Annotated in this window: 49 protein-coding genes, 1 tRNA gene and 1 pseudogene (1 of these 51 running past the window's edge); 27 read left to right on the top strand and 24 right to left on the bottom strand. The window is 55.6% G+C overall.

Going from position 1 to position 57671, the window contains the following annotated elements; all coding sequences use genetic code 11:
- From FFB58_RS06810 to FFB58_RS06800, 3 genes are all read right to left on the bottom strand, one after another.
- Nucleotides 1–376: the start of a porin gene (locus FFB58_RS06810; protein ID WP_039029467.1), read on the bottom strand. Its footprint begins 704 nt before the window's first position; 376 of the gene's 1080 nt are visible here — the first part of the coding sequence; it begins with the start codon at nucleotides 374–376; the stop codon falls past the left edge of the window.
- A 606-nt stretch (nucleotides 377–982) separates the two neighbouring features.
- Nucleotides 983–2383: an asparagine--tRNA ligase gene (gene asnS / locus FFB58_RS06805; RefSeq protein ID WP_039029466.1), complete on the bottom strand. Its 1401-nt coding sequence runs from the start codon at nucleotides 2381–2383 to the stop codon at nucleotides 983–985.
- A gap of 175 nt (nucleotides 2384–2558) precedes the next feature.
- On the bottom strand, nucleotides 2559–3020 hold the full coding sequence (locus tag FFB58_RS06800; protein ID WP_138369435.1) for an Lrp/AsnC family transcriptional regulator: 462 nt from the start codon (nucleotides 3018–3020) through the stop codon (nucleotides 2559–2561).
- A 207-nt stretch (nucleotides 3021–3227) separates the two neighbouring features.
- Here FFB58_RS06800 and dpaL point away from each other — a divergent pair, with 207 nt between their 5' ends.
- The 4 genes from dpaL (at nucleotide 3228) to FFB58_RS06780 (ending at nucleotide 8292) form a co-directional block, all read left to right on the top strand.
- Entirely contained in the window at nucleotides 3228–4442 is a 1215-nt protein-coding gene (gene dpaL, locus FFB58_RS06795) for a diaminopropionate ammonia-lyase (RefSeq protein WP_138369434.1), read from the top strand.
- A gap of 117 nt (nucleotides 4443–4559) precedes the next feature.
- The gene (locus FFB58_RS06790; protein WP_138369433.1) at nucleotides 4560–5849 is read left to right on the top strand and encodes an aromatic amino acid transport family protein; all 1290 of its coding nucleotides are present in this window, start codon (nucleotides 4560–4562) and stop codon (nucleotides 5847–5849) included.
- A 23-nt stretch (nucleotides 5850–5872) separates the two neighbouring features.
- Complete coding sequence (locus tag FFB58_RS06785) at nucleotides 5873–7111, top strand: Zn-dependent hydrolase (RefSeq protein WP_138369432.1); 1239 nt, start codon at nucleotides 5873–5875, stop codon at nucleotides 7109–7111.
- 17 nt (nucleotides 7112–7128) lie between these two features.
- Nucleotides 7129–8292, top strand: coding sequence for a M20 aminoacylase family protein (locus FFB58_RS06780; protein WP_138369431.1), 1164 nt, complete (start codon nucleotides 7129–7131; stop codon nucleotides 8290–8292).
- A gap of 54 nt (nucleotides 8293–8346) precedes the next feature.
- Here the strand turns inward: FFB58_RS06780 and pncB are convergent, their stop codons facing one another.
- A complete protein-coding gene (gene pncB, locus FFB58_RS06775) occupies nucleotides 8347–9549 on the bottom strand; it encodes a nicotinate phosphoribosyltransferase (protein ID WP_138369430.1) in 1203 nt (400 codons plus the stop codon).
- 264 nt (nucleotides 9550–9813) lie between these two features.
- On the opposite strand from pncB, the gene pepN reads away from it, so the two are divergent.
- Nucleotides 9814–12426, top strand: coding sequence for an aminopeptidase N (gene pepN / locus FFB58_RS06770; RefSeq protein ID WP_138369429.1), 2613 nt, complete (start codon nucleotides 9814–9816; stop codon nucleotides 12424–12426).
- A 155-nt stretch (nucleotides 12427–12581) separates the two neighbouring features.
- On the opposite strand, the gene ssuB is transcribed toward pepN, so the two are convergent.
- Genes ssuB through ssuE form a run of 5 tightly spaced genes read right to left on the bottom strand, consistent with a single transcriptional unit; the run spans nucleotide 12582 to nucleotide 16819 of the window.
- Nucleotides 12582–13349: an aliphatic sulfonates ABC transporter ATP-binding protein gene (gene ssuB / locus FFB58_RS06765; protein ID WP_138369428.1), complete on the bottom strand. Its 768-nt coding sequence runs from the start codon at nucleotides 13347–13349 to the stop codon at nucleotides 12582–12584.
- Nucleotides 13346–14137 carry an aliphatic sulfonate ABC transporter permease SsuC gene (ssuC, locus tag FFB58_RS06760; protein ID WP_039029457.1) on the bottom strand — a complete coding sequence of 264 codons (792 nt, stop codon included), beginning with the start codon at nucleotides 14135–14137 and terminating at the stop codon, nucleotides 13346–13348. The genes ssuB and ssuC overlap by 4 nt, the downstream gene beginning before the upstream one ends.
- 9 nt (nucleotides 14138–14146) lie before the next feature.
- Nucleotides 14147–15292, bottom strand: a complete 1146-nt coding sequence (ssuD, locus tag FFB58_RS06755; protein ID WP_138369427.1) for an FMNH2-dependent alkanesulfonate monooxygenase — start codon at nucleotides 15290–15292, stop codon at nucleotides 14147–14149.
- On the bottom strand, nucleotides 15289–16251 hold the full coding sequence (locus tag FFB58_RS06750; protein ID WP_138369426.1) for a sulfonate ABC transporter substrate-binding protein: 963 nt from the start codon (nucleotides 16249–16251) through the stop codon (nucleotides 15289–15291). Before FFB58_RS06750 ends, ssuD begins: the two co-directional genes overlap by 4 nt.
- Nucleotides 16244–16819 (bottom strand): NADPH-dependent FMN reductase, encoded by a 576-nt coding sequence (gene ssuE, locus FFB58_RS06745; protein WP_138369425.1) that lies wholly within the window; start codon nucleotides 16817–16819, stop codon nucleotides 16244–16246. The genes FFB58_RS06750 and ssuE overlap by 8 nt, the downstream gene beginning before the upstream one ends.
- 248 nt (nucleotides 16820–17067) lie before the next feature.
- On the opposite strand from ssuE, the gene pyrD reads away from it, so the two are divergent.
- Nucleotides 17068–18078: a quinone-dependent dihydroorotate dehydrogenase gene (gene pyrD, locus FFB58_RS06740; protein ID WP_138369424.1), complete on the top strand. Its 1011-nt coding sequence runs from the start codon at nucleotides 17068–17070 to the stop codon at nucleotides 18076–18078.
- A 167-nt stretch (nucleotides 18079–18245) separates the two neighbouring features.
- Nucleotides 18246–18782: a cell division protein ZapC gene (gene zapC / locus FFB58_RS06735; protein ID WP_039029452.1), complete on the top strand. Its 537-nt coding sequence runs from the start codon at nucleotides 18246–18248 to the stop codon at nucleotides 18780–18782.
- On the opposite strand, the gene FFB58_RS06730 is transcribed toward zapC, so the two are convergent.
- Entirely contained in the window at nucleotides 18779–19888 is a 1110-nt protein-coding gene (locus FFB58_RS06730) for a YcbX family protein (protein ID WP_138369423.1), read from the bottom strand. The two genes, zapC and FFB58_RS06730, sit on opposite strands and share 4 nt — an antisense overlap.
- A gap of 99 nt (nucleotides 19889–19987) precedes the next feature.
- Between FFB58_RS06730 and rlmKL the strand changes: the two genes are divergently transcribed.
- The 6 genes from rlmKL to rmf all read left to right on the top strand — a co-directional run bounded on the left by rlmKL (nucleotide 19988) and on the right by rmf (nucleotide 27916).
- Nucleotides 19988–22096: a bifunctional 23S rRNA (guanine(2069)-N(7))-methyltransferase RlmK/23S rRNA (guanine(2445)-N(2))-methyltransferase RlmL gene (gene rlmKL, locus FFB58_RS06725; protein ID WP_039029450.1), complete on the top strand. Its 2109-nt coding sequence runs from the start codon at nucleotides 19988–19990 to the stop codon at nucleotides 22094–22096.
- 12 nt (nucleotides 22097–22108) lie between these two features.
- On the top strand, nucleotides 22109–24016 hold the full coding sequence (locus FFB58_RS06720) for an ABC transporter ATP-binding protein (protein WP_039029449.1): 1908 nt from the start codon (nucleotides 22109–22111) through the stop codon (nucleotides 24014–24016).
- A gap of 18 nt (nucleotides 24017–24034) precedes the next feature.
- Nucleotides 24035–25288, top strand: coding sequence for a membrane integrity-associated transporter subunit PqiA (pqiA, locus tag FFB58_RS06715; protein WP_039029448.1), 1254 nt, complete (start codon nucleotides 24035–24037; stop codon nucleotides 25286–25288).
- Between the two features lie 4 nt (nucleotides 25289–25292).
- Nucleotides 25293–26930: an intermembrane transport protein PqiB gene (gene pqiB, locus FFB58_RS06710; RefSeq protein ID WP_138369422.1), complete on the top strand. Its 1638-nt coding sequence runs from the start codon at nucleotides 25293–25295 to the stop codon at nucleotides 26928–26930.
- Entirely contained in the window at nucleotides 26930–27493 is a 564-nt protein-coding gene (gene pqiC, locus FFB58_RS06705) for a membrane integrity-associated transporter subunit PqiC (RefSeq protein WP_039029446.1), read from the top strand. Before pqiB ends, pqiC begins: the two co-directional genes overlap by 1 nt.
- Nucleotides 27494–27748: 255 nt before the next feature.
- Nucleotides 27749–27916 carry a ribosome modulation factor gene (rmf, locus tag FFB58_RS06700; RefSeq protein ID WP_032617397.1) on the top strand — a complete coding sequence of 56 codons (168 nt, stop codon included), beginning with the start codon at nucleotides 27749–27751 and terminating at the stop codon, nucleotides 27914–27916.
- 73 nt (nucleotides 27917–27989) lie between these two features.
- On the opposite strand, the gene fabA is transcribed toward rmf, so the two are convergent.
- On the bottom strand, nucleotides 27990–28508 hold the full coding sequence (fabA, locus tag FFB58_RS06695; protein ID WP_039029445.1) for a bifunctional 3-hydroxydecanoyl-ACP dehydratase/trans-2-decenoyl-ACP isomerase: 519 nt from the start codon (nucleotides 28506–28508) through the stop codon (nucleotides 27990–27992).
- 68 nt (nucleotides 28509–28576) lie between these two features.
- Nucleotides 28577–30337, bottom strand: a complete 1761-nt coding sequence (locus FFB58_RS06690) for a Lon protease family protein (protein ID WP_138369421.1) — start codon at nucleotides 30335–30337, stop codon at nucleotides 28577–28579.
- Nucleotides 30338–30523: 186 nt separating this feature from the next.
- Here FFB58_RS06690 and matP point away from each other — a divergent pair, with 186 nt between their 5' ends.
- Nucleotides 30524–30979, top strand: coding sequence for a macrodomain Ter protein MatP (gene matP, locus FFB58_RS06685; protein WP_039029443.1), 456 nt, complete (start codon nucleotides 30524–30526; stop codon nucleotides 30977–30979).
- Between the two features lie 66 nt (nucleotides 30980–31045).
- Here matP and ompA read toward each other — a convergent pair whose 3' ends face one another.
- Together ompA and sulA are read right to left on the bottom strand one after the other, a co-directional pair.
- Nucleotides 31046–32098: a porin OmpA gene (ompA, locus tag FFB58_RS06680; protein WP_138369420.1), complete on the bottom strand. Its 1053-nt coding sequence runs from the start codon at nucleotides 32096–32098 to the stop codon at nucleotides 31046–31048.
- A 355-nt stretch (nucleotides 32099–32453) separates the two neighbouring features.
- The gene (sulA, locus tag FFB58_RS06675) at nucleotides 32454–32963 is read right to left on the bottom strand and encodes an SOS-induced cell division inhibitor SulA (protein WP_039029441.1); all 510 of its coding nucleotides are present in this window, start codon (nucleotides 32961–32963) and stop codon (nucleotides 32454–32456) included.
- Between the two features lie 217 nt (nucleotides 32964–33180).
- On the opposite strand from sulA, the gene FFB58_RS06670 reads away from it, so the two are divergent.
- Entirely contained in the window at nucleotides 33181–33807 is a 627-nt protein-coding gene (locus FFB58_RS06670) for a TfoX/Sxy family DNA transformation protein (protein WP_138369419.1), read from the top strand.
- On the opposite strand, the gene yccS is transcribed toward FFB58_RS06670, so the two are convergent.
- Together yccS and FFB58_RS06660 are read right to left on the bottom strand one after the other, a co-directional pair.
- Complete coding sequence (gene yccS, locus FFB58_RS06665) at nucleotides 33792–35927, bottom strand: YccS family putative transporter (RefSeq protein ID WP_138369418.1); 2136 nt, start codon at nucleotides 35925–35927, stop codon at nucleotides 33792–33794. The two genes, FFB58_RS06670 and yccS, sit on opposite strands and share 16 nt — an antisense overlap.
- Before the next feature lie 18 nt (nucleotides 35928–35945).
- Nucleotides 35946–36392: a YccF domain-containing protein gene (locus FFB58_RS06660; protein ID WP_039029438.1), complete on the bottom strand. Its 447-nt coding sequence runs from the start codon at nucleotides 36390–36392 to the stop codon at nucleotides 35946–35948.
- Between the two features lie 123 nt (nucleotides 36393–36515).
- Here FFB58_RS06660 and helD point away from each other — a divergent pair, with 123 nt between their 5' ends.
- Nucleotides 36516–38570, top strand: coding sequence for a DNA helicase IV (gene helD, locus FFB58_RS06655; RefSeq protein ID WP_138369417.1), 2055 nt, complete (start codon nucleotides 36516–36518; stop codon nucleotides 38568–38570).
- A 198-nt stretch (nucleotides 38571–38768) separates the two neighbouring features.
- Here helD and mgsA read toward each other — a convergent pair whose 3' ends face one another.
- Complete coding sequence (mgsA, locus tag FFB58_RS06650) at nucleotides 38769–39227, bottom strand: methylglyoxal synthase (RefSeq protein ID WP_138369416.1); 459 nt, start codon at nucleotides 39225–39227, stop codon at nucleotides 38769–38771.
- 79 nt (nucleotides 39228–39306) lie between these two features.
- Nucleotides 39307–39969: a DUF2057 family protein gene (locus FFB58_RS06645; RefSeq protein ID WP_039029435.1), complete on the bottom strand. Its 663-nt coding sequence runs from the start codon at nucleotides 39967–39969 to the stop codon at nucleotides 39307–39309.
- Between the two features lie 170 nt (nucleotides 39970–40139).
- On the opposite strand from FFB58_RS06645, the gene FFB58_RS06640 reads away from it, so the two are divergent.
- Entirely contained in the window at nucleotides 40140–40553 is a 414-nt protein-coding gene (locus FFB58_RS06640) for a CoA-binding protein (RefSeq protein WP_039029434.1), read from the top strand.
- Nucleotides 40554–40590: 37 nt separating this feature from the next.
- Here the strand turns inward: FFB58_RS06640 and hspQ are convergent, their stop codons facing one another.
- Complete coding sequence (hspQ, locus tag FFB58_RS06635; protein WP_039029433.1) at nucleotides 40591–40908, bottom strand: heat shock protein HspQ; 318 nt, start codon at nucleotides 40906–40908, stop codon at nucleotides 40591–40593.
- 60 nt (nucleotides 40909–40968) lie between these two features.
- The gene (gene rlmI / locus FFB58_RS06630; protein WP_138369415.1) at nucleotides 40969–42159 is read right to left on the bottom strand and encodes a 23S rRNA (cytosine(1962)-C(5))-methyltransferase RlmI; all 1191 of its coding nucleotides are present in this window, start codon (nucleotides 42157–42159) and stop codon (nucleotides 40969–40971) included.
- Between the two features lie 175 nt (nucleotides 42160–42334).
- Here rlmI and FFB58_RS06625 point away from each other — a divergent pair, with 175 nt between their 5' ends.
- From FFB58_RS06625 to yccX, 3 genes are all read left to right on the top strand, one after another.
- Entirely contained in the window at nucleotides 42335–42892 is a 558-nt protein-coding gene (locus tag FFB58_RS06625) for a kinase inhibitor (protein WP_138369414.1), read from the top strand.
- 10 nt (nucleotides 42893–42902) lie between these two features.
- On the top strand, nucleotides 42903–43691 hold the full coding sequence (locus FFB58_RS06620) for a helix-turn-helix transcriptional regulator (protein ID WP_039029430.1): 789 nt from the start codon (nucleotides 42903–42905) through the stop codon (nucleotides 43689–43691).
- A gap of 62 nt (nucleotides 43692–43753) precedes the next feature.
- The gene (yccX, locus tag FFB58_RS06615) at nucleotides 43754–44035 is read left to right on the top strand and encodes an acylphosphatase (RefSeq protein WP_039029429.1); all 282 of its coding nucleotides are present in this window, start codon (nucleotides 43754–43756) and stop codon (nucleotides 44033–44035) included.
- Here yccX and tusE read toward each other — a convergent pair.
- Together tusE and yccA are read right to left on the bottom strand one after the other, a co-directional pair.
- Nucleotides 44032–44361: a sulfurtransferase TusE gene (tusE, locus tag FFB58_RS06610; protein WP_032617485.1), complete on the bottom strand. Its 330-nt coding sequence runs from the start codon at nucleotides 44359–44361 to the stop codon at nucleotides 44032–44034. The genes yccX and tusE overlap by 4 nt on opposite strands.
- Nucleotides 44362–44447: 86 nt before the next feature.
- Complete coding sequence (gene yccA, locus FFB58_RS06605) at nucleotides 44448–45107, bottom strand: FtsH protease modulator YccA (RefSeq protein WP_039029428.1); 660 nt, start codon at nucleotides 45105–45107, stop codon at nucleotides 44448–44450.
- Between the two features lie 267 nt (nucleotides 45108–45374).
- On the opposite strand from yccA, the gene FFB58_RS06595 reads away from it, so the two are divergent.
- The 6 genes from FFB58_RS06595 (at nucleotide 45375) to FFB58_RS06570 (ending at nucleotide 53539) form a co-directional block, all read left to right on the top strand.
- Nucleotides 45375–47003, top strand: coding sequence for an ABC transporter substrate-binding protein (locus FFB58_RS06595; RefSeq protein ID WP_138369413.1), 1629 nt, complete (start codon nucleotides 45375–45377; stop codon nucleotides 47001–47003).
- A 145-nt stretch (nucleotides 47004–47148) separates the two neighbouring features.
- Nucleotides 47149–47236: transfer RNA gene (locus FFB58_RS06590), tRNA-Ser, on the top strand.
- 240 nt (nucleotides 47237–47476) lie between these two features.
- Entirely contained in the window at nucleotides 47477–49474 is a 1998-nt protein-coding gene (betT, locus tag FFB58_RS06585) for a choline BCCT transporter BetT (protein WP_039029426.1), read from the top strand.
- Between the two features lie 64 nt (nucleotides 49475–49538).
- Complete coding sequence (locus FFB58_RS06580) at nucleotides 49539–50822, top strand: DUF2254 domain-containing protein (RefSeq protein WP_039029425.1); 1284 nt, start codon at nucleotides 49539–49541, stop codon at nucleotides 50820–50822.
- 244 nt (nucleotides 50823–51066) lie between these two features.
- Nucleotides 51067–51432, top strand: coding sequence for a hypothetical protein (locus FFB58_RS06575; RefSeq protein WP_039029424.1), 366 nt, complete (start codon nucleotides 51067–51069; stop codon nucleotides 51430–51432).
- Nucleotides 51433–51442: 10 nt separating this feature from the next.
- The gene (locus FFB58_RS06570; RefSeq protein ID WP_138369412.1) at nucleotides 51443–53539 is read left to right on the top strand and encodes a pyrroloquinoline quinone-dependent dehydrogenase; all 2097 of its coding nucleotides are present in this window, start codon (nucleotides 51443–51445) and stop codon (nucleotides 53537–53539) included.
- A gap of 56 nt (nucleotides 53540–53595) precedes the next feature.
- Here FFB58_RS06570 and FFB58_RS06565 read toward each other — a convergent pair whose 3' ends face one another.
- Nucleotides 53596–55275, bottom strand: a complete 1680-nt coding sequence (locus tag FFB58_RS06565; RefSeq protein ID WP_138369411.1) for a glycoside hydrolase family 43 protein — start codon at nucleotides 55273–55275, stop codon at nucleotides 53596–53598.
- A gap of 64 nt (nucleotides 55276–55339) precedes the next feature.
- Nucleotides 55340–56779 (bottom strand): MFS transporter, encoded by a 1440-nt coding sequence (locus tag FFB58_RS06560; RefSeq protein ID WP_171029947.1) that lies wholly within the window; start codon nucleotides 56777–56779, stop codon nucleotides 55340–55342.
- A gap of 512 nt (nucleotides 56780–57291) precedes the next feature.
- On the opposite strand from FFB58_RS06560, the pseudogene FFB58_RS06555 reads away from it, so the two are divergent.
- Nucleotides 57292–57671: pseudogene (locus tag FFB58_RS06555) on the top strand (carbohydrate porin); the annotation flags it as partial.

Below are 57671 nucleotides of genomic sequence, written 5' to 3'. Positions count from 1 at the left end.
AAGCCAGCGCATCATAGAACACGCCGTAGTTACGACCATAATCGAATGAACCAATCTCACCGGCTTTCAGGCCTGCGAATGCCAGACGGGTTTTAGTACCCTGAGCGCCTTCCTGAGCGGAAGCGTCCATGTTGTATTCCCACTGACCATAACCGGCCAGTTGGTCATTAATCTGAGTTTCACCTTTGAAGCCGATACGCGCATAGGTGGTGTCACCGTTATCGGAATCACCGTTGGTGGTCCACTGGTGTTCGCCTACTGCTTTACCATAGAAGTCCAGCTTGTTACCGTTTTTGTTATAGATTTCTGCTGCGTTAGCTGCACCGGCTACCAGCAGGGCAGGGATAACCACTGCCAGGATATTGCGCTTCATCATTATTTATTACCCTCATTGGTTTTTTTATGACACTCGCCACTGCCGTCAATAAATTCTGTCAATAAATATTTCCGGAACTATTGATGAGAGTTTGGTGTCTTTATGTATCTGACAGGCATCTTTCCATTCAAATAAACGTTTCGCTACTCTGAAAGTGCTACAAACATCAAGAATCGGTTACAATAAGAAAATATGTGTAACTAAATGTGAATTTTAAGGAACTTTGTGAGGGACCTCAAAGTTCAGAGTTGAATGGCTAAAATTAAAGCTTCACTAATTCTATCTATATGAATTGCTTATCTTAATTTTAGATAATAACTTTTTTTATGATCCGAAGCATTAGCGCACTATTTTTCTTATCTTTGGAAATAGACATCTGGATAGCCGGGATTTTGCACAAAAAGTGTGCTAATGCTTGAGATAAGTATTAGGCGCAATAAGAATAGGGTTTATTTTGTGTTCAAAGATGTTTCATGGAAATAAAGCGTAACACTGGAGAGGATCTGGCGGGGTTGCACTTTAAAGACGCTGACTTTCGACTGACATAAGTTGACAGTGCAGAATAAAATAATGGCCAGCATTAGCTGGCCATTGTGTAGTGAGGGATTAGAACGTTGCGTTGCGCGGGGTGCGCGGGAATGGAATCACATCACGCACGTTCTGAACACCGGTAACATAGGCAATCAGACGCTCAAAGCCGAGCCCGAAACCGGAGTGTGGCACGGTGCCGTAGCGACGCAAGTCGCGATACCACCAGTAGTCCTCTTTGTTGAGGCCCATTTCAGCCATACGTGCATCCAGTACGTCCAGACGCTCTTCACGCTGAGAACCACCGATGATTTCACCGATGCCCGGGGCGAGCACGTCCATCGCGGCAACGGTTTTGCCGTCTTCGTTAAGGCGCATGTAGAACGCCTTAATGTCTTTCGGATAGTTTTTCACGACAACCGGCGCCTTGAAGTGCTTCTCGGCCAGGTAGCGTTCGTGCTCGGAGGAGAGATCAACGCCCCAGTAAACCGGGTTCTCGAACTGCTGACCGCAGTTTTCGAGGATGGTCACCGCATCGGTGTAATCCACCTGAGCAAAATCAGCAGAGACGAAACGTTCCAGACGGGCGATAGCATCGCTGTCGACGCGCTCGGCGAAGAATTTCATGTCATCGGCGCGTTCAGTCAGTACGGCGTTAAAGACGTACTTCAGCATCGCTTCTGCCAGACCAGCAACGTCATCGAGGTCAGCGAAAGCCACTTCCGGCTCCAGCATCCAGAATTCCGCCAGGTGGCGGCTGGTGTTGGAGTTCTCGGCGCGGAAGGTCGGACCGAAGGTGTAGATTTTAGACAGCGCGCAGGCGTAGGTTTCGCCGTTCAGCTGGCCAGATACGGTAAGGAAGGACTCTTTACCAAAGAAATCTTTGTCGTAGTCCACTTTGCCTTCCGGCGTGCGCGGCAGGTTTTCCATGTCCAGCGTCGAAACGCGGAACATCTCGCCTGCGCCTTCGGTATCGGAGGCGGTGATCAGCGGCGTGGAAACCCAGAAGTAACCCTGCTCGTCAAAGAAACGGTGCAGCGCCTGCGCCAGGGTGTGACGTACACGGGCGACGGCCCCAATCATGTTGGTACGCGGACGCAGGTGAGCCACTTCACGCAGATACTCGATGCTGTGGCGTTTTGCCGCCATCGGGTAGGTGTCCGGATCTTCAACCCAGCCGGTCACTTCAATTGAGGTGGCCTGCAGTTCATAGCTCTGACCCTGGCCCTGAGAGGCCACGATTTTACCGGTGACGACAACGGAGCAGCCCGTGGTCAGACGCAGCACTTCCTGATTGTAATTGGGCAGAGAATTATTAATAACGGCCTGTACAGGATCAAAGCAGGAACCGTCATAGACGGCGAGGAATGAAAAGCCAGCTTTTGAATCTCGGCGGGTACGCACCCATCCGCGCACGGTGACTTCGCTGTCAACGGCTACGCGGCCCTGGAGTACGTCGGCTACAGGCACAACGCTCATAATAGTCTCTCTATGTTGTCCAAAAATAAAATCTGTATCCCCTTCAATGGGGGGATATCTATGTTACCTGTCATCTTCCATCAGACAAGCAGAATTCGCATATGAAAGGGGGGATTTCGGAAATAATAATGGCCCAGACAGATTCCTTACCTTTCGCTATTGGCTTTCGGGTGAACTACTCAATCACCACCGTCATCTCTTGCTTGGCATTTTGCATCGAAACAATAGTACGGAAGGACTTAATATTCCCCGAAGCGAAGAACAGCTCGCGCGTCAGCAGCTCATATTCCGCCATATCACGCACGTTAACTACCAGCAGAAAATCGAAATCTCCCGTGACGTAATAGACCTGCTGCACCTGCGGACAATTCACGAACCGCTGCTTATCTTCCTCCAGCAGGTCCAGGCGTTCGTTCTCAATCGTGACCTGAACCATGATGGTTATCGGGCGACCCACCTTACTGGCGTCAACCAGGCTGACGTTGCCCTTGATAATGCCAGCCTCCTCCAGCGCGGCGATCCGGCGATTGACCGCCGAGGCTGACAGGCTGACGCGATCGGCGATTTCCCGCTGCGAAAGGCGACTTGTCTGCTGCAAAAGCGTGAGGATTTTTTTATCCCAGGTATCCATTTTCATCGTGTCGACGGCCTTTAAACAGTGTGATCGGCCTCACTTATGCAACTTTGTTGCGTTACAGAGGCAAATAAGGGTGGAAGTTGCGTATTCATGGTCAATTTTGCGCCATTTTCGCATCGGGCCAAGTGTACCATCACAGTCATCAGGAAAGCGTTAACTCGCTTTCAAGAGTCAGCCCTCGCGAATTCACAGGATAAAGGTGCACGTATGACGGACAGGATTAATTATCAATTTAACGCCCGACGCAAAGGGTATGAGCAGGGGGGGAACCTCAGCCTACTCAATAAGCAGGTCAGCGATGAAGTGCTGGCTTTCCATCAAAAATTCCCGGCATACCAGGTGACGCCGCTGCGCAGGTTAAACCATTTAAGCCAGCGTCTGGGGCTGGGGTCGTTACATATTAAGGATGAAGCCCGGCGATTCGGCCTCAATGCCTTTAAAGGTCTTGGTGGCTCGTATGCGATGGGGAAATATCTCGCCAGCCTACTTGGTCGCGACATTAATACCCTGAGTTTCACCGACCTTAATTCTGCAGAAATTAAAGCGCGTATCAAAGATATTGTCTTTGTCACCGCTACCGATGGCAATCACGGACGCGGCGTCGCATGGGCTGCAGAGCAGCTCGGATTGCGGGCGGTGGTCTACATGCCGAAAGGCTCATCGCCGGTGCGGGCGCAGAATATTCGCCAGCACGGCGCCGAGTGCTCCATCACCGATCTCAACTACGACGATACCGTGCGGCTGGCCGACAAAATGGCCCGCGAGCAGGGCTGGGTGCTGCTGCAGGATACGGCCTGGCAGGGCTATGAGCAGATCCCCACCTGGATTATGCAGGGCTATATGACCCTTGCCGTTGAAATCTGGGAACAGCTGCGGCAAAGCGGGGCGCCGTTGCCGACACATCTCTTTTTACAGGCCGGGGTCGGGTCATTCGCGGGCAGCGTCATGGGCTATTTTGTCGGGAAGATGCAGCACCAGGCGCCGACGATTGTCATTGTGGAACCGCATAAAGCGAACTGCCTGTACCGCTCGGCGGTCGTCAATGACGGCCAGCCGCACAGCGTAGGTGGCGACATGTCCACCCTGATGGCCGGGCTGGCCTGTGGCGAACCCAATATTACCAGCTGGCCGATGCTGCGCGACTACGCCACCTGTTTTATCTCCGCCGATGACCAGCTTGCCGCCAACGGCATGCGCCTGCTTGCCGCGCCGCGCCCCGGTACCGATGAGCCCTTTATCTCCGGTGAATCTGGCGCAATCGGCGCCGGGGTGCTTCATGCGCTGATGACGCAACCAGAGTACCGCGAAGTCGCCGAATCACTACGCCTTAATGCCGAAGCTCACGTCCTGTTAATCAGCACCGAAGGGGACACCTCCCCGGATATCTATGAGGAGATCGTCTGGTTTGGCCGTAACGGTTAATTTCCCACGGTAATCACAAGAGGGCCATCTTACCTACCCTCCAGGCTCTCGGTATGGCACGCGTTCTGACAATAAAACATACGCGGTATCGCGTAATGCACAGAGAGAACATGACCAATGAATAGTGAAAATGCTGTTACAGAAAGAGGATGCTGCAATCCTGCAAAATGGCATAGCGAAGATACCGTCTGGGTACTTGGCCTGTTCGGGACGGCGATTGGCGCCGGGGTGCTGTTTTTGCCGATAAACGCCGGGATCGGCGGCTTCTGGCCGCTGCTAATCGTTTTTGTCCTGGCCTTTCCCATTACCTATCTGGCGCACCGCGGGCTGGCGCGCTTTATTTATTCGTCCAATACGCCAGAAAGCACCATTACCGATGCGATCGGTGAACATTTCGGCGCACTGGCGGGAAAAGTGTTCACCCTTATCTATTTTTTCGCCGTCTATACCATTCTGATTATGTACGCGGTGGCGATCACCAATACCGCCCAGAGCTTTATCACTCACCAACTCGGGATGGTGGAGCCGCCGCGGGCGCTGGTGGCTATCGTGCTGATCCTCGGGCTGATGTTTATCGTCCGCTTCGGGCAGCGGCTGATCATGAGGGTGATGAGCGCCCTGGTCTATCCCATTATTCTCTCACTTGTTTTTATGGCGCTGTTTCTGATCCCACACTGGAACGTGGCGATTCTGCACACCCTGAATCCCGACGCGGCGGATAACGGACATGGCATGTTATTGACGCTGTGGATGACGTTTCCGGTGCTGGTGATGTCCTTTAACCACTATCCGATTATCTCCCCGATGGTGGTGCGTCAGAAGCAGCGCTATGGCCTGGCGCTCGCCGAGCGTAAATGCGAACAGATTCAGCGGTATGGCATCCTGCTGATGACCCTGGTGGTGCTCTTTTTCGTGCTCAGCTGCGTGTTAAGCCTGTCACCGCAGCAGTTGGCAGAGGCGAAGGCGCAGAATCTTTCTATTCTGTCGTATCTTGCCAACCAGTTCGATACGCCAGTTATCGCCTGGTTGTCGCCGATTATCGCCTTTGTTGCCATTACCAAGTCCTTCCTGGGCCACTATATCGGCGCCTATGAATCGTTGCGCGATCTGATACTTGAAGCCGCCGCCGCGCGGGGGAAGACATTCGCCATCCGCTCGGTTGACGTGGCGATCCTGATTTTTATGGTCCTGACCTGCTGGTTCGCCGCCTACAAAAACCCCAGTATCCTCGGCATTATCGAATACATCAGCGGCCCCACCGGGGCGGTGATCCTGCTGCTGTTACCCATGTACGCCATCCATAAATTACCCGCGCTGGCACCATATCGCGGCAAAGCCAGCAACGTTTTTGTCACCCTGATTGGGCTGATTACCGTATCTGCCATTTTTTACGGCATGTTCCAGTAACCACGATCAATAGCGAGATCTTTATGCATCACTATCTACAGATTAACGGCCAGCGGCTTATCGGTTCTTTGTTCGCTCTCGGCGAGCTCGGCGCGCTGGAGGGCGGGGGAGTCTGTCGCCTCGCGGCCACCGCAGAGGACAAAGCGGGCAGGGATTTTGTTCTCGCCAGAATGAAGGCCCTGGGGCTGGATATCACTATTGATGCGATCGGCAACGTCACCGGCGTGTATGCCGGAGAAGAGGCTCTCCCCATGGTGATGATGGGTTCACATATCGATACCGTCGGCACCGGCGGCCTGTACGACGGCAACTACGGCGTCATGGCCGGGCTTGAGGTGATTGCCACGCTACAGGAGGCGGGGATCCGTCCCCGCCGTCCGCTGGCGGTTACCTTCTTTACCAATGAAGAGGGGGTGCGCTTCCAGCCCGACATGATGGGCAGCGTGGTGTTTGCCGGGGAGTATCCCCTGGAGACAGCGCTGGCAGCGAAAGACAGCAATGGCATTACCCTTGACGAGGCGCTGCGGGCGATTGGCTACAAAGGTGAACGCAGGCCTGGCGATATGCCGGTGGACAGCTACGTCGAACTGCATATTGAACAGGGACCGATCCTCGATAAAGAGGGAACCAATATCGGAGTCGTCACTGGTGTTCAGGGGATCTCCTGGCAGGAGCTGACCCTGACCGGTGTCTCCAATCATGCCGGTACCACGCCGATGTCGATGCGTCACGACGCCGGTCTGGCGGCGGCCAGAATCGCCGTCTTCGCCCGTGAACTGGCGCTGAGCCTCGGCGGCGATCAGGTCTCAACGGTGGGGCACATCAGCGTCAAACCCAATCTGATTAACGTCATCCCCAACCAGGTGGTGATGTCGGTGGATCTACGCAATACCGATAACGCAGTCTTAAAACTGGCAGAACAACGGCTGGCGGATTTTGTCGCCACAACTGCGCAGGAAGAAGGGGTAGCGATCACCAGCCGTTCGCTGGTGCGTTTTAATCCGGTCATTTTTGCCGATGAGATCGTCAACGCCGTAGAGGAAGAAGCGAAGCGTCAGAGCCTGAGCTTCCGGCGGCTGCCGAGTGGCGCAGGCCACGATGCGCAATTTATGGCCTCGGTGTGCCCGGCCGGGATGATCTTCGTCCCCTGCGTCGACGGCGTCAGCCATAACGTCAACGAACACAGCGATCCCAAAGACCTGGTTGCCGGAGCCAACGTGCTGCTGCAGGTGGTCTTACAGCGCGCTCAGCGTCCGGCTTAACTTTACGGGAGATTATGATGGATCAGGAACAGCTCAAACAGCAGCTTATCGCATGGCGTCACCACCTGCATGCCAACCCGGAAAGCGCCTTTGAAGAGGTGAAAACCGCGCAGTTTATTGCCGAAAAACTCGAGAGTATGGGGGTTGAGGTGCATCGTGACATCGGCAAAACCGGGCTGGTAGGGGTGCTGAAATGCGGGGAAGGTAAAGGTGTTATCGCGATCCGCGCCGATATCGACGCCATACAACTGACGGAACAGGGCGAGATGTCTTATCGCTCAGACACGCCAGAACGCATGCACGGCTGCGGGCATGACGGTCACACCTGCATTGCGCTGGGAGCGGCGCAGCTACTGTTACAGCGCCAGAACTTCAACGGCACCGTCTGCTTTGTCTTCCAGCCAGCCGAGGAGCCGGGTTACGGAGCGAAGGCGATGATGGCGGACGGGGTTATCGAACGCTTTGGTATTGAAGAGATGTATGGCTTGCACAATATGCCGGGCATGAAGGCCGGGACGATAGCCACCCGGGTTGGCGGCATTATGGCCAGCGAAGATAACTTTATCATTCGTATCACAGGCCAGGGGGCGCATGCCGCAAGACCGCATATGGCCAAAGATCCGCTGGTGATTGCGGCGGAGATTATTCTGGCGCTGCAAACCATCGTCTCACGCAACGTCGATCCAAACGTACCGGCGGTGATCTCCTGTACGGAGCTGCACACCGATGGCATCCGCAATGCCATTCCGACCCATGTCATCATCAAAGGCGATACCCGCAGCGACGCCCCGGCGGTGCAGGCCCTGCTTGAGGAGCGGATGCGCACCCTCAGCGAAGCGATTTGCGCCATGCACGGGGCACAGTGCGAGTTCACTTACACCCATGAGTTCGCGCCGACCGTCAACTGGCCACAGTGCGTGGAGGTGGCGGTGAATGCGGCGATAAACGTTGTAGGGGCGGAGAGGGTGGATGGCAATATCGCGCCGATGATGATCTCAGAAGATTTCGGCGCTTTTCTGCAGCAGGTTCCCGGCTGCTTTGTCTTTTTAGGCAATGGCGATGCGTCGGACCCTCAGGGCAATACGCCGCTGCACAATGCCCGCTATGACTTTAACGATGAGATTTTACTGACCGGAGCGGAGTATTTTGCGGAGGTCGTCAGAACCCGTCTGCCGCTGTAATCTGAGAGAAAAAATGGGCCCCTGCAGCGCTGCAGGGGCCCTTTTTACTGTGCGTTAGCTGGCGATTTTTACCTGCGGCAGGTCGAACGCTTTGCGCAGCGCCCGGACGAAGGCTTTGTCATGGCAGATGGTTTTACCCGGACTATCAGAGAGCTTCGCCACCGGCTTGCCGTTACATTCCACCAGTTTAATAACGATATTCAGCGGTTTTACCTGGGGAATATCGCAGGTTAACCGGGTGCCGATACCAAAACTCAGGTTCACCCGCGAGGAGAAATGACGGTACAGATCTACCGCTTTTGGCAGGTCGAGGTTATCGGAGAAGACCAGCACTTTGCTCATCGGATCGATACCCAGCTTTTGGTAGTGGGCGATCGCTTTCTCACCCCACTCCAGCGGATCCCCGGAGTCATGGCGCAGCCCCTGATAGACGGACGCGAACTCCGGCCCGAAATCGCGCAGGAAAGCGTCCATGGTAATGCAGTCGGTTAAGGCAATGCCGAGCTGGTCCGGGTACTCGGTGAGCCAGGCCGCCAACGCCGCACGTTGGCTGGTCGCCAGCTCAGGGCTGATCTGCTGATGCGCCTGGAACCACTCGTGTGCCTGGGTGCCCATCGGCGTCAGATTGAGACGGCGGGCGAGATCGTAATTGCTGGTGCCGACAAACCACGGCTCCTGCTGCAGACGCTCAACAATGGCCTGCTGCACCTCGCGGGAGAAACGGCGACGGGTACCAAAATCCATCAGGCGGAAACGCGACATATCCAGCGAGTCGGTGAGTTCAGCGAACCCAACCAGCTTCTGCTCCAGCGTCGCCAGAGCCTGATCAACGCTGGCCTCCGGCGAGCGATAGCGGTGCACCAGCTCGCTGATCACGGCCAGCAGCGGCACTTCCCACATGATCACTTCCCGCCAGGGGCCTTCAAGGCGAATATGCAGTTTGCCATTGTCGTTGCTGATGTTGACCTGTTTCGGGTCGTAGCGGAAATCGCGCAGCCACTGAAGGTAATCTTGTTTAAAGAAGGGCAGGCCGGAAAGCCACTGGAATTCATCATCCTGCAGACGAAGATGCTGCATTGCGTCGACTTGCTCACGAATGGCGTCAGCATAGATGCCCAGCAAATCGTCACCGCGGCAGCGGAATTCAGCCGCGACCTGTACGTCGTAGTATTGGTGGAAAACGGCTTGCTGCATATGCAGTTTGTACGCGTCGGTATCCAGCAGCGTATGCAGAACAGGTGAAGCGAATTGAGTCATAGGTGCGCAGTAGCATCCTCTCACGGGAGCGTTTAGTACAATAAACGACTAATGAAACCGCTGGAGTATACCTTGTTTAGCGATTTATTGAACCCCGATCACACCATAAGCCTGGTTCAGGGTCGAGTGCATTTCGTGCCGCATGTTATATAAATGTAGCAAATAGAGTGTTTGTGACTGAAAAGATGAACATTCTGCATAGCGCGATTTCCACAACAGGAATAGACTGACTCGTTATTCGACAAACGATGCAAAAGGTTTTCTATGACACAACAGCCTCAAGCCAAATACCGCCACGACTACCGTGCGCCGGATTACCTGATTAGCGATATCGATCTGACTTTTGACCTGGATGCCACAAAAACCGTTGTCACGGCGGTCAGCCAGGTAACGCGCCACAACGCCACGGCGGTGCCGCTGCGTCTTGATGGTGAAGACCTGACCTTAGTGTCGGTGCATGTGAACGACGCTCCATGGACCGACTATAAAGAAGAAGATAACCAGCTGGTGCTGGATAATCTGCCGGAACGGTTTACCTTACGCATCGTTAACGAGATCAGCCCGGCGTCCAACACCGCGCTGGAAGGTCTGTACCAGTCGGGCGTAGCGCTCTGTACCCAGTGCGAAGCCGAAGGTTTCCGTCACATCACCTGGTATCTCGACCGCCCTGACGTGCTGGCCCGCTTCACCACTAAAATCATCGCCGATAAAGCTACCTATCCGTTCCTGCTTTCCAACGGCAACCGGGTGGGTGAGGGCGAGCTGGAGAATGGCCGTCACTGGGTGCAGTGGCAGGATCCGTTCCCGAAACCCTGCTACCTGTTTGCGCTGGTGGCGGGTGATTTTGACGTTCTGCGCGACACCTTCACCACCCGTTCAGGCCGCGAAGTGGCGCTGGAACTGTTTGTCGACCGCGGCAACCTCGACCGTGCCCCATGGGCGATGACCTCGCTTATCAACTCCATGAAATGGGATGAAGAGCGTTTCGGTCTCGAGTACGACCTCGACATCTATATGATCGTCGCCGTCGACTTCTTCAATATGGGCGCGATGGAAAACAAAGGCCTCAACGTCTTTAACTCCAAATACGTGCTGGCGCGTACCGACACCGCCACCGATAAAGACTACCTCGATATCGAGCGTGTCATCGGCCACGAATATTTCCATAACTGGACCGGCAACCGCGTGACCTGCCGCGACTGGTTCCAGTTAAGCCTGAAAGAGGGCCTGACCGTCTTCCGCGATCAGGAGTTCAGCTCCGACCTCGGCTCGCGGGCGGTTAACCGCATCAACAACGTACGCACCATGCGTGGCCTGCAGTTTGCTGAGGACGCCAGCCCGATGGCGCACCCGATCCGTCCGGACAAAGTGATCGAGATGAACAACTTCTACACCCTGACGGTGTATGAAAAAGGTTCCGAAATCATCCGCATGATCCACACCCTGCTGGGCGAAGTGAATTTCCAGAAAGGGATGCAGCTCTATTTCGAACGTCATGACGGCAGCGCCGCCACCTGCGACGATTTTGTCCAGGCGATGGAAGATGCGTCTAACGTCGATCTGTCCCATTTCCGTCGCTGGTACAGCCAGGCCGGTACGCCGGTTGTCACCGTCAAAGACGACTACAATCCGGAAACCGAGCAGTACACGCTGACCATCAGCCAGCGCACGCCGCCAACGGCCGAGCAGGAAGAGAAGCACCCGCTGCACATTCCGTTCGCCATTGAGCTGTATGACAGCGAAGGCAAGGTGATCCCGCTGAAGAAAGGCGGGCACGCGGTGCACAACGTGCTCAACGTGACGCAGGCCGAGCAGACGTTTGTCTTCGATAACGTCTACTTCCAGCCGGTACCTGCGCTGCTGTGCGAGTTCTCCGCGCCGGTCAAGCTCGAGTACAAGTGGAGCGATCAGCAGCTCACCTTCCTGATGCGTCACGCGCGCAATGACTTCTCCCGCTGGGATGCGGCCCAGAGCCTGCTGGCAACCTACATCAAGCTGAACGTGAACCGTCATCAGCAGGGGCAGCCGCTGTCATTGCCGGCCCATGTTGCTGATGCCTTCCGCGCGATCCTGCTGGATGAGAAGATTGACCCGGCGCTGGCGGCTGAAATCCTGACCCTGCCGTCGGCGACTGAAATCGCCGAGCTGTTCGACATTATCGACCCGATTGCGATTGTGGCCGTGCGTGAAGCCCTGACCCGTACTCTGGCCGCTGAGCTGGCGGATGAGTTCCTGGCGGTCTACAACTACCACAAACTGGATGCGTATCGCGTTGAGCATGCCGACATCGGCAAGCGTGCGCTGCGTAACACCTGCCTGCGCTATCTGGCGTTTGGGGAAACGGCGCTCGCCGACGAGCTGGTGAGCAAGCAGTATCACACGGCCGACAACATGACCGACGCCCTGGCTGCGTTGGCCGCGAGCGTCGCCGCTGAACTGCCTTGCCGCGATGCCCTGATGCAGGAGTACGACGACAAGTGGCATCAGGACGGTCTGGTGATGGACAAGTGGTTTATTCTGCAGTCCACCAGCCCGGCGGCCGATGTGGTGAACAAGGTGCGCAGCCTGCTCAACCACCGTTCATTCACGATGAGCAACCCGAACCGCGTCCGTTCCCTGATTGGCGCGTTTGCCAGCAGCAACCCGGCCGCCTTCCATGCGGAAGATGGCAGCGGCTACCAGTTTATGGTGGAGATGCTGACCGAGCTTAACAGCCGTAACCCGCAGGTGGCGTCACGTCTGATTGAGCCGCTGATCCGTCTGAAACGCTATGACGCCAGACGTCAGGCGAAGATGCGTGCCGCGCTGGAGCAGCTGAAAGGGCTGGAGAACCTGTCCGGAGATCTGTACGAGAAGATCAGTAAGGCGTTAGCTTAAAAGAAATGCCCGGTGGCGCTACGCTTACCGGGCAGTGATCCTGTAGGACCGGTAAGCGTAGCGCCACCGGGCATCAGGCCGCACAGCAGTGCCGGGTGGCGGCTTTGCCTTACCCGGCCTACAAAAAATAACCGTAGGCAGTTACCCGGCTTTTTTTATCCGTGCTTTCTGGCGGGTACCTCGCTGGCACCACGCTTCATCACCCGATCCAGCACCTCTGCTTCCAGCTCCGCCAGTCGCGCGGATCCCACCCGGCGAGGGCGAGGCAGATCCACCGTCAGATCCAGGCCAATCTTGCCCTCTTCAATCAGCAACACCCGGTCAGCCATGGCGACGGCTTCGCTCACGTCATGGGTCACCAGCAGTACCGTAAAGCCATGCTCCTGCCATAACGAGACGATCAGATCCTGCATCTCAATGCGCGTCAGCGCATCCAGCGCCCCTAGCGGTTCATCCAGCAGCAACAGTCCCGGGCGGTGGATCAACGCTCTGGCCAGCGCCACGCGCTGTTTCTGTCCGCCGGACAGGGCGGCAGGCCACTCTTCGGCGCGATTGTCCAGCCCGACGGCGGCCAGTGCCTGCTGTGCTGACGCTTTCCAGTTGCCTTTCAGCCCCAGCCCGACGTTATCTATCACCGTTTTCCACGGCAGCAGTCGTGCGTCCTGGAACATCATCCGGGTATCATCCTGGATGTCAGCCAGCGGCGTATTCCCCGCCAGCAGTTCGCCGCCGTTCGGCGCCTCCAGCCCGGCCAGCAGGCGCAGCAGGGTGCTTTTCCCACCGCCGCTGCGGCCCACCACCGCCACAAACTGTCCGGCGGGAATATGCAGTTCCAGTTCGTTCAGAATGGTGTTATTGCCGTAGCGTTTGGTCACGCCATTTAACAGCAGCGGCGTACCCTGATTTAAGCGAGCCGTGTTCATGCGTGTGCCTCCTTTTTAACGTAGGCGGGATTCCAGCGCAGCCAGCTTCGTTCAAGCCACTGGGCGCTGACATCTGCAAGTTTACCGAGCAGGGCATAGAGAATAATGGCCACCACAACGACGTCGGTTTGCAGGAATTCGCGTGCGTTCATCGCCAGATAGCCGATGCCGGAGTTGGCGGAGATAGTTTCCGCCACGATCAGCGTCAGCCACATCAGACCCAGGGCAAAGCGCACGCCCACCATAATCGAGGGCAGGGCACCCGGCAGGATGACGTGGATGAACAGGGCGAAGCCGGACAAGCCGTAGCTGCGCGCCATCTCCACCAGCCCGCGATCGATATTACGGATCCCGTGCCAGGTATTGATATAGATCGGGAACAGGGTGCCGAGGGCGACGAGGAAGATCTTCGCCGTCTCATCGATGCCAAACCACAGGATCACCAGCGGGATCAGCGCCAGATGCGGCACGTTACGCAGCATCTGGATTGAGGTGTCCAGCAGACGCTCGCCCCAGCGGGAGAGGCCGCTGACCAGGCCGAGCGTCAGGCCAATCGTCCCGCCGATGGAAAAGCCAATCACCGCACGCCAGGAACTGATCGCCAGATGCTGCCACAGCTCACCGCTCGAACTCAGCGACCAGAAGGCCTCCACAACACCCTCGGGTGAGGGCAGTATGCGGCTTGAGAGCCAGCCCACGGAGGAGGCCAACTGCCAGATAAGCACAATACCGACAGGGAGCAGCCAGGGCGCAATGCGCAGCAGCCATTTTTGGGAAGGATTAGCCATAGTGACTCCTTAGCTCTGGGCGACTTTACGCGGGATAAATTCGTTAGCGACCGCTTCGCCCTGCTTCAACAGCCGCTGCGGCTGCGGGATTTCCGGGATGGCGACATCCAGATGCGGGAACAGCAGTTCCCCCACCTTCCAGGCCTCTTCCAGATGCGGATAACCGGAAAGAATAAAGCTGTCGATACCAAGGTCTGCATATTCATTAATACGCGCCGCCACCGTCGGGCCATCGCCCACCAGCGCGGTCCCCGCGCCGCCGCGCACCAGCCCCACGCCCGCCCACAGGTTCGGGCTGATCTCCAGGTTTTCTCGCTTGCCGTTGTGCAGGGAGGCCATCCGGTGCTGCCCGACAGAATCGGTGCGGGCAAAGGCGGCCTGCGCTTTGGCAATGGTCGCATCGTCCAGATGGGAGATCAGACGGTCGGCGGCCTGCCACGCCTCTTCATTGGTTTCGCGGACAATCACGTGCAGGCGGATCCCGAAGCGGACCTTACGACCGTGGGCCGCGGCTTTGGCGCGCACCTGCTCAATCTTCTCTTTTACCAGCGCCGGCGGCTCGCCCCAGGTGAGGTAGAGATCCACCTGTTCGGCAGCCAGGTCCTGGGCAACGTCGGACGAACCACCAAAATAGAGCGGTGGACGCGGCTGCTGAACCGGCGGGAAGAAGAGTTGAGCATCACGGACATGAATATGCTTGCCCTCGAAGGTCACGTTCTCCCCCTCCAGCAGACGACGCCAGACGTGGGTGAACTCAGAAGAGGCTTCATACCGCTCGGTGTGATCCAGGAAGACGCCGTCGCCCGCCAGCTCCTGCGGATCGCTGCCGGTGACCAGGTTAAACAGAGCGCGTCCGTTCGACAGACGATCCAGCGTCGCGGCCTGGCGTGCGGCCACCGTCGGGGAGGTCACGCTTGGACGCAGGGCCACCAGAAACTTCAGGCGCTGGGTTACCGGGATCATCGACGCCGCCACCAGCCACGCATCCTCGCAGGAGCGCCCGGTGGGGATCAGCACCCCGGTAAAGCCAATCCGATCTGCGGCCTGGGCGATCTGCTGAAGATAAGCATGATCCACCGGGCGGGCGCCCTCTTCGGTGCCAAGATAGTGACCATCACCGTGGGTAGGTAAAAACCAGAACAGATTCAGACTCATGACTTATCTCCTTTAGAGGAAGTGGGGGGCCAGATGCGGTCGCGAATATCGATTTTTTTCGGTACCAGGCGGTTCTCGTAAAACAGGTCGGCGGTTTGCTGCTGTAACACGGCGGTTTTGGCATCCACCGGTTTGATGACGGTTGGCGGGCGATGGTCAAGGTAGGAGGCAATGACCGGCTCCGGAAGACCCATCGTTTTAGCCAGCAGTGCGATACTGGCCTGACGCTGACTCTGGGTAAGGGCGTCTGCCTCGCTGAAGGTATTCAGTACGTCCTGAACAAATGCGCCGTTTTTCTCCGCATAAGGACGCGCGGCAAGGTAGAAGGAGCCGGTCTGTTTCAGGGTTTCACCGTCTTTCAGTACCTTCACGCCACCCTGCAGCAGGGCGGCAGAGTAGTAGGGATCCCAGATAGCCCAGGCATCGACGTTATTTTGCTGGAAGGCGGCGCGGGCATCCGCCGGGGAAAGATAAACCGGCTGAATATCTTTAAAGGTCAGGCCCGCCTGCTGCAGGGCACGCAATAAAAGATTGTGCGAGCTGGAACCCTTCTGGAACGCCACTTTATGGCCTTTAAGATCCGCCACGGTTTTAATCGGGCTGTTTTCAGGCACCAGGATCACTTCGGCTTTGGGCTTTGGCGGTTCAACGCCAACGTAGACCAGATCCGCCCCGGCGGCCTGAGCGAAGATCGGCGGGATGTCACCGGTACTGCCCAGATCGATACTGCCCACGTTCAGCGCCTCGAGCATCTGCGGGCCTGCCGGGAACTCCACCCATGAGAATCTGGTGTCCGGGTAGTGTTTTTCCAGCAACTGATGGCTTTTCGCCAGCACCATGCTGACGCTGCCTTTCTGGTAACCAATACGCAGGCTTTCAGGGGCGGGCTCAGCGGCATGCGCCAGGCCAGAGAGGGCCACCAGGCCTGCCAGGCTGAGGCGGACAAGAGATTTAAACATGGGCGACTCCTTTCTGAAGGCCAAAGGCAGGAACCTCGACGTCGCGGCGATGCAGCGCCTGCCAGAAGGTCTCCAGCGCGCTGTCGAGGCGGGTTTGCAGGTTCGGGGTAAAGTGCGGCTTGTGCTGGTAGTCGATCACCTGAGAATCGTCGGCAAACACGCCGTGGAGGATCTCCTGGGCTTTCAGGGCGTTGAGCACCGGTTTCAGGGCGTAATCCACCGCCAGCAGGTGGGCCACAGTGCCGCCCGTCGCCAGCGGCAGCACGATTTTGCTCTCCAGCGCGCGCTCCGGAAGCAGGTCCAGCAGGGTTTTCAGCGCACCGGAAAACGAGGCTTTATAGACCGGGGTGGCGACAATCAGCCCATCGGCATCCTTCAGTTGTTCATTGAGGGTTTTTAACGCCGGGCTGTCGAAGCGGGCATAGAGCAGATCTTCCGGGGCGAAGTTGTGCAGATTCCAGTGGAACACCTCCACATCCAGAGAGGTAAGCTGCTCCCTGGCATACTCCAGCAGCGCGCTGGAGCGGGAAGGGAATCGCGGACTGCCGGCCAACGTAATGACGCGCATACATGCTCCTTATAACCAATTGTTTTCTTTTATCTAACATTGATAACATTTGTTGGCAGTGTGGCACCGCTGGCTTATTCCACTAAATGATTTATCCGCAAGTGAAATGCCAGAAAATGAATAAAGGAGGGATGAAAAGTAAACGATTGCGCGGCATGCGGCTTTTTTTGCCTCAGGTCAATTCCCTTTCCCGCTGCGATCGCAGATAATACGCCCCCGGTTTGCACACCGGGAATCCAGGAGAGTTCATGTACTACCCCTTCGTTCGTAAAGCCCTTTTCCAGCTCGATCCTGAGCGCGCTCATGAATTTACATTCCAGCAATTACGCCGTATTACAGGAACCCCGCTCGAAGCGCTGGTGCGCCAGAAAGTGATGGACAAGCCGGTCACCTGCATGGGGTTAACTTTTAAAAACCCTCTGGGTCTGGCGGCAGGTCTGGATAAAAATGGCGAATGTATTGATGCGCTGGGTGCGATGGGCTTCGGCTCCATTGAAATTGGCACCGTCACGCCGCGTCCGCAGCCGGGTAACGACAAGCCGCGCCTGTTCCGCCTGGTCGAGGCCGAAGGGCTGATCAACCGCATGGGGTTCAATAATCTCGGCGTCGATCACCTGGTCGAGAATGTGAAGAAAGCCCATTTCGACGGCGTATTAGGCATTAATATCGGCAAAAATAAAGACACGCCGGTAGAGCAGGGCAAAGATGACTATCTGATCTGTATGGAGAAAGTCTATGCTTACGCCGGGTATATTGCGGTGAATATCTCCTCGCCTAACACCCCGGGTCTGCGCACCCTGCAATACGGTGAAGCGCTGGATGACTTATTGGTCGGCATCAAAAATAAGCAAAATGAACTGCAGGCGACGCACCATAAATATGTCCCGGTGGCCGTTAAAATTGCCCCGGATCTGACAGAAGAAGAGCTGATTCAGGTAGCCGACAGTTTAGTTCGCCATAATATTGATGGCGTTATTGCCACCAATACTACGCTCGATCGTTCCCTGGTTCAGGGGATGAAACATTGCGACGAAATGGGTGGGTTGAGCGGACGTCCGGTACAGTTAAAAAGCACCGAAATTATCCGTCGCCTGTCGCAGGAGTTAATGGGTCGCCTGCCGATTATTGGCGTGGGCGGGATTGATTCGGTGATGGCTGCCCGGGAAAAAATGGCCGCTGGCGCTTCGCTTGTTCAGATATATTCAGGCTTTATTTTTAAAGGCCCGCCGCTGATTAAAGAAATCGTTAATCATATCTAATCTTTTATCGCTATTGACAACCAGGGCTTTATTTCCAGCTCTGGTTGTTTTATATTCCCGGACTGTTGCTTTATTAGACATTGTAGTCTTTTATTATTGAAGTTAAAAAAGCGAAGCGGCAATAAGGACTTTCTTACTACAGGACGTTTCGGGAACGGGAGAGACAGATGCGAATTAAACCTGACGATAACTGGCGATGGTATTTCTGCGAAGAGCACGATCGTATGATGCTCGATCTGGCTAATGGTATGCTGTTCCGCTCGCGTTTTGCCCGCCGGATGTTAACCCCGGATGCCTTTGCCGATACCGGTTTTTGCGTCGACGATGCCGCGCTCTATTTCTCCTTTGAAGAGAAATGTCGGGATCTGGACCTCTCTAAAGAACAACGCGCCGAACTGGTGCTCAATGCGCTGGTGGCGATCCGCTTCCTTAAACCTCAGATGCCAAAAAGCTGGCACTTTCTTGCCCACGGTGGGCGCTGGACGCCGGTCACCGGTGATGCCGCGTGCGTCAGCCTGAGCGAGAATGCCGAGCAGGTGAATTTGCTGGTGGTCGAGCCAGGCGATAACGCCGCGCTCTGTTTACTGGCGCAGCCAGCGGTAACTATCGCCGGGCGCACCATGCAGCTGGGGGACCCGATTAAAGTGATGAACGACAGGCTGAAACCGCAACCGGTCAGCTTCAGCCTCGAGCAGGCCGTTTAGGCTTCGAGCTGTAACGACGTTTTAGGTACGCAGCTGCAGCACAGAATGGTGCCGTCGCTGCCAATGGCCGATTTCTTCAGTGCACTCACTTCACCTTCTACCAGCGTGATGCGGCAGCATCCGCAGATCCCCGCACGACAGGAATAGGGCACGCGAATACCGGCCTGTTCAAGCTGCTCCAGTAACACCTGCTGATTGTTGCCGCGAATGGTCTGTCCCTGCCACTGGATAGTCACCGCCGTTGCGGGCTGGGTTTCCACTTCAGTGGGCTCTTCTTCGGCGCCTGCCCCGTAGATACGGCCCGGCCCGGTCGAGAGGATCTCCACCTCATCGCCCACGCGGATCACCCCGCTGGAGCGTGGGATCAGGTTCTGCCCAAAATCGACATCGCCGTTATCCTGCGCGGTGCGGAAGGATTGCAGGGTCTTCAGCGGTTCACCGGCCGGGTGCTTCTGCCCCTTTTCCGGGCTGACGGTGGTAAAGATGCAGCGGCTGCACGGTTTCACCACATCGAAAATCACGTCGCCGATGCGGATCGTTTTCCAGTTGTCTTCTTCCCACGCGGCCGCGCCGGTCACCACCAGGTTAGGGCGGAACTGCTCCATCTGCACGCTGGCCGGGCAGCGCTGTTGCAGATCGCGCAGCGAGGCCTCGTTGGTCAGCAGGAAGGGGAACCCGTCGGCAAACGACAGCGGCACTGCGGCAAACTTCTCCACGCGGCGCGTCAGCTCAGGACCTACCCAACGGAGCTGAACCGGGCGCGAAAAGAACTCGCTCAGCCAGCGGTTAATCTCGTCCGGGGCAATGCGGGCGGTAAAGTGGTTGCCCCAGACTTCGGTGGGGGCGTCTGCTGGCGCAAAGTCGCTGAAGCGGACGATACTACTGGAACCATCCGGCGCGGTGAGATGCAGACCGTCATGCACCGGCACCGGCGTGAAGCGAACCATTTGCGGGAACTGGCGTGCGGTAATGAACGTGCCGTCCGGTTCGGTGACCATAAAAATGCGGTCAAAGGCAAAGCCGCTCATGTCTGCAAGGGCATGAGTGAGCCCAATACCGCGCATGGATTTAACCGGATGAATGAAAAGCCTGGATAACGTCGCCACGGCACCGCCCCCTAAAATGAAAATAAGCCCTCAACTTTATGACATAGAGCCCAGATTGGCTATAATGCGCAGCAATTTTCTTAGAGTAAAAGTGACGATATGAATTCTCTGTTTGCCAGTACGGCCCGTGGGCTGGAAGAGCTGTTAAAAACTGAACTGGAAAGCCTGGGTGCGCAAGAGTGCCAGGTGGTTCAGGGTGGTGTCCATTTTCAGGGCGACACACGGCTTATTTACCAGAGCCTGATGTGGAGTCGCCTGGCCTCACGCATCATGTTGCCGATGAGAGAGTGCAAGGTTTACAGCGATCTCGATCTTTACCTGGGCGTGCAGACTATCGACTGGACAGAGATTTTTGCGCCGGGCGCCACTTTTGCCGTCCACTTCAGCGGCCTGAATGACGAGATCCGCAACAGTCAGTACGGCGCGCTGAAGGTTAAAGATGCCATCGTCGACTGCTTCACCCGTAAAAATCTGGAGCGTCCTAACGTCGATCGTGAAAACCCGGATCTGCGTATCAACGTTCGCCTGAATAAAGAGATTGCCAGCATTGCGCTGGATCTCTGTGGCGAAGGCCTGCACCAGCGCGGCTACCGCGATCGTGCCGGTATCGCGCCAATCAAAGAGAACCTGGCGGCCGCCATCGTGATGCGTTCCGGCTGGCAGCCGGGCACGCCGCTGCTGGATCCCATGTGTGGTTCCGGCACGCTGCTGATCGAAGCGGCGATGCTGGCGACCGACCGTGCGCCGGGCCTGCATCGTGGCGCGTGGGGTTTCAAAGGCTGGGCACATCACGACGAAGCAGTCTGGCAGGAAGTGAAAGCCGAAGCCCAGACCCGCGCCCGTGCAGGGCTGGCGGCCTATGAATCCCGCTTCTACGGCTCTGACAGCGACGCCCGCGTGATTGAACGCGCGCGCAGCAACGCCCGTCGCGCCGGGATCGGCGATCTGATTGCCTTCGAGGTAAAAGACGTTTCTCAGCTCACTAATCCGCTGCCAAAAGGCCCGTACGGCACGGTGATCAGCAACCCGCCTTACGGCGAACGCCTGGACAGCGAGCCAGCGCTGATTGCCCTGCACAGCCTGCTTGGGCGCACCATGAAGGATCTGTTTGGCGGCTGGAATCTCTCCCTGTTCAGCGCCTCGCCAGAGCTGCTGAGCTGCCTGCAGCTGCGCGCCGAGCGCCAGTTCAAAGCCAAAAACGGCCCGCTGGACTGCGTGCAGAAGAACTACCATCTGGCCGAGAAAGAGGCCGACAGCAAGCCGTCCAGCATCGCGGAAGATTACGCTAACCGTCTGCGTAAGAACCTGAAGAAATTTGAAAAATGGGCGAAGCAGGAAGGCATCGAATGCTATCGCCTGTATGACGCCGATCTGCCGGAGTATAACGTGGCGGTCGACCGTTACGGCGACTGGGTGGTGGTGCAGGAGTATGCTCCGCCGAAAACCATCGATCCGCAGAAAGCCCGTCAGCGTATGCTGGATATTATTGCCGCGACCATCAGCGTGCTGAATATTGCCCCGAACAAGCTGATCCTCAAAACCCGTGAGCGTCAGAAAGGCAAAAACCAGTACGAAAAGATGAACAGCAAGGGCGAGTTTATCGAAGTGGGCGAATACAACGCGCGCCTGTGGGTGAACCTCACCGACTATCTCGATACCGGCCTGTTCCTCGACCACCGCATCGCCCGTCGTATGCTGGGTCAGATGAGCAAAGGCAAGGACTTCCTGAACCTCTTCTCCTATACCGGCAGCGCCAGCGTGCACGCGGGTCTGGGCGGCGCGCGTACCACCACTACCGTGGACATGTCCCGCACCTATCTGGAGTGGGCAGAGCGCAACCTGCGCCTCAACGGCCTGACCGGCCGCGCGCACCGTCTGCTGCAGGCCGATGTGCTGGGCTGGCTGCGTGAATCTGAAGAGCAGTTCGATCTGATCTTTATCGATCCGCCAACCTTCTCCAACTCCAAACGCATGGAAGAGTCTTTTGATGTCCAGCGCGACCATTTAACGCTGATGAAAGACCTGAAACGTATGCTGCGTAAAGGCGGCACCATCATGTTCTCGAACAACAAACGCGGATTCCGCATGGATCACGAAGGGCTGGAAAAACTGGGGCTGAAAGCACAAGAGATCAGTCAAAAAACCCTGTCCCAGGATTTTGCCCGTAACCGTCAGATCCACAACTGCTGGCTGATTACCGCGGCCTGAAAGGAAAAGTAAATGTCATTAATTAGTATGCATGGGGCGTGGCTGTCGTTCAGCGACGCGCCGCTTCTCGATAATGCTGAACTGCATATCGAAGATAACGAACGTGTCTGTCTGGTAGGCCGTAACGGCGCCGGTAAATCGACGCTGATGAAGATCCTGAATCGCGAGCAGGGGCTGGACGACGGGCGCATTATCTATGAACAGGATCTGATTGTGGCGCGTCTGCAACAGGATCCGCCGCGTAACGTTCAGGGCAGCGTCTACGACTTTGTTGCCGAAGGCATCGAAGAGCAGGCCGAGTATCTGAAGAGCTATCACGAGATCTCGCATCTGGTCATGACCGACCCGAGCACCAAAAACCTCAATGAGATGGCGCGCCTGCAGGAGCTGCTGGATCACCACGGCCTGTGGCAGCTGGAAAACCGCATCAACGAAGTGCTGGCGCAATTAGGTCTGGAAGCGGACATGCCGCTGGGCTCGCTCTCCGGCGGCTGGCTGCGTAAGGCCGCGCTGGGCCGGGCGCTGGTCAGCGGGCCGAAAGTGCTGCTGCTCGATGAACCGACGAACCACCTGGATATCGAAACCATCGACTGGCTGGAAGGGTTCCTGAAAACCTTCAACGGCACCATCATCTTTATCTCGCACGACCGTTCGTTTATTCGCAACATGGCGACCCGCATTGTCGATCTCGATCGCGGCAAGCTGGTGACCTATCCCGGCGACTACGACACCTACCTGCTGGAGAAAGAGGAAAACCTGCGCGTTGAGGAGCTGCAAAATGCCGAGTTCGACCGCAAACTCGCCCAGGAAGAGGTGTGGATCCGTCAGGGTATTAAAGCACGTCGTACCCGTAACGAAGGTCGCGTTCGCGCCCTGAAAGCGATGCGCCGCGAGCGCAGTGAACGCCGCGAAGTGATGGGCAGCGCGAAGATGCAGGTCGAAGAGGCGAGCCGCTCAGGCAAAATCGTCTTCGAGATGGAACACGTCAACTACCAGGTTGATGGCAAAGTGCTGGTGAAGGACTTCTCCGCCCAGGTGCAGCGCGGGGACAAAATCGCCCTTATCGGCCCGAACGGCTGCGGTAAGACCACGCTGCTGAAGCTGATGCTGGATCAACTTAAGGCCGATAGCGGCCGCATCCACTGCGGAACCAAGCTGGAAGTCGCCTACTTCGACCAGCACCGCGCAGAGCTGGACCCGGACAGAACGGTGATGGACAACCTTGCCGAAGGTAAGCAGGAAGTGATGGTGAACGGTAAGCCGCGCCACGTGCTGGGCTATCTGCAGGACTTCCTGTTCCATCCGAAACGGGCAATGACCCCGGTGCGCGCCCTCTCCGGTGGGGAGCGTAACCGCCTGTTACTGGCGCGTTTGTTCCTGAAACCCAGCAACCTGCTGATCCTTGACGAACCGACCAACGATCTTGATGTCGAAACGCTGGAACTTCTGGAAGAACTGATTGATAGTTATCAGGGAACCGTGATGTTGGTGAGCCACGATCGTCAGTTCGTGGATAACACCGTCACCGAGTGCTGGATCTTTGAAGGCCAGGGCCGCATTGGTCAGTATGTGGGCGGCTACCATGATGCCCGCGGACAGCAGGCGCAATCGCAGGCGACAAAACAGTCAAAAGCGAAGGTTGAAGCGGAAGTTGCTGTTACAAAAGCAGAAAACATCAAACGCGGCAGTAATAAATTAAGCTATAACCTTCAGCGCGAACTGGAAGGCCTGCCGCTGCGTCTGGAAGAGCTCGAAGCCAGTCTGGAAAGTTTGCAGGCTCAGGTGGCCGACGCGTCATTCTTTAGCCAGCCGCATGACTATACTCAAAAAGTCCTGGCCGATATGGCCCAGGCTGAGCAGGCGCTGGAAGAAGCATTTGAACGCTGGGAATATCTTGAGGCTCTGAAAAACGGCGCATAAGTTAACCATGGAGCCAGTATGTGTGAACATCACCATGCCGATCGGCATATTTTATGCTCACAGTGCGACATGCTCGTGGCGCTTCCCGCGCTCGAGCATGGGCACAAAGCGGCATGCCCGCGCTGCGGGACAACGCTGACAACTGAGTGGGACGCGCCGCGGCAGCGTCCCACCGCGTATGCTTTTGCTGCGCTGTTCATGCTGTTACTCTCCAACCTCTTTCCTTTCATTTATATGAAAGTGGGGGGCATCACCAGCGAAGTGCATTTGCTGGAGATACCCGGCGTGATGTTCTCAGAAGATTACGCCAGCCTCGGCACGTTCTTTATGCTCTTCGTTCAGATCGTCCCGGCATTTTGCCTGGTGGTGATCCTGCTGCTCGTCAACCGCGTCGTGATGCCTATGGCGCTGAAAATCAGGCTGGCGCGGATCCTCTTCCAGTTAAAAAGCTGGGGAATGGCGGAGATCTTCCTCGCCGGTATTCTGGTGAGCTTCGTTAAGCTGATGGCCTACGGTGATGTCGGAGTGGGCCTCAGCTTTATCCCCTGGTGCCTGTATTGCATCCTCCAGTTACGCGCTTTTCAGTGCGTTGATCGCCGCTGGGCGTGGGACGACATCGCCCCTGCGCCCGTACTGCATCAGACGCTGAAAGCCGGGGTACCGGGTATTAATCAGAATCTGCGCCTGTGTCCGTGCTGCACGGCTATCCTCCCGGCCAACCAGGAGATCTGCCCGCGCTGCGAAACTAAAGGGCACGTGCGGCGTAAAAACAGCCTGCAGTGGACGATGGCGCTGCTTATCACGTCGATGATTCTCTATCTTCCCGCCAACATTCTGCCGATTATGATCACCGATCTACTGGGCGACAAAATGCCGTCGACCATCATGGCCGGAGTGGTGTTGCTGTGGGGGGAAGGCTCCTATCCGGTGGCGCTGGTGATCTTTATCGCCAGCATCATGGTCCCGACGCTCAAAATGATTGCCATTGCCTGGCTCTGCTGGGATGCCAAAGGGCACGGCAAGCGCGACAGCGAGCGCATGCATCTGATTTATGAGGTTGTGGAGTTTGTCGGACGCTGGTCAATGATTGACGTGTTTGTGATTGCCGTACTCTCTGCGCTGGTGCGTATGGGAGGATTAATGAGCATCTATCCCGCCATCGGAGCGGTGATGTTTGCATTGGTCGTTATTATGACCATGTTTGCGGCCATGACCTTCGATCCGCGGTTATCGTGGGATCGTGAGTCAGAGCCGAGCCATGAGGATGAATAAAAGCATGGAAAATAAGAGTGGAGAGGCGAAAGTGCAGAAGGTCAGAAACTGGTCGCCGGTGTGGATTTTTCCCATCGTGACGGCGCTGATCGGTGCATGGATCCTGTTTTATCATTACAGCCATCAGGGCCCGGAAGTAACGCTCATCACCACCAACGCCGAGGGCATTGAGGGCGGTAAAACCACCATCAAAAGCCGCAGCGTGGATGTGGGCGTTGTCGAAAGCGCCACCCTGACCGACGATCTGACGCATGTAGAAATTAAAGCCCGCCTCAATGCTGGCATGGAAAAGCTGCTCCATGGCGACTCGGTATTCTGGGTGGTGAAACCGCAGGTGGGCCGTGAAGGCATTAGCGGTCTGGGTACCCTGTTATCCGGAGCTTACATCGAACTTCAGCCGGGGAAAAAGGGCTCGCAGCCGGAGAATTATCAGCTGCTGGACTCTCCGCCGCTGGCGCCGCCGGATGCGAAGGGCATCCGTATAACCCTCGACAGTAAAAAAGCGGGCCAGCTCAGCCCGGGCGATCCGGTGCTGTTCCGCGGTTATCGTGTGGGATCGGTGGAAACCAGCACCTTCGACGCCCAGAAGCGCACCATCAGCTATCAGCTGTTTATCAGTGCGCCAAACGATCGCCTGGTCACCGGCAATGTACGCTTCTGGAAGGATAGCGGCATCGCCGTTGACTTAACCTCCGCAGGCATGCGCGTCGAGATGGGTTCCCTCTCCACGCTGTTCGGCGGCGGAGTGAGCTTTGACGTGCCGGAAGGCATGGATCAAGGCCAGCCGGTGGCGCAACAGACCGCGTTCAGGCTCTATGACGATCAGAAGAGCATTCAGGATTCGCTCTATACCGACCATATCGACTACCTGATGTTCTTCAAGGATTCGGTCCGCGGCCTGCAGCCGGGCGCGCCGGTTGAATTCCGTGGTATCCGTCTCGGAACCGTCGGTAAGGTGCCGTTCTTCGCGCCGGGCCTGCGTCAGGTGCTCGATGACGATTACCGTATTCCGGTGCTGATCCGCATCGAGCCAGAGCGCCTGATTAATCAGGTTGGTGATACGCCTGATATCGCTGAGCATATCGACGGGTTGATGAAGCGTGGCCTGCGCGGCTCGCTCAAAACCGGTAACCTGGTGACCGGAGCGCTGTACGTGGATATGGACTTCTTCCCGAAAGAGCCACCGGTTAAAGAGATCCGCGAGTTTGGCGGCTATAAAATCATCCCGACCGTGAGCAGTGGCCTGGCGCAGATCCAGCAGCGTCTGATGGAGACGCTGGATAAGATCAACAGCCTGCCGCTCAATCCGATGATTCAGCAGGCCACCAATACGCTTAGCGAAAGCCAGGCGACGATGCGCCGTCTGCAGGCCACGCTGGATAATCTGAACAAGCTGACCGCCAGCCAGTCGATGCAGCAACTGCCGCAGGACATGCAGAAAACCCTGCGTGAGCTGAACCGCAGTATGCAGGGCTTCCAGCCGGGCTCCGCCGCGTACAACAAGATGGTGGCGGATATGCAGCGCCTCGATCAGGTTCTGCGCGAACTCCAGCCGGTGCTGAAAACGCTGAATACGAAGAGCAATGCGCTGGTATTCGAAGCAAAAGACAAAAAGGACCCTGAGCCGAAGGGGGCTAAATAATGAAAAAATGGCTAATTATCACCGCAGTGGCGCTCCTGTCCGCCTGTAGCTCTTCCGAGAACAAGAGCTACTACCAGCTGCCGGTGGCAGCGCAGGCGGGCGGGCAGAGTATCGCCAGCCAGGGGAATCGCCTGCTGTGGGTAGAGCAGGTGGCCGTGCCTGACTACCTTGCCGGCAATGGCGTGGTCTATCAAACCAGCGATGTGCAGTATGTCATCGCCAACAACAACCTGTGGGCCAGCCCGCTGGATCAGCAGCTGCGCAACACGCTGGTTGCCAATCTGGGCAGCCAGCTGCCGGGGTGGGTGGTGGCGTCGCAGCCGTTGGGCAGCGACCAGGATACGCTCAACGTCAACGTGACCAATTTCCACGGGCGTTATGATGGCAGGGTGATCATCAGCGGAGAGTGGCTACTGAACCATCAGGGTCAGCTGATCAAGCGGCCTTTCCATCTGGAACTGGTACAGCAGAAAGATGGTTATGATGAGATGGTGAAAGTCCTGGCACAGGGCTGGGCGCAGGAATCCGCCAGTATTGCCAGGGAGATCTCCCGTCAGCCATAAGTAAAATTCATCGCACCGGGCCGCATTTAGCGTCATGCTAATTGCGGCTTTTTTTTCGTTTGAAGCTCAGGCGGTTACTTGTGCCGCATCACAGTTTTTGTACAAATGAACTTTTGTATAGGTCACATTTATGACACTGGCGTGAATTTTGCGCATTGACGCTAAGCGGGATTCGCGGTATTCGTTAGTCGTGATTGCATGTTTTGTAATCACTGTTTTCTTTTCCACCAGATCAAATAATGAGGGAAACGAGGCATGAAGAGACAGAAACGAGATCGCCTTGAAAGGGCTCATCAACGTGGTTATCAGGCTGGCATCGCCGGACGTTCTAAAGAAATGTGTCCCTATCAGACCATTAATCAAAGGTCGCAATGGTTAGGGGGCTGGCGAGAAGCCATCGGAGACAGGGCAGTACTTGCTTGATAGCGTCTCTTTAAGAAAAGAAACCTCCGCAGTGCGGAGGTTTCGCTGTTTTATGCTTTGAGAAAAGCAAAAATCAGAATGCGGAAGTATCCTGGAACAGACCCACTTTCAGGTCAGTTGCGGAGTAGATCAGACGACCATCAACCAGCACTTCGCCATCCGCCAGGCCCATGATCAGGCGACGGTTAACAATGCGTTTGAAGTGAATACGATAGGTGACTTTCTTCGCGGTCGGCAGAACCTGACCGGTGAATTTCACTTCGCCCACGCCCAGGGCGCGGCCTTTGCCTTCGCCGCCGAGCCAGCCGAGGTAGAAACCAACCAGCTGCCACATTGCGTCCAGGCCCAGGCAGCCTGGCATTACCGGATCGCCAATAAAGTGGCAACCGAAGAACCACAGGTCCGGGTTGATATCGAGCTCTGCTTCTACGTAACCCTTATCGAAGTTGCCGCCGGTTTCCGTCATCTTCACGACACGGTCCATCATCAGCATGTTCGGGGCCGGTAACTGTGGGCCTTTAGCGCCAAACAGTTCACCGCGACCAGAGGCAAGAAGATCTTCTTTTGTATAGGATTCGCGTTTATCTACCATGTTCTCAGTAAGCCTTATTTTAGTGAAGGACGCAGGATAGCTAACACGTGTACGCTGAACAAGTCCGATCAGTTTGGCGTGAACCAGTTCAACCAGCGTAACGGCCAGGGATAACGATGACGTGCTTCCTGCTGCGTTGCCTGCGCAATGCGTTCCTGGATGGTTTGCATCAGTGATGTCTGCCCTTCGGCATCCCACACCAGGTTTGTCAGTAAGGGTAGCGCATCAGCAATATCTTCGATGGCCCAGAGGCTGAATTGTTCCTCTTCGACCGCTTTCAGCAGCTCCTGACTCAGGCTGAGGTGGCGCACGTTCGCCAGTGGAATGATCACGCCCTGTTTACCGCTCAGCCCACGCTGCTGGCAAATATTAAAGAAGCCTTCGATCTTCTCATTCAGCCCGCCGACCGGCTGCGCGCGGCCAAACTGGTCTACAGAGCCGGTGATAGCAATGCTTTGATTCACCGGCACATCGGCCAGGGCGCTGATAAGTGCGCACAGTTCAGCCATTGACGCACTGTCGCCATCCACTTCGCTGTAGGACTGCTCAAAGGTCAGCGAGGCGGTAAACGGGAGCTGCTGCTCAAGCTGTAGCTCCGACATCAGGAAAGCCTGCATGATCATCATGCCCTTGGCATGAATGTTCCCGCCCAGCTCTGCTTTACGTTCGACATCGATAAATTCACCGTCACCAATGTGCACCACGCAACTGATACGCGACGGCTCGCCAAAGGCGCGCGGATGGCCAGGGAATTCAATCACCGAAAGGGCGTTAATCTGTCCCACGCATTCGCCTTCGGTTTCGACCAGGATCTGCTCGAGCAGGATCTCATCCTGCATACGATCGGCGAGATAGCCTTCGCGCCACTCGCGCTGCACCAGCATTTGGGAGAGCTGCTCGCCGTTCACCGTATCGTCTTCGGTCATGGCAGCGGCTTCACGCAGCTGCTTGCCAAGCCAGAGAGGGCAAAGCGGCAGTGTCTCCTGATCGCCGGTATAGCGGACCGCTTCGCGGATCAGCACCGGCCATGCATCCGCAGCAGGCGTTGGCAGCTGCGCGCGTTGGCAGACGGCGTAAACCCACTGCAGCCACTGCTGCATGTCTTCGGCATCCGCAATTTGGGTGCTGTCTTCAAATTCGCTGTAGACCACCTGATCAGCCAGCTCGGGCTCCATCTCCTGGAAATCAGCCAGCGCTTCGCGATCGCCTGTCAGGACGACTTTCAGGGAGAGCGGCATCGACGGCACGGCGACCGGAAGAGGGCGCGACTCATCCCAGCCAACCCAGTCAAAGCGCTGCTGGCTAACGATATTTTTCAGGCGCATCCACAGCAGGGGCTGTGCAAGCAGCGAACGCAGGGAGATGATCAGCACGCCGCCGTTGGCCTGATGAACCAGACCAGGATGCAGGGTCAACTCACCGTTAAACTGGCGCAAGCAGCCGAACAACTGCTCTGCTTCTGTCCAGCCCGCCTGGATGACGTTGCCGGTGACAGCAAAACGGCCATCGGGTACGGTAGCGGGTGCAAAGGTAACGGCGTGGCCGTTGATGCTGTATTCACCACCAAAGACCGTTCCGGCTTCTGGCTGCAACTGCCGTACGGCATCCGCCAGAAGACTCAGATACTCCGCTTCGTCTGGCGCTTTCAACAACATGAATGGTGAGGTTGTCCATGGGCTCAACATCTGCTCCAGCGCGTAATGCAAACGGGGCTGAGTGTCGCTGAGGATGTATTCGTGTTCTTTCGCGAGATCTGGCTGTGCAAACAGTTCCTGATAGCTATCTGTATCCGGAACAAGGTCACGCCATGCAAGTTTCGTAATGGTCAAAGTTGATGTTTTTTAGTCAGATGTAAAACGATGGAGTATACCGTAAGGCGCAGGCTCTGCACATGAGGGAATGGGAGTTTCCGGGCATGAATGCGTTACCGCGCGTCACAGGATATGATTTCTTTTCAGCAGATTGCCAAAAAACTGATATTCTGAACACAGTTACACGGTCACACTGAGATCGCAATGAAATACCAACAACTGGAAAATCTCGAAAGCGGCTGGAAATGGAAGTATCTGGTCAAAAAACACCGTGAAGGGGAGTTGATCACGTGCTACCTCGAAGCCAGTGCTGCAAAAGAAGCTGTAGATTTATTGCTGACCCTCGAAAATGAACCCATTCTGGTCAATAGCTGGATTGAAAAGCATATCAATCCTGCATTACTGAACCGAATGAAGCAGACTATCCGTGCGCGGCGTAAGCGGCATTTCAACGCTGAGCACCAGCATACCCGTAAGAAGTCGATCGATCTGGAGTTTATGGTCTGGCAGCGTCTGGCTGGCCTTGCCCAGCGACGCGGGAAAACTCTGTCAGAAACCATCGTGCAGCTGATTGAAGATGCGGAACATAAAGAGAAGTACGCCAGTCAGATGTCGACCCTGAAAACCGATCTCCAGGCGCTGCTGGCCGGAAAGAAGTAGCGTTCTCCTTTTCTTCAGACAATAAAAAACCCCGCAACATGGCGGGGTTTTTTGTCAGACGATAACTTATGCCGCTGGCTGAGTTACAACGTCTTTGATGCCTTTAACTTCGATCTCTACGCGACGATCTGGAGCCAGGCAGTCGATCAGTGCAGCGCGAGGTTTCACGTTGTCACAGGTAGAACCGGTAACTGGGTTAGATTCGCCCATACCACGTGGGGAGATCTTGTTAGCCGGGATACCTTTAGAGATCAGGTAATCAACAACGGACTGAGCACGTTTCTCAGACAGACCCTGGTTGTAAGCATCAGAACCGATACGGTCGGTGAAGCCCAGAACCACTACGGAACCGTCTTTCGGATCCAGGTTGCTCAGCTGGGTGTACAGCTGATCCAGTGCCTGCTGGCCTTCTGGTTTCAGAGTTGCTTTGTTGAAGTTGAACAGAACGTCAGACTTCAGAGTGAAGTGCTTGGTCTGTACTTCTGGAGCTGGTGCTGGAGCTGGAGCAACAACTGGTGCTGGCTCAGCCTGACCGAAGCGGTAAGAAACACCTACGCTCAGCATGCCGTTGTCTGGACGAACACCAACGGTGTTGCCGTCGCCGATGTTGTTAACCCACTGGTATTCCAGACGGGTAGCGATGTCACGGGTCATAGCCCACTCAACGCCACCAGCGAATACTGGAGATACGCCAGTGTCGTGGTCGTCGCCAGCGATGCTGTTGCTGGAGTCTGCACGCCATACCATGCCGCCCAGACGGGTGTAGATGTCTACAGCGTCATTTACTGGGTAGCCCAGTTTAGCAGTCAGCTGAACGCCTTGAGCTTTGAATGCGCCGTTAACGTTGTCGCCTTTGTAAGGCATACGGCCCAGCCAGTCGTAACCCATTTCGAAACCAACGTACGGGTTAACCTGATAACCACCGAACGCGCCTGCACCCAGCTGACTTTCGTGAGTTGGGCCGTCGTTGTTCAGAGCGTCGTTATACCAGCCGGTGTCGTGGAACTGAGACCAGCCCAGTTTACCACCTGCGTACCAGGTATTATCTTTTGGAGCGGCCTGCGCTACGGTAGCGAAACCTGCCAGTGCCACTGCAATCGCGATAGCTGTCTTTTTCATTTTTTGCGCCTCGTTATCATCCAAAAATCGCCATGAGAATCTCAATGAGAGTCACGGTTAAATCCTTCACCGGGGGGCGGGGACAAAGAGTAAAACTTACCGATATCTTCGGTTTAGGCCGAGCACCCCTGGCGATGTAAAGTCTACAACGTACCTGAAAACTTACAAGTGTGAACTCCGTCAGGCATATGAAAAAAAAAGTTTTGTATACACAATATTTAACATTTATTGCGCAATTTGAGGCGTGCTAAAATGGAGAAAGCCGCGGCAGACAAGACTTTTCGCGGCTTTTACACAGGGAACCAACGGCGTACAGATACGGCAAAAAAAATTCCAGGAAAACTCTTATTTTTACTCAATGATACAAATTCGAGTGAATTTTTAGCCCAGAAAGGTGTCCGTTGCTCAAAGTGTTCATTCGAATGGGACGCATAATGAAGCCGAGTGCATTCCCTTCTTCGGCAGCTTCAGCCAGACGGTGTTGTTCCGATTCCGTCAGCTCATGCGTAAACCAGCCAATCACTACGCTGTAATTTCCGGTACGCAGCGCCCTCGCCATTGAGTCTACAGTATGGCATGGATCCATCTGACTAATCTGCATCACTTTCGTTAGCGGCAAGCCTGCGGATTGCACCCATTCCCGACTTAATTTCTGCTGCGGCGTGAGCCACAACTGCCAGCGCGACTGCTGACCAAGCTGTTGCAACAGTGGCAGCAATAACAGCTGCGTCATCATGGGCTGGTCTTCACGGTAGAGCACTTCACTAATCAGCCCGGTGGACATTTGCGCCGCGGAGTTCATCGCGCTTTTGCCAGCGGAAGTAGAGAAAGTTGTTGAACGGTTTGCATAGCCTGAAGAGTACATAATCAATCCAGCCCTGTAGTTACTGTATGGATGTACAGTAACCCCTGTGCGACTAAAGATCAACCTCATTTTCGGAAAGCTCCTCGCAAATTTGGTTTGTAATTCAGGCGTATTGAAAATTCACCTTGCCGTTCGATCGTAAGTTACCTATTTTCTGGCTAACGGATCCGTTAATACTCGACTCAACCATTACGCCATGATTTAAAAGGGAAATATCATGAAAAAATTATCTTATGAACGGATCTATCAATCTGCAAAATATCTTTCACCCCTCGGCGAAGTTCATTATCGCGCCCTGTTTGGCGGATACACCCTGGCGGTTGATGACACGGTTTTTGCCATGGTGTCGGAGGGGGAGTTGTATCTGCGTGCCTGCGAAGAGAGCGCGTCTTACTGTGTAAAGCATGCCTCTTCTTTCCTGTCGCTGGTGAAGCGGGGGCGGCCCGTTTTGTTGAATTATTATCGCGTCGATGAAGGGCTCTGGCAGGATCAGGAGAAATTGCTGCAACTCTCCTCGTTTGCCCTGGAAGCTGCGCGGCGGGAACGCTGTGAACGCTACAAACGCGAGCGCCTGAAAGATTTACCCAATCTCACCTTTCAACTCGAAATCCTGCTGTTTGAGGCGGGTATCACCACCGAAGAGGCATTACGCACGCTGGGGGCTGAACAGTGCTGGCTCAAGATCAGGGCGCTCAACAAGCACTTGAGTTACAAGGTGCTGTTTGCGCTGGAGGGGGCAATCACCGGATTACACGTCGCAGCGCTCCCGGAGATAAGACGCCGGGAGCTGGTGGAGTGGTACAAAAGACTGCCGGCAGAGAGCAGTGCTCACTCCGGCAATTGATTAACGTGCTGCTGTAATCGACAAATTTCTGGCAGCAACGCGATAAGCAGACCGATTTGCTGCAGAACCAGAGGCGCTTTGCTCTCGGCTCCCGGCTCGATATGTGAAATGCGTTGCGCCAGTTCGGTTAAGGCCTGCTGAACACGAGGCTCATCCGCGGGGCGTTGATGTAGCGCATCATCAACGTAGCAGACAGCATCGTCCAGTAATCCGAGGATTGCGGGGCTGGTGAGCCGCTCTCGGTGTGCGCCCAGTGCGGCGATATAGCTGGTAAACGTATGGTTCAGGCACAGCAGACGGAACGCGACTTCCCGGGTTTCCGCTGTTGCCCTCGGTTCCGTAGACATATTCGACACCACAGACGCCAGCTCCGCGTCGCGGTTATAGGCGTCACGTCGTGCGATACGATACGCCAGGCGGTTATCACGCCCCTGATGATACTGCTCCAGGATAGCATCAAGATAACGGCAGTTGGCGTTCATGGCCCGATCCAGCACGCGGGGCAGATTACGGAACCGCCAGTCCGGCCAGATAAAGCTTACCGCAGCCCAGGCGATGGCGCAGCCAATCAGGGTATCAATGACGCGCGGCAGGGCAACTTCAAAGCCTTCCCCGAGCAGGTTGAAACAGAGCAGCACCAGCAGGGTGATAAACATCGTGGCGTGCGCATACTGCACGTTGCGAAAGGCGAAGAACAGCACGCCGGTGATCACAATTAAGATCAGCTGTCCTTCCAGCGAGGGGACAAAGTAAAGGATGGGTAACCCGATGGCGACCCCCACCAGAGTGCCGATAATACGCAGCGCCAGACGATGCCGGGTGGCGTTGTAGTTGGGCTGACAGACAAACAGGCTGGTGAGCAGGATCCAGTAGCCATGGTCCAGGCCGGTTATCTGTATAAAAGCATAGCCAATGCAGAGCACCACGGACATCCTTACCGCATGGCGAAACAGCGCCGATTCCGGGGAAAAGTTGCGGCTCAAACGCAGCCACATATCGCTAAAACCATGCAGGCTGTCGTCCGCAAGCTGATTTTCCACATCATTACCGGGTGTAGCCAGCGCCTGTTCGGATTCGATGGTGGCGAGCTGGGCATCAATGGCGCGCAGGTTATTCAACAAAAAGCCCAGCGCTTTCATCTGCTCGGCAGAGGTACCGCTGGCCTGAACCCTGTCGAGGGCCGCATCGAGATGGGTAAACGCCCGTTCAAATCGCGGATCGTGCTGATAGGGGGTACGCAGCAGGATAGAGCGCGACAGCTGGTGGCAGGCCTGCGACTGCATGGACAACAGGCGCTGGAAGCGAAACATTACGTCGCTGTAGCGAAATTTCTCGCGAAGATCGGCGTACTGAATATGCGATGAGCTGGCGCGCTCGTGGATATCCTGCGCCACAAAGTAATAGTGCAGGGTCCGGCGGGTGCCGCGCTGACCGCGATCGCCGCGCAGGCGGGTAAGTAACGAGGCCTTGGTCTGGTTTAAGGTTGTCACCAGTTGCCCGTTCGCCAGCGCCAGATCGTACAGCGGCCCCTGGCCGTCACCTTCGATATCCGGATCGAACAGCCGGGACTTTAACTCAAGGTAATGGGCCAGTTGCTCGTAGCTGCGGGCCAGATTGTCCTGCAGCGGGCGAATAGGGAAAATAAGATGACCGGCCAGCGTCAGCAGGTTATACCAGACCGCGCCCAGCAACAGCAGCACCGGCTGTTGATACCACTGGTCGTACAGCGATACCCCCAACATGGTGTAGATGGCAATAAGCAATGCGCCGAAAGCGATGGTGGCGTAGCGCTGGCCTAGCCCACCGAGCAGAATAAACACGCTGGTGGAGAGCATCAGCCCAATCGCAAAAAGCCAAGGCCATGGGAAGAGCAGCTCCACCGACGCCGAGGCGATAAAAAAGCAGATCAGGGTGATGACCAGATTGCGCAGCCGACCGGTAAGGCGGTCATCCAGATCGGCCAGCGCGCCGGCAACCACCCCCAGCGTCAGGGGGATGGTCAGCTTCACGTCGCCCAACCACCAGGGCAGGGCGGTACTGCCGCACAGGGCAATAAAGATCCTGACATTGTAGAGCCAGGCGCTGTTCAGGGTGTAGCGGCGAAGCAGTGGGCTTAGCATGTGCGCGCGAGGTCCTTGTTACGGAAAACGACGGCGGGCGTTAGCTTCCCGCGCGGCGCGGGCCACTTCCACCGGGACAACCCGGCGTCCGACAGGCCACAGGGCAATGGCGGCAATTTTGAAATTAGCGATCCCGACGGGGATGCCGATAAGCGTCAGGCACTGGGCGATCCCCGCCGCAATGTGCATCAGACACAGCCACCAGCCGAAAAAGATCAGCCACAGAATATTGAGCAGCGTTCCGCCGGTGTTCATCAGCGCGCTTTTATTGCCAGGCTCCAGTTCGTCTACGTGAACCGCTTCGTTGCCGTATGGGACCAGCGAGAGTTTGGTAATTTCCCAGCAGGAGCGGGTTAGCGGAAGGGTGAATATCAGGACCACGCTGACGAGCGTCGCCAGCAGCCAGGAGAGAGTGGTGGCAAAACCACCCAGCACAAAATTCAAAATATTCAGAATGGTACGCATAAAACCTCAATTCTTTCCGTAATGTTGAAGCCCTGATGATTGTAACGTTTTTTTGCGCTGGAGCACCTGAAAACTGGCAGTTAAACTGTTATGCAATTATTCACGTCGTGGATCAGGCTGGACATGGAACTGAAAGCAACATCGTTAGGCAAACGCCTGGCACAACATCCGTACGACAAAGTCGTTCTGCTTAACGCCGGGGTTAAAGTCTCGGGCGAACGTCACGAATATCTCATCCCCTTCAATCAGCTGTTAGCGATTCACTGTAAGCGCGGCCTGGTCTGGGGCGAGCTGGAGTTTGTGCTGACAGACGAAAAAGTGGTGCGGCTGCACGGCACCGAGTGGGCGGAAACCCAGCGTTTTCACCGCCATCTGAACACGCTCTGGCAGCAATGGAGTGCTGAAATGAGTGAGGTTGCGGCACAGGTGCTGCAAAACGCGCTGAATGACATTGCCGCCACGAATGAGCAAAACAGCTGGCTGACGCGGGAAAAAACGCTCGGCCTTCAGCAAAAAATCCGCCAGGCGTTGCAGGCCTTGCCGTTATCCGTCTCGCGGCTCGACGAGTTTGATAACTGCCGTGAAGCCTGGCGGCAGTGTCAGGCCTGGCTACAGGACATTGACCAGAGCCGGTTGGCGCACAATCAGGCGTGGACTGATACCATGCTCAGCCAGTATGCCGATTTTTTTGCCGGTATTGAGTCATCCCCACTTAACCCGGCCCAGGCCCGGGCGGTGGTCAATGGCGAACAGTCGCTGCTGGTGCTGGCGGGGGCCGGTAGCGGAAAAACCTCGGTGCTGGTGGCGCGGGCGGGCTGGCTGCTGGCCCGCAATGAAGCCGCTCCCGAGCAAATATTGCTCCTGGCGTTTGGGCGTAAGGCGGCTCAGGAGATGGATGAGCGAATCGAGGCGCGACTGCACACCCGCGACATTACCGCCAGGACGTTTCACTCCCTGGCCCTGCATATCATCCAGCAGGGCAGCAAAAAGGTGCCGGTGGTCAGCGAGCTTGAAAATGACACCGTGGCGCGGCAGAAGATTTTCATCGACGCCTGGCAGCAGCAGTGCAGCGAGAAAAAAGCCCAGGCCAAAGGCTGGCGACAGTGGCTCGAAGAGGAGCTTGACTGGAGCGTGCCGGAGGGCAGTTTCTGGCAAAACGAAAAACTGAAGCGCCGACTGGCCCCCCGGCTCGATCGCTGGGTGAGCCTGATGCGTATGCACGGTGGCGCGCAGGCCGAGATGATTGCCGGCGCGCCGGAAGAGGTGCGGGCCCTGTTCTCAAAGCGGGTCAAGTTAATGGCTCCGCTGCTTAAGGCGTGGAAAGCCGCCCTCAAGGCGGAGAACGCCGTCGACTTTTCCGGGTTGATCCATCAGGCGATCGTCATTCTGGAGAAAGGTCGCTTTATCAGCCCGTGGAAGCACATTCTGGTGGATGAGTTTCAGGATATCTCTCCTCAACGCGCGGCGTTGCTGGCGGCGCTGCGGGCGCAAAACAAGTACACCACTTTGTTTGCCGTGGGGGATGACTGGCAGGCGATCTACCGTTTCAGTGGTGCACAGCTGTCGCTGACGACGGCGTTTCATCATTATTTTGGCGAAGGGGATCGCTGCGATCTGGACACCACCTACCGTTTCAATAACCGGATCGGTGAGATCGCCAACCGGTTTATCCAGCAAAACCCGCATCAGCTGGCAAAACCGCTGAACAGCCTGTCGGCTGGCGACAAGAAAGCGGTTACGCTGCTGGCAGAGGATCAGCTCGATGCCCTGCTGGATAAGCTGAGCGGTTATGCCCGGGCGGATGAGCGCATTCTGGTGCTGGCACGTTATCACCACCTCAAGCCTGCCAGCCTGGAGAAAGCCGCGACCCGCTGGCCGAAACTGAAGCTGGATTTTATGACCATTCACGCCAGCAAGGGCCAGCAGGCGGACTATGTCATTGTGGTGGGATTGCAGGAAGGGAGCGATGGTTTCCCGGCACCTGCCCGGGAATCGGTCATGGAGCAGGCCCTGCTGCCAGTGGTGGAAGATTTTCCCGACGCCGAGGAGCGGCGATTACTCTACGTGGCTATCACCCGTGCTCGTCACCGGGTCTGGTTGCTGTTCAACAAAGAGCAGCCATCACGCTTTGTCGATATCCTCAAAGAAATTGATGTTCCGGTGGCTCGCAAACCCTAGCGATGTTTTGCCCGGTGGCGCTTCGCTTACCGGGCCTACGGGGCGTGCGGTCTGTTGCCCGGTGGCGCTTCGCTTACCGGGCCTACGGGATGTGCGGTTTGTTGCCCGGTGGCGCTTCGCTTACCGGGCCTACGGGGCGTGCGGTTTGGGGTTTTGTAGGCCGGGTAAGGCGGAGCCGCCCCCCGGCGATGCTCACTTTTACTTCAGACGTTCAGCCAGATAGCGCTGATAGTCCGGGATCAGGATCTCGACCGGAGAGTTGAACTGCGGAGACTCGATAATAAAGTCAGCCGTAGACAGGTTAGTGGCGACCGGAATATTCCACACCGTTGCCAGACGCAGAAGGGCTTTTACGTCCGGGTCGTGCGGCACCGCGTTGAGCGGGTCCCAGAAGAAGATCAGCACATCAATCTTACCTTCCGAAATCTGTGCGCCGACCTGCTGATCGCCGCCCATCGGGCCGCTCAGCATGGCATTCACTTCAAGTCCGGTCTCGCGATGAATCAGGTTGCCGGTGGTTCCGGTGGCCGACAGCTGATGTTTTTCCAGCAGGGATTGATGACGCTGAACCCAGTTGAGCAGCATCTGTTTGCAGTGATCGTGCGCCACCAGGGCGATATGTTTTCGTTCCGGCAGTGTGCGGGTTGTGGATTCCATAATCTCTATCCGTTAGTTAACTGGTTACAGATTACTGGAAGCACCTGACGCTGCAAGAGAAAGGGAGAAAAAATGCGGCTCAGGACGAGGGTTGTTGCTTCGCCCATTGCAGGAAACGGCTTCGGGTTTCAGGATCGGCCTGGGCAAACCAGTACTTGAGACGCTGCTCCGTCATGCTCTGGGATTGCGGCGGCGGCATGTCCAGCTCAGACACCCCGGATAACAGCGTACTGTCATCCGCCATGGTGGTTGAAAACTGCGGCAGCGAGGCGCTCTGCCCGGCTTTGTTATAGCGCTCGGTATCATATTCGTAATTCACGCCGTTCGGCGTATCGGTGAGCGCCAGAATATCCAGCTTCACCGGGATCGGGGTCGCGTCGCCATCCAGCAACTCGATTTGCGGTGATTTATCAAAAAGTTGTGACTCTTTTTCTGTTTCCAGCCGTGGAAGGCTAAAATTAACCTGACTGATGCGCTGGGTGTTGAAGCTGGCGACAAGGGGAGGAGAGATATAGACCCGCTCCTCGTGATTGCCAAGGCGAATGGTTTTTTCTACCCGGAAGACGATCTGATGCGGGCCGTTATCCAGCTCAATACTGTCCGCACCGCGCAGCAGGGAACTGGAAACTTTTTTGCCATCCAATACCAGCAGGTCGATGTCCGTAGAGAGCCGCAGCGTTGTGGCAAAAACGCAAACCGGCATGAGCAGCGCAAACAGACTCCAGGCAATGCCGGTTTTCATAGAGAGCCCTCTTAAAAGACATGCGTCATGAATAATGTATCAAAATTTTTCGCTAATCATATTTACTAACATATAGACATATCCCGGCAATTTGCCCTCATGCAGACGTATGGGATGGCAGTTGCTGTAACGGCATTGATACCCAGATTGAACGAGCCAGGAGGACATAAATGAAAGAGAACGATATCGCTGACATCCTTACTACCACCCGCACCATTGCGCTGGTGGGGGCAAGCGACAAGCCGGATCGCCCGAGCTACAGGGTGATGAAATACCTGCTCGATCAGGGCTACCACGTGATCCCGGTTTCGCCAAAAGTGGCAGGTAAAACGTTGCTGGGCCAGCAGGGATACGGCACCCTGGCAGAAGTGCCGGAAAAAATCGATATGGTGGACGTGTTCCGCAATTCCGAAGCGGCCTGGGGCGTTGCTCAGGAGGCAATTGCGGTCGGGGCGAAAACCCTGTGGTTACAGCTCGGGGTGATTAATGAACAGGCGGCGGTTCTGGCGCGCGATGCGGGCATGAATGTAGTGATGGACCGCTGTCCGGCCATTGAGATCCCCCGCCTGGGGATGGCGAAGTAATAAAAAACCCGGTCAGCCGTCGGCTACCGGGTTTTCATTAGTTGCGCAGGCGCGGAGCCTGTAACTGTCTGCGGATAGTTTGCGCCAGTTCATCCATAGATGGCTGCTCTGGGTGTTCATCCTGCTGTTCGCTACTTAACTGGGCTTCGGCAAGATAGGTATGCACGGCCTGTCCGTCGTCATCTTCCATGACCACGTGGTACCAGGGCGCGGCGCGGAGTTCTGCGTTCACCGCCAGCTCATCCGCTGACGGTTCGTCGAGGGAATATTCCGGGTCGATATCCACGACCACGCCCAGATAACCTAACAGGGAGTGGCGGACCTGCTGGCCGATACCGAATTTGCTGGCAATCATAGTCACCTCCCGGGAAACGTTACTTACACTATAGGTGTGGGCAACATTCCACTTTTCAAGTTACATGATGCGACAGGCAAATCCTTTCAGATACAGCCCTTCCGGATAGGTAGCGATCACCGGATGATCGGCCGCCTGACGGAACTGCTCTATAAATTGTACATCACGCCCAGCATCTACAGCGGCATCTGCGATAATTTTCTGGAATAATTCGGTGGTCATCAGGCCCGAGCAGGAGAACGTCAGCAGCACGCCGCCCGGGTTAAGCAGCTGGATTGCCAGCATGTTGATGTCTTTATACCCACGACAGGCGCCCATCAGCTGGTTCTTGTTTTCCACGAACTTTGGCGGATCCATCACAATCACGTCAAACTTTTCACCCTGGTCGCGGTATTTGCGCAGCAGTTTGAAGACGTCGTCGCGGACAAATTCCGCTTTGCTCAGATCCAGCTGGTTCAGCTCAACGTTCTGCTTCGCCACGTCCAGCGCTTCCTGTGAGGTATCGACGCTCACCACCAGGCTGCAGCCGCCCATCAGGGCCGAAACCGCAAAGCCGCCGGTGTAGGAGAAGCAGTTCAACACGCGTTTGTCGGCAACGTACTGGCGGGTTGCCAGGCGGCTGTCGCGCTGATCGAGGTAGTAACCGGTTTTATGGCCGCCCTGAATATCCACCAGCAGCTTCATGCCGTGCTCTTCGATAGGCAGCAGGGCAGGCGGCAGTTCGCCCGTCACCGGACCCTGGGTCAGCTCCATCCCCTCTTTTTTACGCACCGCAACGTCGCTGCGATCGTAAATAGCGCACTCGGGGAACAGCGTCTGCAGCGCGCTGATCAACGCTGCACGCTGATACTCAGCACCCGCGCTTAACAGCTGCAGCACCAGGAAGCTGCCGAAACGGTCGATGGTCACGCCCGGCAGACCGTCGGATTCGCCGGCGATCAGACGATAGCTGTCCAGCCCGTCGCGTTTTGCCAGCCAGTCGCGCCACTGCTGCGCCTGCTGCAGGCGGCGGACAAAGAAGTCGATGTCGATGGATTCATCTTTATCAAACGTCCAGACGCGGGCACGGATCTGCGAGGCAGGCGAGTATGCGCCGCGCGCTAACCATTTCCCCTGGTGGTCAACGATATCGATGGTTTCACCGAGACTGGCTTTGCCTTCCATGCGGGCAACCGCGCCGGAGAAGACCCAGGGATGGCGGCGCAGCAATGACTTCTCGCGCCCTTTGGCTAACACTAAACGTACACTCATAATTTTCTGTTCTGTCGATTCCAGGGAAATGGCGCGTAGAGTAGCACAGATGGCCAGTGGCAATCATCTGCGGACACTATTGAGCGTTTCGGCACATTTTAAAATCGGTCAGGCACATTATGAGTGTGTCGCAGGCTTTACAGTGTGGTTTCCGGTTCAGCAAAAGGAGACAACAATGAAAAAGCATATTGCCATCGCCATCAGCACCCTGGCGACAATCAGTTTTACGGTTTCTGCAGCCCTGCCGTTTAGCCTCAGCAGCCAGGATATCGCCAACGGTCACCCCTTAACGCAACAGCAGGTTTTTGCCGGGTTCGGCTGCCAGGGGGGCAATGCCTCGCCACAGTTGGCCTGGCAAAATCCACCCGCAGGCACAAAAAGCTTCGCTATTACCGCCTACGATCCTGACGCACCCACCGGCAGCGGCTGGTGGCACTGGACGCTGGTCAACATTCCCGCGAAGACGCAGAGCCTGCCTTCAGGTGCAGGGAAAACGAACAGCGATAAATTACCGGCGGGAGCGGTGCAGGGACGTAATGATTTCGGTTATGCTGGCTTCGGCGGGGCATGTCCGCCTGAAGGGGATAAACCGCACCCTTATCAGTTCACCGTCTGGGCGCTGAATGTGGAAAAACTGCCGCTCGACGGCAACGCCAGCGGGGCACTGGTTGGCTTTATGCTCAACAGTCACGTGCTGGCGAAAGCACAATTAACCGCAACATACGCACGATAAAGGTGGCCCGGTGCAGGAGTTTCATTTTCAACATAACCATCTGACAGCGGCTGAGGTCAATGCCAGCAAAATGCATCGCCTGCACCACGTAAAGCTCTTCTACCCGGCCATCTGTCACATTACGCACGGCAGTAAGGTGATTATCCAGGATGAGAGACGCTTAGTGGCGACGCCGGATGAGCTCATTATCATTCCGGCGAATACCCCGATGGAGATTATCAATCAGCCTGCACAGGACGTGTTTCATTCCGATCTGCTGCTGTTATCCCCCGACCTCATCGCCGAGTTTAAAACGCGTTATCTGCAATCCTGGCCGCGGGCAAAAACGGACTCACTCTGTGCTCCGCTCAGCGAAGGACTCGCTTTCATGTGGGGCAACCTGCTGCATGCGGTGCGGCATAATTTTTCGGATGAGCTGCAAAAGCACCAGGCCTTCGGGCTCCTGCTGGCGCTGCTGCATGATGGGGTGGCCGGTCCGCTGCTGATCGAGCGAAATATCAATCTTACCGAGCAGGTGCGGCATTTCATTATGCTGGCGCCCGCCCGGGCATGGACTGCTCATGATGTGGCCAGTCGTCTGGCCTTAAGCGTGCCGACCTTACGCCGACGCTTACGGGAAGAGTCGCAAAGCTTTCGCCAGATCGTGGAGGAGGTGCGTATGGCGGTTGCGCTCTCTCAGCTGCAGTCGACCCGTCTGCCCATTGGCGAGATCGCCATGCAGTGCGGGTATCTTTCCAGCTCCCGATTTACGGCCCGTTTTCGTCAGCATTACGGCTGTTTACCCAAAACGCTGCGCTAATTCTCCGGCCATAATTTGCTATTCTTTGGGTTCAGAGCCAGGCATGGATAAGGGGAAGGAGTATGGCAAAAGTCTGCATCATCGCGTGGGTTCACGGCACGGTTCAGGGGGTTGGCTTTCGATACAGCACGCAGCGTGAAGCCACTGAGCTGGGGCTGACCGGTTACGCGCGCAACATGGATGACGGAAGCGTCGAGGTGGTGGCGTGCGGGGAGGCGGAGCAGGTCGATAAACTGCTCGACTGGCTTAAGGCGGGCGGGCCACGCATCGCCCGGGTCGAAAAGGTTCTCTCAGAACCGCATCAACCCGGCCGGGAATACGTGAATTTCGGTATTCGCTATTAAATGCACTTCACGGGCTTAGGCAGACCGGCGATTTTGGTCGCCTGTTTTGCCGGGCCTTTCGGGAACAGGCGGTAAAGATAGCGGCTGTTGCCTTTCTCCTCGCCGTACTTATTGGCCATTGCTTTCACCAGCATGCGGATGGCGGGGGAGGTGTTAAATTCCAGATAGAAATCACGCACGAAGCGCACCACTTCCCAGTGCTCTGGCGTCAGGGCGATAGACTCTTTTTCGGCAATCACAGCCGCCAGCCCTTCGCTCCACTGGCTGGTCTCTTTCAGATAGCCTTCGCTATCGGTCTCAATCTCTTTACCTTCAAAGTTCAGCATAATCATCACGGGTTTATCGAAAACCGCGGCAGTTTACCAAAAAAGAAAGCCCCGCATAAGCGGGGCTCGTTATACAGCACTGTCGGTTAATCGCGGCTCGCAAAGCCCAGGATGCTCAGCAGGCTGACGAAGATGTTATACAGCGACACATACAGGCTCACGGTGGCGCGGATGTAGTTGGTCTCGCCGCCATGAATGATGTTGCTGGTTTCCATCAGGATCGCCCCGGAGGAGATCAGGATGAACACGGCGCTGATAGCCAGGTGCAGAGCTGGCAGCTGCAGGAAGATATTTGCAACCATACCGATCAGCACCACGACGATGCCCGCCATCAGCATCCCGCCGAGGAAAGACATGTCTTTGCGGGTGGTCAGAACGTAGGCTGAACAGCAGAAGAACACCGCAGCCGTACCACCCAGCGCCAGGCCGATCAGGTCGCCCATACCGGCAGACAGGTAGGTGTTAAGCATTGGCCCCAGGATGTAGCCCAGGAAACCGGTGAATGCGAAGGCGGACAAAATGCCTACCGGCTTATCCGCGGTTTTGTAGGTCAGGAACATCAGACCATACATGCCGACCAGGGTGAGGATCAGCCCCGGTGACGGCAGCATCAGCACGGTGCTGGCAGTTGCCGTCAGCGCGGAGAAGGCCAGCGTCAGGCTGAGCATAAAGTAAGTATTGCGCAGCACCTTGTGGGTGCTGAGTAGCGATGTGCGGTCGCGTGAAGAACTAATAATACGATCCATGAGTCACTCTCTTATGACAGATGTAATTAACGGCAAGAATAGAAAACGACGCGCCGGTTACAAAGTGGTTTTACCCATCTTTACTCAACGTCTTAGGCCTCGATATAGCATGATGTGTTCCATAACGCCTCTAACGCAGAATGAACCCCGGTTTGTCAGGATTAATCAGATCAAGCTCTTATAGGTCACTGAAATATATTGCCTTATTCCAGCCGCAGCGCTAAGAGTTATTTTGCATCGTCAAAACTAAACTATAAGGCGAAGGACATGAAACCCTCATCACAAGTAACATTTACCCTCTCTTTGCTGACAGCAGGCATCCTGTGCGCAAGCGCAACGGCGTTTGCAGCCAGCGTGCCAGCAGGAACCGAGCTGGCTGAGAAGCAGGAACTGGTCAGGAATAATGGCAATGAGCCGGCATCGCTCGATCCGCATAAAGTCGAAAGCGATGTCGAATTCAATATTATCAGCGATTTGTTCGACGGGCTGGTCAGCGTCTCGCCGCAGGGGGAGATCCAGCCGCGGCTGGCCGAGAAATGGGAGAACAAGGACAACACCGTCTGGACCTTCCATTTGCGCCCGGGCATTACCTGGAGCGACGGCACGGCCATTACCGCCCAGGACGTGGTCTGGAGCTGGCAGCGGCTGGTGGATCCGAAAACCGCCTCGCCGTACGCCAGCTATCCGGGCAATATGCACGTGGTTAACGCCGCCGATATCGCCCAGGGCAAAAAGGCCCCTGATACCATGGGCGTGAAGGCGCTGAACGACACCACGCTTGAAGTGACGCTGACCCAGCCCAACGCGGCGTTCCTGGCCATGCTGGCGCACCCGTCGCTGGTGCCGGTGGATAAGGTCCTGATTGGCCGCTATGGCGATAAGTGGACGAAACCGGAGCACTTTGTCAGCAGCGGCGCCTATAAGCTCAGCCAGTGGGTGGTCAACGAGCGGATCATCGCCGAGCGCAACCCGCGCTACTGGGACAACGCCCATACCGTCATCAACAAGGTGACGTATCTGCCGATCACCTCTGAAGCCGCCGATGTTAACCGCTACAAGGCGGGGGAGATCGATATTGCCTACACCCTGCCGATCAACCAGTTTGCCCAGCTGCAAAAGACGCTGGGTAAAGAAGTAGATGTCTCACCGCAGCTGGCAACCTACTACTACGAATTCAACACCACCCGTCCGCCGTTTAACGATCCGCGCGTGCGTAAGGCGCTGAACATGGCCCTGGATAAAGACATTATTGCCGGGAAAGTGCTGGGGCAGGGGCAGCGTCCGGCGTGGGTCATTAGCCAGCCGGATATCGGCGGAGTGCAAATAAAAAATCCGGATTACGCCAGCTGGCCGATGGATAAACGCATCGCTGAGGCGAAAAAGCTGCTGACCGAAGCGGGCTTTAACGAGGGCCACCCGCTGAGCTTTAATCTGCTCTATAACACCTCGGAATCACACCAGCGTATTGCCATCGCCGTCAGCTCAATGTGGAAGAAAAACCTCGGGGTAGAGGCGAAGCTGCAAAACCAGGAGTGGAAAACGATGCTGGATACCATGCACACCCACAACTTTGATGCGGTGCGCTACGCCTGGATTGCCGATTACGACGATGCGGCGACCTTCCTGAACAACTTCCGCACCGGCGACAGCGAGAACACCAGCCAGTACAGCAATCCGGCCTATGACGAAGCGCTGGTCAACGCTGCGAAAGCCAAAACCACCGCCGAGCGCGGAGCATTCTACCAGCAGGCCGAAGATCTGCTGGCGCGGGATGTTCCGGCGATCCCGGTCTATCACTACGTGCGTACCCACCTGGTGAAGCCGTGGATAGGCGGATTTACGCCGGATAAGCTCGGGTACTACTTCACAAAGGATATGTACATCAAAAAGCACTAAGGGTCATTACTGAGATCCGGTGCTGAGAAAATGGCCAATGCGTTGTCTATTCAACCGATTAAACAGGTTTTGGCTATTTTTCAGGCGAACGATTGGGTTCATACTTTACAGCGCACACGGAGGTGTTTATAGTTCGCCTCACTTAGGAAGCGTGGCCGAGCGGTTGAAGGCACCGGTCTTGAAAACCGGCGACCCGAAAGGGTTCTAGAGTTCGAATCTCTACGCTTCCGCCAAATTTGAAAGCCCTGCGATAGCAATATCGCGGGGCTTTTTCTTTTATCTTTGTTACCAAAGAATGACGTAATGTCAGCCAGATTCAGACCCGCACTGAATAAAATTAACCCCAGAAAACTCAGGAGCATAAAAAAGTAACTCTGCCATCATCAACTGCACAAGCAGACTCGTTTTGCTAAGCTGAAAGAGATGATTCCTCTCATCCGGAGCGGTTTCAGTTTTAATGGAATACATAACATATGAGTGAAAATACCCCCATCCCAAAGCAGTCCACAAGCAAGATTAACAAAGCGGTCTTCTATACATCTGCTTTGTTAATTTTCCTTCTCGTTGCATTTGCAGCGATTTTCCCTGACGTTGCCGACAAAAATTTCAAACTGCTGCAGCAGCAGATATTCACTAACGCCAGCTGGTTCTACATCCTGGCGGTCGCGCTGATATTACTGAGCGTGACGTTTCTTGGTTTGTCTCGCTACGGCGATATCAAGCTGGGTCCCGATCATGCCCAGCCCGATTTCAGTTATCACTCCTGGTTTGCCATGCTGTTTTCCGCAGGGATGGGGATAGGCCTGATGTTCTTCGGCGTCGCCGAGCCGGTCATGCACTATCTCTCTCCGCCGGTAGGCACCCCCGAGACCGTTGCCGCTGCCAAAGAAGCAATGCGGCTAACCTTCTTCCACTGGGGGCTTCACGCCTGGGCTATCTATGCCATCGTTGCGTTGATCCTCGCCTTTTTCAGCTACCGCCATGGCCTGCCGCTGACGTTGCGCTCGGCGCTCTATCCTATCATCGGTGACAAAATTTATGGGCCGATAGGCCACGCCGTCGATATTTTTGCCGTTATTGGCACCGTTTTTGGGGTGGCGACCTCGCTGGGCTATGGCGTATTGCAGGTGAATGCCGGGCTTAATCATCTCTTCGGTGTGCCGGTTAATGAAACGGTGCAGGTGATCCTGATCGTCGTCATCACCGGTATGGCGACCATTTCCGTGGTCTCCGGGCTGGATAAAGGCATCCGCATCCTGTCCGAGATTAATCTGGGTCTGGCCTTGCTGCTGTTGGCGCTGGTGTTGTGCCTGGGGCCTACCGTCCTGCTGCTGAAATCTTTCGTTGAAAACACGGGCGGCTATCTCTCTGAACTGGTAAGTAAGACGTTCAACCTTTACGCCTACGAGCCAAAATCCAGCAACTGGCTGGGAGGCTGGACGCTGCTGTACTGGGGCTGGTGGCTCTCCTGGTCGCCCTTTGTCGGGATGTTTATTGCCCGAGTCTCCCGCGGCAGAACCATTCGTGAATTCGTGACCGGCGTGCTCTTTGTCCCTGCGGGTTTCACCCTGATGTGGATGACCGTTTTCGGTAATAGCGCGATTTATCTCATCATGAGCCAGGGGGCAACCGATCTGGCGAACACGGTGCAGCAGGATGTGGCGCTGGCGCTGTTCAATTTCCTCGAGCACTTCCCGTTCTCATCCATACTGTCGTTTATCGCCATGGCGATGGTCATTGTCTTCTTTGTCACCTCAGCCGACTCGGGTGCAATGGTGGTGGATACGCTGGCGTCCGGCGGCGAGCCGAATACGCCCGTCTGGCAGCGTATTTTCTGGGCCGCGCTGATGGGGGTGGTGGCGATTGCGCTGCTCCTTGCAGGTGGGCTAAGCGCGCTGCAAACGGTCACCATTGCCAGCGCGTTACCGTTTTCCGTCATCCTGCTTATCTCCATCTACGGGCTGTTGAAGGCGCTGCGTCGTGATTTAACCAAGCGCGAGAGCCTGAGTATGGCGACTATCGCGCCCACCGCAGCCCGCAATCCAATTCCGTGGCAGCGGCGTTTACGTAATATCGCCTATCTGCCGAAGCGCTCCCTGGTGAAACGCTTTATGGATGAGGTGATCCAACCGGCGATGACGCTGGTTCAGGAGGAGTTGCAAAAGCAGGGCACGGTGAGCCGAATCAGCGATGTGCCGGACGATCGTCTTCGTCTGGAAGTGGATTTAGGCAATGAGCTGAACTTTCTCTATGAAGTCAGGCTGCGTGGCTATAACTCGCCGACTTTCGCCCTGGCGGCTATCGATAACGACGAACAGCAGGCGGAGCAGCACAGATACTACCGTGCAGAAGTCTACCTCAAAGAGGGGGGACAGGATTACGATGTCATGAGCTGGACTCAGGAACAGTTGATCAACGACATTCTGGACCAGTACGAAAAGCATCTGCACTTCCTGCATCTGGTTCGTTAATCTTCCGGTGCCGCCAACCCTGGCGGCATTTTTTTGCCCTGCAACTGACGAAGAGAGGTCAACGATGATGTCGCGCTGGCGGTGGATACTGGCACAGGTCTTTAAAAAACTCTGGTTCAGGGCAACGCTGTTCGCCATTGCGGCCATTATCACCGCGCTGCTATCCATCGTCTTTAAGTCGATGATCCCGGAGTCCTTATCGGTCAAGGTGGGCGCCGAAGCGGTAGACAACATCCTCAATATCCTCGCTTCAAGCATGCTGGCGGTGACCACCTTTTCCCTCAGCATTATGGTCTCCGCCTACGGGTCAGCGACAACAAATGTTACCCCCAGGGCCACGCGCCTCGTTGTCGAAGATGTCACTACCCAAAACGTACTGGCCACCTTTATCGGCTCGTTTCTGTTCAGCCTGGTGGGGATCATCGCCCTGAATATGGGCGCATACGGGGAACGGGGGCGGGTGATTCTATTTTTCGTCACCCTGATCGTTATTGCGCTGATTCTGTTAACGCTGCTGCGCTGGATCCAGCATCTGACCTCCCTTGGACGCGTCGGCGAGACAACCAAAAAAGTGGAGGATGCGGCGTTAGAAACCTTTATTGAACGCGCCAAAAACCCCTGTCTCGGCGGCTTTCCCTGGCCTGAGAGCGACACGCAGCCAAAAGGCACCACTGCTCTTTTTCCCCGGGATATTGGATACGTTGAATATATTGACGTCGACAGGCTTCAGGCGCTGCTGTCCGACAGTTCGTTGCATGTCTATCTGGTGGCGCAACCGGGCAGCTTCGTTCATCCTTCCCGGCCCCTGATCTACGTGACCGATAGCGTAGACGCGGCACTCAGTTCAGCGCTCCTGTCAGCAGTTCGCGTGTCTGACGTGCGCTCCTTTAATCAGGACCCCCGTTTTTGCCTTTGCGTGCTGGCGGAAATTGCCTGCCGCGCACTTTCGCCCGCGGTGAACGATCCCGGAACCGCCATTGACGTTATCGGCCGCGGGGTGCGGGTACTATCTGAATATGCCCGCCACGCCAGCACCGGGAGCGAGGTGAAATACCCTGCCGTTCACGTGGCACCTCTGCGGGACTGCGACCTGATGGAAGACTTTTTTTCACCCATCGCGCGCGACGGCGCGGCGATGCGGGAAATACAGCTGAGAGTGCTGAAAAGCCTCAGCATGCTGAGCTGCGGCTGGCCCGAACGCTTTGGCTCAGCCGCAGCGGGCATGGTCGAGGAGATGAAAGAGCGCATAGAAATCACGCCCTATATTGCATCGGATAAACAGCGGCTGAGAGCGGCCTGTCACGCTTTGTTTCCGGAGGCGGGATCTCCTCGTGACGTGCAGAGCTGAACGTCGTCTTGCTGCCATCCCCGGTTAACAATGCGTGCTTTACGCCTGGTTACTGCCTGGCTTTCAGGCGTTTGAGCGTCCCCTTTAAAAACCTTCTTCTATACTCAGTTACGTTCAGTGATCTATGCCGCTGTTTTCCTTAACTGCCTGAGTTTTTAGCTATTGCCCATGCACACAACAGCCGCATCCATCCGGGAACAGGACATATTGGCTCATTTTTATTTTTGATAGGGGACTTCCTGGTATGTTGCATTCTCATCCCTCCCGTACCGGCAGCATTTTGCTGTTGCTGGCTGCGGTCATTGGCTTCGCGGTGGCGTTATACGCCTGGCTGACGCCCCTTACCGGCGTCACAGGTACCATTGGTGCGCTGGGCGTCGCCATAGCCTGCGCCGTGCTGGCGGTACTGACCTTTATACTGCGTGCCGCATCCGGTCGCGGCGGACGTATATTCCTGATTATTGTCACTCTTGTGGTTCTGGCTGGTACGGGTTTTGCGGCCGCGCTGCTGCACCAGTACATCATAACGGCAGCCATGGTGGTCGGCCTGATTGGTCTGATTATGCTGAGCAGCACTTCCGTTCACCACCATCCCCGCGTCAGAGCCTGAGGAGCCACCCGTGCATAACGATAAACACTACCCGTTAATGAAAGTCAGCATGACAGCGCTGGCACTGCTGATCGCGCCACTCTCACTGCATGCGCAGGATAAAGCCGCTGAGGCCTCTCAGGGAACGCAGGAAGAGCTCAACGTGGATGCGGCCGACCAGCAGGCGCCGGGCACCACCAAAACCACCGATGACGCCGCAAGCGGAAAACGTGAAGGGCAGTCCGTGACCTCGGCAGAGCATCCGGGGACGCCGCTTGTGCCTTCCACCGCCACCTGGGACAGCTTCCACGGGCAGCTTAATGCCCAGAAATACAGCCCGCTGACCCAGATCACCGCAGAGAACGTCGGAAAATTAAAAAAAGTCTGGGAGTTTCATACCGGCGATGTCTCGGATGGTAAAGGCGATACCCCGGCGACCGTCTGGTCAGCCACGCCCATCTTCGCCAACGACACCCTCTACATCGGCACCCCTTTCGATCGCCTGATTGCGCTCGACCCGGGCACCGGGAAAGAGAAGTGGCACTATGACACCAAATCGCCGCGCAAGGCGCTGACCCAACCGGTGCTGAAGAACCGCGGTGTCTCTTACTGGCAGGCTAAAAATCCGGTCGCCGGTGAAGCCTGCCAGAAGATTGTCTATATGGGCACCGTTGACGGTAAGCTCTACGCCCTTGACGCCGACTCCGGCAAGCCGTGCAGCAACTTTGCGGACAACGGCGTGCTGAACGTAAATCAGTGGAACACGGTGAACGCTAAATTCCCGCTCTCCATCCTGCAGCCGCCGACGGTGGTGGGTAACCATCTGCTGGTGGGCTGGGCTGGTAAAGACTGGGCCTATGCCGAAGCGCCTCCGGGCACCGTATTTTCCATCAACGCCCAGACCGGCGAGCGGGAATGGTCCTTCGAGGCGATTCCCGCCGAAATCCGCCAACGCACGGGGACCGCTAACGTCTGGACGCACATGTCCGCCGACGAAGCCAACGGTCTGGTCTATCTCCCGGTCTCCTCCCCATCGCCTAACTACTGGGGCGGTAACCGTGTCGACGCGATCCCGCTTGGCACCTCGACAACCGCGCTGGACATCAATACCGGTAAAGTGGTCTGGTCCCGCCAGTGGGTGCATCATGACGTCTGGGATTACGATATCAACTCCGCGCCAACGCTGATGGATATCACCGTTGATGGCAAGCAGATCCCGGCGCTGATTCAGGCCACCAAGCAGGGCTTCCTGTTTGTGGTTAACCGCCTGACCGGGGAGGACGTCTGGCCTATCGAAGAGCGTCCGGTCCCGCAGGGCGACGGTTCTGTACAGGGTGAAAAACTTTCGCCAACCCAGCCGTTCCCGACGAAGCCTGCGCCGCTGCTCGATCAGTCGAAAAAGCCGGAGATCTGGAAACTGGCCGATATGGTCGGGGCCGGTCAGTGCTCACGCCTGTGGGATAATCTGACCTATGAGGGCATGTACACCCCACCGACCACCAAAGGCGAAGGCGCGCTGACCTATCCCGACAGCGCCGGTGGCGTGCAGTGGGGCGGGGTGGCGTTCGATCCGAATAAACAGATCGCTATCGTCAACACCTCACATATCGTGCAGTACGTGAAGCTCTACAGCCGTGAAGATTACGATAAGGCCGATAAAGACTCCGGCAACGAGAGTGGTTTTGCGCCGCAGGAAGGCGCGCCGTACGGTATGCGTCTGCTGGTGGCCAATAACTGGCTGGGCATGCCGTGCTGGAAGCCACCTTTTGGTGAGATTGTCGCGCTGGATATGCATACCGGTGACGTGAAGTGGCGCCGTCCGGTGGGGGCTTCGCAGCAATACGGCTTCTTTATGCCGGAAAGCTGGGGCTCGCCAACCATCGGCGGCCCGGCGATCACCGCGGGTGGGGTGATCTTCATCGGTGCCTCTATGGATGCCAAAGTACGTGCTTACTCGGTGGAGAGCGGGGAAGAGCTGTGGTCCGATCAGGCTGAAGCCCCGGCGGTTGCCAACCCGTCAGTCTATGAATATAAAGGCCGTCAGTATGTGGCTTTTGTCGCGGGCGGGAACACTATCCTGAAGGATCAGGTGGGCGACCAGGTTGTGGTTTACGCGTTGCCTGAATAATTCCACAACGCGCAATATCACTGTAATGGGGCCCGCGGGCCCCTTTTTGTCAGTCTTTAATTAAACCGTGACTCACTTGCGTCCCAGCTATACTCGCCGTTTACAGTCAAGGTATCGCCCAGTTCCTGATAGACGAAATCATAAAAATCTGCGCTGGCATCGTAACCAGAGTAATCGACGACCGCGAGGCCCACGAATGCCCCGGTAAAGAACCCGCCATAGCTTTGCAGGACATAATCATCTGAGAGAACGGCGGCATCCAGTTTGACCGGGATCTCGGTGAACGCGACGCCATCAAAGCTGTATTCGTAGGTATAGGTTTCCTTACGGACTTTCGTGCGGAACCAGACGTATTCTGTTCCCTGCGGAATTTTGATCGCGTTATCTTTCAGGTAAGAGGTATATTTTCCGCGGTTATTTTCCCCTATTTCGATAACGGCACCGTTAATTTCATTCCAGGTGATGAATACGAAGCTCCAGTGACGATCGTTATAATAATTCGTCAGGCCAGCCATCTGCTGATAGCTAAATGGATTGAATTTGACTTTAACCTGAGCATCAAAATAGAAGGCCTGCCAGCGGCGGGCAATCAGCGAAAGATCGTGAGTATTGGCTAAAGAACCCTGGCCGTTTAACGTCAGTTTTCCGTCGCCCGTTGTGCCCATTTTTTCGGTGAACGGCACGCGAAGCGTATTCCAGTTAATATCGAGCGTCGCAGTGTTGAAATCATCGCGCTGGCTATGATCTTGTGCGCTTTCGGTGTAAATGGCATCGGCAGGGCCTTCGACAAAGGTTTTACCCCCGTGGCCGCCTTCAATGCGTGGCCAGCCCGCTTCATCCCAGTACACTTTCTGGATAGAGGTTTCCCGGCCCAGGGTTGACCAGCCCCGGGGATCGTAGGCTGACTCACCCGGGCGATTCCACGGCCGTGCGCAGAGCGAGGCGTAATACCATTCACCGCCAGGGGTGGAAACTAACGCACCATGACCCTGTTTCTGAATATAGCTGTCCGGAGTATCGACGTTCGTCAGGAAGACCTCTCCTGGCTCGGTTTCAAAGCTATCGGCCTCTAAAGTTTTTGAACGGGCAACCACCTCCTGGTGGGTGAACACCGTCCCCCCCTGAGCGGCGAAAAGATAGTAATAGCCGTTCAGTTTATAAAGATGTGGCCCCTCAACCAGTGCAACGGCGGTGCCCCGGTAAATCGTTCGCGCTGTCTCTGGTTTTAATTTTAGCGTCTCGGTATTTAGCTCAGTTAACGTGATGCCGTTGAAGGGATGATGGTACTCGCGATGGTCCCAGGTTTGTTGAACCAGATATTTACGCCCATCGTCGTCATGGAAGAGTGAGGCATCGAAACCGACACCATTAAGTTTGATGGGATCGGACCAGGGACCCCGAATATCGGTGGCGGTGGTCAGGTAGTTTTTCATGTCCTTGAAGGCACCTTCGGTGATTTTCACGTCCGTGTACACCAGCCAGAATTTGCCATCGGCGTATGAGAGCGCGGGCGCCCAAATCCCACCGGAAGAGGGATTTCCTTTCATATCTAAAAGCGCTGTCGTTGATAATGGGCTGGGCAGAAGATCCCAGTTTTTCAGGTCTTTTGATTCATGCAGACGCACGCCAGGGAACCACTCAAAGGTTGAGTTGGCGATGTAGTAGGTGTCTTCTACACGAATAATGCTTGGGTCCGGGTTAAAACCAGGCAGTACAGGGTTCTGGATAAGCGACATATCATTCTACCTTTTAACGTTTTCTGAATTTTATTTTTAAAGACTATTTAATTCATATTCGAAATTACACGCGGATCTCATCAAGCTGGCGATTGATATCGGTGACATGTTTATCGGAGATGGGATAAATGTGAATGACGATCATCGAGATAAAGGCTAAAGCAATGGGGATCCAGACTGCGGTGATAATAATGCCGTCGATTGCACTCGCACTTTGCTGGGCCCCGGTTTCGCTAAATCCATAGGCTGCGAGTAACCAGAGTGGAATTGCGCCGCCGATAGTAAATCCAATTTTGAAAAAGAGCCCCATAATGGCATTGATGATGGCGGCATTGCGCTTGCCTGATTTTAATTCACCATAAGCGATCACTTCCGGCACCAGTGCCCACATGAATCCGGTCGCCGAGGTTAAGCCCCACTGCTTGATAAAGGTGGCGATATACGCGAGCCAGAGGGCATCATGCATACCTTCGCGCGACCAGACGTAGGTCAGTAATTCGCCGACAATAAACATGCCGAGGAAAATGTGGAAGAATCCTTTTTTACCAAAAATCTTCTTCAGCTTAGGCCAGAAAATGGGGAACAGAATGCCGGGGATTGAGGCAACAAGGCCGACGGCGCCCATCCATTCGGAATGGCCGACAACAAACTGATTAAAAAAGCCATTCACGGTGTTCATGAAGAACATAAATGTGAATGCCAGCATGAAAAACAGGCCGAGAATAACCAGCGGGCGGTTATTTTTGAGTTCAAGGAAGAGGTCGGTGGTTTTAACGTTGGCCGTCTGCTCTGCTGAAGCCACAACGCGTTCTTTGGTGAATTTATAGCAAATGAACAGGGCAACTGCGCCGATGACCATATAGATCGAGTAAACGCCAAACCAGGCATAGTTCGCTGAGGGATCGGTATAGTTGCCCATATTGAGCTCAAGGCCAAAGAACCCGGTGTCCTTGAGGCTGCGATCCTTGGGCGAGGCCATCTGGACAAACATAGGGAAGAGGGTATAGACCAAAAGATTGGCGCTGTTGGCCAGCATCATTCGCGTACTGGTCAGTTTATCGATAGATTCAGGATCCCGGGTCAATGAGGCATTCAGTGAACCATAAGGAATGTTCACCACGGAATAAACCAGATCCAGAGCCAGATAAACAATAAAGGCAAAAGGCGCTGAACCTTTTACGCCAGGAATAGGTGCAAAAAGTAAAGCGGACAGAATAACGAGCGGAACGCCGGCTCTTAAAATCCACGGACGATATTTCCCTGCCGATGAACTTCTTTTGTCAACATAGGTTCCGACCATCGGATCCCAAAAAACATTGAGGATGCGTACAAAAAGAAAGATGAATCCCGCCGTCGCGGTACCGATGGTATTTACCGTCAACATGTGAAGCGCCAGAAAACCACCAATCGTGCCAAAGACAAGGTTTTGCGCAAAGTCGCCCATTCCATAGCCAATGCGCTCCCCACGAGATAATTTGTGATATTCATCATGCCGGCTATGCATTATGTTTTTACTCATTCTAATCCGATCTCCGATTTGTTTTATGAACGCGAAGCTCTTTCTGACACAGGAGGCCAGGGAGGATCCATTACGTTTTTAAATTAATTTATTATGTTTTTTTATTTCTGTGATCGTCGAGCACAGGTTCTATATAAAGCCATAAAATAGCTCTGGTGAAGCGGTGTCAATGTGCTGGAAATATAAGGGTGATTTTGCGACGAAGTTCACGTTTGAGCATTATCTTACCCGGATAGTGAAATAACGTAATTGAGCAACAGGCCAGGAAAATAGAGGGTATGTCTCAGCCGATCCTTGCCGCTATCTGAGAGCGCTCTCGCTTTAACAGTCAGCACGCATTATAAGTTTCAAAGAAGGAGATAGCCTTACGATAATTGTGTAAAACCTCTGGCCCTATAAAAATAAAAATCAACTTGTTCTGATGATAGCGACATATTCTGTCAATCCGGAACGGGGTGGTTATTGTCTGAATAAAATTTAAATATATTGAGATAACCATGAATATGATTAAAAAACTTCCATTAACAATGGCGGTTATCGCCGCGCTTTGCCCGATTTCTGTATTCGCCCAGGAATTTACGCAGGAGCAAATCGACGCCATTGTGGCCAAAGCGGTGGATAAAGCCCTGGCCGATCGCCAGGCGAAAATGGATGCCGCGGTGGCGAAAAAAGCCGACGTTATTAACGAGCCGCAGAGCGCCGCCCAGTCCCCGGATATGGCTATCCCGTTCGGGATTAAATTTACCGGCTATGCCCGCTACGGGGCGCACTTCCAGGCTGCAGATCAGAAGTACGTGGCCGTGGACGGCTCCTACAACGGCGCCTCGGCAATCGGTCGTCTGGGTAACGAAGGCAACGGCGGCGAGTTCCAGCTCTC

The sequence above is a fragment of the Enterobacter sp. MF024 genome, from assembly GCF_005843915.1.
Taxonomy (GTDB): Bacteria; Pseudomonadota; Gammaproteobacteria; order Enterobacterales; family Enterobacteriaceae; genus Enterobacter; species Enterobacter barmai.
This window is presented reverse-complemented; position numbering and strand designations above follow the sequence as displayed.

Coding starts and splice junctions, on each gene's coding strand:
- asnS (WP_039029466.1), bottom strand. CDS start 2,383: ATGAGCGTTGTGCCTGTAGCCGACGTACTCCAGGGCCGCGTAGCCGTT.
- FFB58_RS06800 (WP_138369435.1), bottom strand. CDS start 3,020: ATGAAAATGGATACCTGGGATAAAAAAATCCTCACGCTTTTGCAGCAG.
- dpaL (WP_138369434.1), top strand. CDS start 3,228: ATGACGGACAGGATTAATTATCAATTTAACGCCCGACGCAAAGGGTAT.
- FFB58_RS06790 (WP_138369433.1), top strand. CDS start 4,560: ATGAATAGTGAAAATGCTGTTACAGAAAGAGGATGCTGCAATCCTGCA.
- FFB58_RS06785 (WP_138369432.1), top strand. CDS start 5,873: ATGCATCACTATCTACAGATTAACGGCCAGCGGCTTATCGGTTCTTTG.
- FFB58_RS06780 (WP_138369431.1), top strand. CDS start 7,129: ATGGATCAGGAACAGCTCAAACAGCAGCTTATCGCATGGCGTCACCAC.
- pncB (WP_138369430.1), bottom strand. CDS start 9,549: ATGACTCAATTCGCTTCACCTGTTCTGCATACGCTGCTGGATACCGAC.
- pepN (WP_138369429.1), top strand. CDS start 9,814: ATGACACAACAGCCTCAAGCCAAATACCGCCACGACTACCGTGCGCCG.
- ssuB (WP_138369428.1), bottom strand. CDS start 13,349: ATGAACACGGCTCGCTTAAATCAGGGTACGCCGCTGCTGTTAAATGGC.
- ssuC (WP_039029457.1), bottom strand. CDS start 14,137: ATGGCTAATCCTTCCCAAAAATGGCTGCTGCGCATTGCGCCCTGGCTG.
- ssuD (WP_138369427.1), bottom strand. CDS start 15,292: ATGAGTCTGAATCTGTTCTGGTTTTTACCTACCCACGGTGATGGTCAC.
- FFB58_RS06750 (WP_138369426.1), bottom strand. CDS start 16,251: ATGTTTAAATCTCTTGTCCGCCTCAGCCTGGCAGGCCTGGTGGCCCTC.
- ssuE (WP_138369425.1), bottom strand. CDS start 16,819: ATGCGCGTCATTACGTTGGCCGGCAGTCCGCGATTCCCTTCCCGCTCC.
- pyrD (WP_138369424.1), top strand. CDS start 17,068: ATGTACTACCCCTTCGTTCGTAAAGCCCTTTTCCAGCTCGATCCTGAG.
- zapC (WP_039029452.1), top strand. CDS start 18,246: ATGCGAATTAAACCTGACGATAACTGGCGATGGTATTTCTGCGAAGAG.
- rlmKL (WP_039029450.1), top strand. CDS start 19,988: ATGAATTCTCTGTTTGCCAGTACGGCCCGTGGGCTGGAAGAGCTGTTA.
- FFB58_RS06720 (WP_039029449.1), top strand. CDS start 22,109: ATGTCATTAATTAGTATGCATGGGGCGTGGCTGTCGTTCAGCGACGCG.
- pqiA (WP_039029448.1), top strand. CDS start 24,035: ATGTGTGAACATCACCATGCCGATCGGCATATTTTATGCTCACAGTGC.
- pqiB (WP_138369422.1), top strand. CDS start 25,293: ATGGAAAATAAGAGTGGAGAGGCGAAAGTGCAGAAGGTCAGAAACTGG.
- pqiC (WP_039029446.1), top strand. CDS start 26,930: ATGAAAAAATGGCTAATTATCACCGCAGTGGCGCTCCTGTCCGCCTGT.
- rmf (WP_032617397.1), top strand. CDS start 27,749: ATGAAGAGACAGAAACGAGATCGCCTTGAAAGGGCTCATCAACGTGGT.
- fabA (WP_039029445.1), bottom strand. CDS start 28,508: ATGGTAGATAAACGCGAATCCTATACAAAAGAAGATCTTCTTGCCTCT.
- matP (WP_039029443.1), top strand. CDS start 30,524: ATGAAATACCAACAACTGGAAAATCTCGAAAGCGGCTGGAAATGGAAG.
- ompA (WP_138369420.1), bottom strand. CDS start 32,098: ATGAAAAAGACAGCTATCGCGATTGCAGTGGCACTGGCAGGTTTCGCT.
- sulA (WP_039029441.1), bottom strand. CDS start 32,963: ATGTACTCTTCAGGCTATGCAAACCGTTCAACAACTTTCTCTACTTCC.
- FFB58_RS06670 (WP_138369419.1), top strand. CDS start 33,181: ATGAAAAAATTATCTTATGAACGGATCTATCAATCTGCAAAATATCTT.
- yccS (WP_138369418.1), bottom strand. CDS start 35,927: ATGCTAAGCCCACTGCTTCGCCGCTACACCCTGAACAGCGCCTGGCTC.
- FFB58_RS06660 (WP_039029438.1), bottom strand. CDS start 36,392: ATGCGTACCATTCTGAATATTTTGAATTTTGTGCTGGGTGGTTTTGCC.
- helD (WP_138369417.1), top strand. CDS start 36,516: ATGGAACTGAAAGCAACATCGTTAGGCAAACGCCTGGCACAACATCCG.
- mgsA (WP_138369416.1), bottom strand. CDS start 39,227: ATGGAATCCACAACCCGCACACTGCCGGAACGAAAACATATCGCCCTG.
- FFB58_RS06645 (WP_039029435.1), bottom strand. CDS start 39,969: ATGAAAACCGGCATTGCCTGGAGTCTGTTTGCGCTGCTCATGCCGGTT.
- FFB58_RS06640 (WP_039029434.1), top strand. CDS start 40,140: ATGAAAGAGAACGATATCGCTGACATCCTTACTACCACCCGCACCATT.
- hspQ (WP_039029433.1), bottom strand. CDS start 40,908: ATGATTGCCAGCAAATTCGGTATCGGCCAGCAGGTCCGCCACTCCCTG.
- rlmI (WP_138369415.1), bottom strand. CDS start 42,159: ATGAGTGTACGTTTAGTGTTAGCCAAAGGGCGCGAGAAGTCATTGCTG.
- FFB58_RS06625 (WP_138369414.1), top strand. CDS start 42,335: ATGAAAAAGCATATTGCCATCGCCATCAGCACCCTGGCGACAATCAGT.
- yccX (WP_039029429.1), top strand. CDS start 43,754: ATGGCAAAAGTCTGCATCATCGCGTGGGTTCACGGCACGGTTCAGGGG.
- tusE (WP_032617485.1), bottom strand. CDS start 44,361: ATGCTGAACTTTGAAGGTAAAGAGATTGAGACCGATAGCGAAGGCTAT.
- yccA (WP_039029428.1), bottom strand. CDS start 45,107: ATGGATCGTATTATTAGTTCTTCACGCGACCGCACATCGCTACTCAGC.
- FFB58_RS06595 (WP_138369413.1), top strand. CDS start 45,375: ATGAAACCCTCATCACAAGTAACATTTACCCTCTCTTTGCTGACAGCA.
- betT (WP_039029426.1), top strand. CDS start 47,477: ATGAGTGAAAATACCCCCATCCCAAAGCAGTCCACAAGCAAGATTAAC.
- FFB58_RS06580 (WP_039029425.1), top strand. CDS start 49,539: ATGATGTCGCGCTGGCGGTGGATACTGGCACAGGTCTTTAAAAAACTC.
- FFB58_RS06575 (WP_039029424.1), top strand. CDS start 51,067: ATGTTGCATTCTCATCCCTCCCGTACCGGCAGCATTTTGCTGTTGCTG.
- FFB58_RS06565 (WP_138369411.1), bottom strand. CDS start 55,275: ATGTCGCTTATCCAGAACCCTGTACTGCCTGGTTTTAACCCGGACCCA.
- FFB58_RS06560 (WP_171029947.1), bottom strand. CDS start 56,779: ATGCATAGCCGGCATGATGAATATCACAAATTATCTCGTGGGGAGCGC.